The following is a 55,816-nucleotide window of genomic DNA, read 5'->3' as shown; positions in this document are numbered from 1 at the left end:
AAGTGCGGCGAAGGTAAATGTGGCGCAGACAAAAAAGCAGCTAAAGAAGGCAAGTGCGGCGAAGGTAAATGTGGCGCAGACAAAAAGAAAGCTAAAGAAGGTAAGTGTGGTGAAGGTAAATGTGGTTCTAACCACTAAGCGCTCATTTAGCTTTTAAAAGGGCCGTAAAGGCCCTTTTTAGTAGGAGGTAGTATGTTAAAAGAATCAGTAGCTGATTTTGGGCAGGTTGGTTTAGGTTTGCGCCGAGAAATGCTTGATGAAATGCTCATTGATGTTCCAAAACCCATTGAGTTTTTAGAAGTTGCACCAGAAAATTGGCTCAAGCTAGGCGGGCGTTTTGGAAAACAATTTAAACAGCTTACCGAACAACATGCCTTTGTATGCCATGGTTTATCGTTATCGATTGGCTCACCAGCAGCGCTTGATATTGACTTTGTGCAATCGCTAAAAGCTTTTTTTAAAGAGCATAATATTCGTTTATTCAGCGAACACTTAAGCTACTGCTCGGGAGAAGGGCATATGTACGATTTAATGCCTATTCCGTTTACTGAAGATGCAATTAAACATGTGGCCTCTCGTATTAGGCAAGTACAAGATATTCTAGAGCAGCCAATTGCCATCGAAAATGTCTCTTACTATGGCGCGCCTGGCCAGCAAATGACAGAACTTGAATTTACCAATGCTGTTTTAGAAGAAGCGGATTGTAAACTACTGCTCGACGTGAATAACATTTACGTTAATTCGATTAATCATGGTTACGACGCAGAGCAATTCTTAGCGGCGTTACCAACAAAGCGTATTGCATATGGGCATGTTGCAGGCCACTACACTGAGGCAGAGGATTTACTGGTTGATACCCATGGTGCGCCAGTTATCGATCCTGTTTGGCAATTACTTGAAAAAGCTTATGATGTTCATGGAGTATTTCCCACTTTGTTAGAACGAGATTTTAATATCCCTCCTATGAGTGAGTTATTAGCTGAACTGAAAACCATTGAAGCACTGCAGCAAACAGCCAGCAAACAAAACCAAGCAAGGGTGAAACACAGTGCCTAATCATTTTACCCAAGTGCAGCAAGCGTTTATGGCGCATATCCGTGACCCTCAGCAACATGCTAAGCCTAGCGATGTTGAAGAGCGCCGGATGGCGATTTACCGAGACTTATTTTTTAATAATGTGGATGGCTTTGTTAGCTCTGCGTATCCAGTACTAAAAAGTTTATATTCAGAGCAAGCTTGGCATGGCCTCGTTAGGCAGTTTTTTAGCCTGCATGATTGTAAATCTCCTTATTTTTTAGATATTGCAGGGGAGTTTTTGGCCTTCCTTGCTAATGACTATGAAATGCAAAGTGATGATCCCGCGTTTATGTTAGAGCTAGCGCACTATGAATGGGTTGAGCTTGATGTATCGGTTGCTCAAGAGGTGCCAGAAGAAGTCAGTTTATCGGCTCATCAAGTGACAAGCTCTGCATTATTCTTTAGTTCACTTGCGCGTAACTTGAGTTACAGTTTTCCTGTGCATACCATCAGTGCAGATAATCAACCAAGTGAACCGGCAGCACAACCAAGTTACTTTGTGGTTTATCGTGATAGCGATGACGAAGTACAATTTTTATCGACAAATGCGATGACCGCATTACTTCTTAATATCATAGAATCTCAGCCGGGTGCAGATTTAAATGATGTATGCCAAGCAGTTGCAGAGCATGCGCCTCAATTTAGCCAAGAGCAGCTGTATCAGGGAGCGCTCAATACCTTAAGTGCCATGGCAGAGCGCGGCATTGTGGTGACTAATACATTGGTTTAAAAATCGGCTAAAGCTCTTTATTGATGAGGGCAGTTCGACTATTATGTGCGCCTTATTTTGTCGTGCTTAAATAAAGGTAGTAACTATGTCGAATGATAAAGACTTTAAAGATCCGTTCAATGCAACTTATTTCATTGCGTTTTTAGCTGTATTCGGTGGCATTGGCTGTCTAAACGCTATTCTTGGTTGGATCACTTCTTTATCTTAATCTGCGCAAGCAAATTTAAGACAATAGGCTGCATAATGCAGCCTTTTTTATAGTTGATATTTCTTGTTAAGTGATTAATTTCGAAACTTGCTACCGACTTTCCCCTAAGGTGATGTTATACTCTCGAGCTTTGTTAGATAAACTTTTTGAGCAGTATAATTATGACTCAAGCAACTTCAACGCTCATCAAACAGAGCATTGCAACGATCGCTGATTACCCAAAGCCGGGCATTATGTTCCGCGACGTAACAACTTTAATGGCTAATGCTGACGCATTTAAAGCAACTATCGACAGCTTTATCGCAGCATATAAAGACCAAGGTTTTACAAAAATCATCGGTACTGAATCTCGTGGCTTTATCTTTGGTGCACCACTTTCTTATGCACTAGGTATTCCATTCATTCCAGTTCGTAAACCAGGCAAACTTCCTCGCGAAGTGATTTCACAAAGCTACCAATTAGAGTATGGTGAAGATATTCTTGAGCTTCATACAGACGCAATTGTCCCTGGCGATAAAGTGTTACTGGTAGATGACTTACTAGCGACAGGTGGCACAATCGAAGCAACTGCAAAATTAGTTGCTAAACTAGGCGGTAACGCAACTGATGCAGCATTTGTTGTTTCTTTACCTGAGCTGGGTGGTGAGCAACGAGTTGCTGATATGGGCATCAAAATCTTAAAGTTGGTTGAATTCGAAGGCGAATAATTAATGAGTTATCAGGTTCTAGCAAGGAAATGGCGACCACAAACCTTTCACGAGTTAGTGGGGCAGTCTCATGTTAAACAGGCATTAGTCAATGCATTAACACAAAATAGACTCCATCATGCTTATCTCTTTACTGGAACCCGTGGGGTGGGTAAAACAACCATCGCACGTATATTCGCAAAAAGCCTCAACTGCGATAAGGGTATCTCTGCTGAGCCATGCGGCCAATGTTCAAGTTGTACTGACATTGAAGCAGGCCGTTATATCGATTTGTTAGAGATCGATGCGGCATCACGTACCAAAGTAGAAGATACCCGCGAAATCCTTGATAACGTTCAATACGCACCAACACGTGGTCGTTACAAGGTATACCTAATCGATGAAGTTCACATGCTGTCAAAGCACAGTTTCAATGCATTACTTAAAACATTGGAAGAGCCGCCAGAGCATGTGAAGTTTTTATTAGCGACAACCGATCCGCAAAAACTGCCAGTGACGATTTTATCGCGTTGCTTACAGTTTAATTTAAATGCTTTGTCGCAATCAGAAATTCATGATCAGCTTGCCCATGTTCTTAATCAAGAACAGCTAAGTTTTGATGATAAATCATTGTCTATTTTAGCTAAGGCAGCCGATGGTAGTATGCGTGATGCATTGAGTCTTACAGACCAAGCAATTGCGCAAACCAATGGCAATATTAATCATCAGGCTGTGCAAACCATGCTTGGCTTGATGGATACTCAATATAGCCAAACCATGTTAGCAGCGTTATTGTGCCAAGATGGCGATGCGTTACTTCAAGAAGTAAAAGCGGTCGTTAGCCGAAACCCTAACTTTGTAGCTTTGCTCGACGATTTAATTGCCCTGACGCATCTCATTCAGCTTGTGCAACTTGTGCCTAATGCAGCGGCCCTTGATGATACTAACCGAGATTTTATTGAGCAGGTGGCACAAACCACTGATGCACAGCAGATGCAGGTTTACTATCAATTGCTACTCAATGGTAAAAAAGATTTGCAATGGGCACCCGATGCTAAACTTGGTTTTGAAATGATCATGTTGCGATTGCTTGCATTCCAACCTACGCAATTTGCACAAAGCCAAACACCAACGAATACCCAGCAACAGGTTAAGCCAAGTGGTGCCGGTGCACTGCGTGATATTTTGAAAAAATCAACGGCGCAACGTGAGCAAGCAGCTTCAGAGCAAGCACCAGTTGCACATAGCTCTCAGGCAACTGCTGTTCCTTCAGAGCCTCAGCCAACACAAGCTGAGCCTATTCAAGCAGAACCGAATCAAGCTGCCAAGGCAGAAACGGCGCATAGTCATCAACCTGCCCAGCAAGTTGAAGCAACAGCAGAAGAGCAGCCTGATGCTGGTCAACAGCCTCAGCAATCTGTTGAAACTGCAATGGTCGCTGAAGTTCAACCAGCGCCACAACAGCAAGAGCAAAGCCACTCAGAGCAAGTGCCAGCAGCTGAATACTCATCACCAGAGTATTCTTCGCAAGATTATATGGACGATCATGATGCGCAAATGGATCCATCACTTGCTGCGCAATACGATGATGTGATGAATAGCGCCTATGATCAGGGCTTTACTGCCAATGAAGCATCTGCGCCTCAGCAACAGCAAACTGCACCTGCACAATTACAACAGCAGCAAAGTCAGGCGCAGTCGGCCATTGCTCGAATTTTACAAGACCGCAATATTTCAGGTGCCGGGCGTTTAAGTGGTGCAGCAACGCAAACTAATGCTAAAGCAGAACCACAGCCTGATGCTAAGCCCAAAGCAGAGCCGCCAGCGCAACAAAGCACAGCCACGACCAATATTCAGTCTCAGCAGCAAGCAATGGCTGCTGAAGTAAAAAAGCCCATCCCCCAGCAAACGGGGGAGAGCAGTAGTAAAGTAAAAAAAGTCGACTTTAGAGAAAAGCATCAAACAATCACCGAAAACTTAGCGCCAGAGTTACTTGAGCAGATCAATCCACAAAAAGCGCCAGAGCCAGTAGTTGAAGAAGCCAGTATTCCGATACCTGATGATTTTGAAAGCCCGATCAGCAGTATTAAATTTGCACACGAACAAGACGAATGGGCGTATTTAATTAAACGTATGGGGCTTGGTGGTCGCATGCGCCAATTTGCGCTGCATTCAATCTTTACTAAGCAGAATAATCAGCTGCACATTGAAGTTGATTCATCACAGCGCCATTTAGATAGCGCAGTGCTTAGACAAAAGCTCAATGCTGCATTAAGTGAAATTTACGGCCATAATGTAGAGCTTAGTATCGAGTTTGCTGATGGCGTAATTGATTCACCATATTTGATTCAACAAAAAATTGATGCGGGACGTCATCAACAAGCGATTGATGTAATAAATAGCGATGAAAATATAGTGCAATTTCAGCAGTTATTTAGCGCTATAATCGATGAAAACAGTATTCAGGCATTGTAATTAGTTACAATAGCCCTTATCTTCATGCCAATTAAAGTAGTTTAGAAAGAGAGACAGTTATGTTTAAAGGTGGAATGGGTAACATGATGAAGCAAGCGCAGCAAATGCAAGAGCGCATGCAAAAAGCCCAAGAAGAAATCGCAAACCTTGAAGTTGTAGGTGAAGCAGGTGCAGGCCTAGTTAAAGTAACTATGCTTGGTAACCACAATGTTCGTCGTGTTGAATTAGATGAAAGCCTAATGGAAGACGACAAAGACATGATCGAAGATTTATTAGCGGCAGCGTGTAACGATGCTGTACGTCGTGTTGCTGAAGAAACACAAGAGCGCATGAGCAAAGTAACTGGCGGTATGCAATTACCACCAGGTATGAAAATGCCATTCTAAGTGATTTTGTATGCAACTATCTCCTAGTTTAACACAGCTAATTGAAGCGCTACGATGCCAGCCGGGCATAGGTCCTAAGTCGGCGCAGCGCATTGCTTTTCATTTGCTTGAGCGTGACCGTCAGGGTGGTAAACAGCTTGGCCATGCATTAACCAAGGCAATGGATGAAGTAGGGCATTGTCAATCTTGTCGTACTTTTACAGAGCAAGCTGTATGCGATATTTGTTCAAGTGTTAAACGCCAAGATAGTGGTTTATTGTGTGTGGTCGAATCACCAACCGATGTACTCGCTATTGAGCAAACTGGTCAATACCAAGGTCTTTACTTTGTTTTAATGGGTCACTTGTCGCCAATTGATGGCATAGGACCAAAAGAAATTGGCCTTGATATTCTTGAAAGCAAGTTGCAACAAGGTGGCATTAATGAGGTGATCCTCGCAACCAATCCAAGTGTTGAAGGTGAAACCACAGCCCACTACATTGCTGAGCTTTGTCATAAGTATCAGGTAGGTGCATCTCGAATTGCTCACGGTGTCCCTGTTGGTGGTGAGCTCGATTTACTCGATGGTATGACATTGATGCATGCATTTAGCGGACGACGCGCCGTAAACCAAAACTAATACCGATAATGGTATCAAAAGCCTGCTTTAAGCAGGCTTTTTTGTATATGGCCCCCCAATTTAGCCGTAAATTTAATTTTTTGCCTTGAAGTTCAAAAAGCCTGCCCCATATAAAGAGTCATAGTGCAGATTAGACACTTTGTTAATTGGAGATTTACACAATGACTGCAGCACAAAAAGAAACATTAGGCTTTCAAACAGAAGTCAAACAACTATTAAACCTGATGATTCACTCTCTTTACTCTAATAAAGAGATTTTCCTACGTGAGCTTGTATCAAACGCGTCAGATGCGGCAGATAAATTACGTTTCCTTGCGCTTTCTAATGGCGATTTATACGAAAACGATGCGGAACTAAAAGTACGTATCAGTGCTGATAAAGAGGCAAACACGGTCACCATTACTGATAACGGTATTGGTATGAGCCGTGAAGATGTGATCAATTCACTAGGTACAATTGCAAAATCAGGCACCGCAGAATTTTTCCAAAACCTAACAGGTGACCAAAGCAAAGATTCACAATTGATTGGTCAATTTGGTGTTGGTTTTTACTCAGCGTTTATCGTTGCTGACAAAGTAACAGTGCGTACTCGTAAAGCAGGTGAAAGCCAAGGGATTGAATGGCAATCTGCAGGTGAAGGTGAGTACACATTACAAGAGATTGATAAACCATCACGTGGTACTGAAATCATTCTTCACCTTCGTGAAGACGAAACAGAGTTTGCTGATGAGTTCCGTTTACGTAGCATCGTAACTAAATATTCAGACCATATTTCTATTCCAGTTGAGATGTATAAAGCAGAAGTACCTGAGTCTGAAGGTCCTGACGGCGAGAAAATTCCAGCACAGCCAGGCGAGTGGGAAGGTATTAACCGCGCAACAGCACTATGGACTCGCGATAAGTCAGAAGTAACAGACGAAGAGTACAAAGAGTTTTATAAGCACATCGGTCATGATTGGGAAGAGCCACTAAGCTGGGCACATAACAAGGTTGAAGGTAAAACAGAATACACTAGCTTGTTATACATCCCGAAAAAAGCACCTTTCGATTTATGGAACCGTGAACGTCAATCAGGTTTAAAACTGTATGTGCAACGCGTTTTCATTATGGATGACGCTGAGCAGTTCATGCCAAGCTATTTACGTTTTGTGAAAGGTTTACTTGATTCAAACGACTTACCACTTAACGTGTCGCGTGAAATTTTACAAGACAACAAAGTAACGCAAGCAATCCGTAAAGGTTGTACATCGCGCGTACTTAAAATGCTTGAGCGTATGGCGAAAAACCGCGAAGAAGATTACCAATCTTTCTGGAATGAGTTTGGTCAGGTGTTAAAAGAAGGCCCAGCTGAAGATGCGGCTAACAAAGAAGCCATTGCTAAGCTATTGCGTTTCTCTTCTACACATACAGATGAAAGCACACAAAATGTATCGCTTGAGCAATACATTGAGCGTATGAAGCCAGAGCAAGACAAAATCTACTATGTAGTTGCTGATTCATTCGCTGCAGCGAAGAACTCACCACATTTAGAGATCTTCCGTAAGAAGGGCATCGAAGTATTGCTTCTAAGCGACCGTGTTGATGAGTGGATGATGAGCTACTTGACAGAGTTCAACGAAAAATCATTCCAGTCAATTACCCGTGGTGACTTAGATTTAGGCAACATGGATGACGAAGAAACGAAAAAAGCGCAAGAAGAGTCAGAAAAAGAAGTTGCTGGCCTAGTCGAGCGTATTAAAACAGCACTAGGTGATAACGTTAAAGACGTACGCTTTACGCACCGTTTAACTGACTCTCCTGCATGTGTTGTTGCAGATGAGCACGATATGAGCTCGCAAATGCAAAAGTTAATGGAATCAGTTGGTCAAACAGTGCCTGAGCAAAAGCCAATTTTTGAGCTTAACCCAGAGCATCAGCTTGTTAAACACTTAAATGTTGAACAAGATGAAGACAAGTTTGCCCAGTGGTCAGAAGTACTTCTAGATCAAGCATTACTGGCTGAGCGCGGTACTTTAAAAGACCCTGCAGGCTTTGTAACTCGTTTGAACAAACTTATGCTAGATTTAAGCAAATAAGCGTTTTAGCTGAATGAGTTGGAAAAGGGAGCAAGGCTCCCTTTTTTATTGCCGCTAATATAGGCAATTGGTATAAGTTACTTGAGGTATAGCCTTAGTTGTGGAAGAATTCAGGCTCTAAAAACAAAACTCCACTGATCGACCATTTTTAAGATTAGTATCACACAGAGGACAATGATATGCGCATTATTCTTTTGGGCGCGCCGGGTGCAGGTAAAGGTACTCAAGCTCAGTTTTTGATGGACAAATACGGTATTCCACAAATTTCTACGGGCGATATGCTGCGTGCAGCAATCAAAGAAGGTACACCACTTGGTCTTGAAGCTAAAAAAGTAATGGATGCAGGTCAATTAGTATCTGACGAAATTATTATCGGTCTAGTTAAAGAGCGCATTGCTAAGCCAGATTGCGAAAAAGGTTTCTTACTAGACGGTTTCCCTCGTACTATTCCTCAAGCAGATGCAATGAAAGAGAATGGCGTGGTAGTTGATCACGTTATCGAATTTGACGTTGCTGACGAAATCATCGTTGAGCGTATGGGCGGCCGTCGCGTACACCCTGGCTCTGGTCGTGTTTATCACGTTGTTTATAACCCACCTAAAGTTGATGGCAAAGATGACATCACAGGTGAAGACCTAATCATTCGTGATGACGACACTGAAGAAACAGTACGTAAGCGTTTAGGTATTTACCACGACCAAACTAAACCATTAGTTGATTACTACCAAGCTGAAGCAAAAGCAGGCAACACTCAGTACCACAAATTAGACGGTACACAAGCTGTTGAAACTGTTAGCCAACAACTTGGTGAGCTTTTAGGTTAATAGCCTTATTGTTGACATAAAAAAACCGCCGTTGGGCGGTTTTTTTGTCTGTATCACTGCAAGTAAAAATTGCGCTTTACAGTTTCTTTAATGCCGCAATAGCGCCGTCGTAATCAGGCTCTTTTGAAAGGTTATCGACAAGCTGCTTGTAAACGATGTTATGTTCTTTATCGAGCACAAATACGGCGCGGGTTAACAAGCCCATATCTTTGATAATCAAACCGTAGTTCTTACCAAAGTCACGCCATACTGAGTCAGATAAAGTCACTACTTTGTCTATATTCTCCGCTTTACAAAAACGCTTCTGTGCGAACGGTAAGTCTGCGCTTAAGGTTAGCATCGCCACACTTGGGTATTCTGAAGCTACTTTTTCATTAAAGTGTTTGGTTTGAATACTACATACACCGGTGTCTAAACTTGGCACAACGCTTAAAAGCACGGCTTGGCCTTGATAGTTGTCTAGTGTGACTGGCGTAAAGCTGCCATCTACTACTTTAAAATTAGGCGCTTTTTGACCAACTTCAACACCTTGTCCTAGTAAAGTGACTGGCTTAGATTGGGCAGAAACCTTACCAGCATCTAAACTATTTTCTGATAAATCACCTGCATAACTAAACGTGCACACAGCACTTAATGCAAATATAAGTGGACGTAACATAATAAGATTCCTTCAAATTAACGCATTTAACATCAGTGTATTATACTCATGAGGTGGCTCCAAGGATTAGTACAATTTAAAATTGTAAATAACCAGTAGTTTGATTAACATGTGTTCGTGACCCTATTTTTTATATATAAAAATAAGAATAAAGTTGCTAGGCTAATTATTGTCTAGTTAAAAAGTACGGATTTAGAGAGAGAGTATGTCAACATCGGTATTAGTTTGTGATGATTCAAAGTTAGCTCGTCGACAATTAGCACGCTCTTTACCCGATGATTGGGATATTAAAGTTGAGTTTGCTGAAGACGGTGTTCACTGTATTGAGCAAATCAAAAAAATTCAGCCTGAAATACTGTTTCTCGATTTAAACATGCCTGAAATGGATGGCTACGAAGTACTTCAAGCCATTCAAGAACAAGACCTTCATGTTCTCACCGTAGTTGTGTCTGGCGATATTCAGCCTAACGCTCACCAACGTGTGCTTGAGTTAGGCGCTATCGACTTTATTCAAAAACCTTGCTCTGCAGAAAAGCTTGCTAATATCATCGAGCACCATGGTATTAAAGATAAAGCCATGCGTGAACGCCTTGCTAATAAGCTAGGTGAGCAAGTTGACCCTGATGTACGTGACATCTATCAAGAGCTCACAAACGTGGCTATGGGGCAAGCAGGGGACTTATTAGCGCGTCTTCTTAATGTATTCGTAAAGCTTCCTATTCCTAATGTAAATGTATTAGAGGTAAATGAGCTCGATATGGCTTTACGCTCTATTGATGCGAATGCCACTACATCCGGTGTGTGCCAAGGTTTTATCGGTGGTGGTGTATCTGGTGAAGCCTTATTGCTATTAAATGATTCAAGTTTTAAAGAAATTGCGTCACTTATGAATTACGAAGGCGAGCTTAACGATAAAGTTGAGCTTGAGCTGCTGATGGATGTCAGCAACATTCTAATTGGCGCGATTTTATCAGGGCTTTCTAAACAGCTCGATATGCGTTTTAGCCAAGGTCACCCTGTGGTGCTAGGACAGCATTGTGATGTTACCGATTTAGTAAAAGCCAATAAATCTCGCTGGCAACGAACGCTGGCGATTGAGATCAGCTATGGCATCGAAAATCATAATATTAACTGTGATTTGATGTTGCTGTTCACCGAGGACTCATTAAAAACCCTTAAGTACAAAGTAGCTTATTTATTAGAAGACTAAACTATGCCTGCAGCCGATTTTAATATGAATGAACTCCATTGGTTAATGGATATGTTTAATACCGTTGATGTAGGCCTAGTGGTGCTCGATAGAGACTACAAAGTATGCATCTGGAATGGGTTTATGGAAAACCATTCCGGCTTATTACCAAGCGCGGTGAAAGATAAAGACCTGTTTGACTTATTTCCATCAATCGATGAAAAATGGTTTCGCAGCAAATCTGAGTCTGTATTCATTTTAAATAATCGCTCGTTTACTATTTGGGAGCAGCAGCCATATATTTTCCGTTTCAAAAATTACCGCCCAATTACCGGTAAAGCGGATCATATGTATCAAAATGCCACCTTTATTCCGCTGACGACGACCACAGGTGAAGTATCGCATATCTGTATCATTATCTATGATGTAACCGATGAAGCGGTGAATAAAAAAGAGCTAGAAGAAGCTAATAGCAAGCTTGAACAAATGAGCCGTACCGATGCGCTTACTAAGCTTACTAACCGTGGTTATTGGGAAGAAAAGCTACGCAAAGAATATATGCGAATTGTGCGCAGTGGCGGATGTAGCAGCTTGTTGATGTTTGATATTGACCACTTTAAAAAGGTCAACGATGAGCATGGCCATCGTGGCGGTGATGAGGCGCTGCGTCATATTGCAGACTTACTGCGTAAAACTCTGCGTGAAACAGACTTAGCAGGTCGCTATGGTGGTGAAGAGTTTGCGGTAACCTTGCTTGATACTGATCATGAAGGTGCGCATATCTTTGCTGAGCGATTAAGAACACTGATTGAGAACTCATCAATTTACTTTGATGGCAAACAAATTCAACTGACGGTCAGTATTGGTTTTGCGTGCTTCGACGAGAAGTTTGATCGCTACGAAAAGTGGGTTGAAGCAGCCGATAAAGCCTTATACCACTCAAAAGAAAACGGCCGTAACAAGGTCACAGCTTATACAGATTTATAAATAAAGAAGGGGCAAATAAGCCCCTTTTTTATAACAATCCGATTAAGTTTGCGGGTTAACCCCAAGTGGTGGTAGAACAAGAATATCTGTTTTAAGTAGCTTCATGACTTTTTCGGCAGTATTACCAATTAAATGGCCTTTAATACCTGTATTACCCACCGAACCCATAATCACTAAGTCTGCATTTAATTTAGCTGCAACACTTGGGATCACTTGCTCAACCACACCGGCTTTGATTTTAAGCTTGTCTTTTAAGTCGTGGGCTTCGATTAAAGTACGCTGTGCTACGGGTAGCTTTTCAAAGGCGTTAATCACTTGCTCATCTGAAAATACAATCCCTAAATCACGTAAAAACGGCGATACATGTACGGTATAACAGGCATAAAACTCGCTGTCGTAGTCTTTAGCATAGGCTAAGCCTGCTTTGATAATTGCTTCGTTTAAACAGTATTTAGTCGCCTTCTCGCTGCCTAAATCAAGGGCTGCCAGTACATTGGTATTGTTACGCCACTTGTTATCGGCGGCCAAATAAAGCGGCAGTGGACTAAAGCGAATAAGCTGCCAGTCTAGCTCTGTAAATTGCGTTTCTTTGTCGATGTGGCGAGTTTTAATCACCATTTCATAGTCTGACGTATCAAGCTCATTGGCTAGCCACTGTACTGGGCTTTCATGCCACATGGCTTGCAAAGTATAGCTACCATCATCTAAATGCTCACTGATAAGTGGACCAAGTGCTGCACGGACTTTAGCGAGCTCTTTGTCTTGAATAGCGAGCGCTTCATCAGGTGGAATAGAGAATAAAATGTTATTGGTGTCTTCGTAGCTAAAAGCAACAATATCAATATGCTTCACGCCTTTGGCTTTTTGCTTTGCATGCAATATAGACGTTTTAGCATCGGCTGTAGAGTCGATGATCACCAGTATTTTTTTATTCATTTTTGGCTACTCTGTTGTGTGTCGGGTATCACTGCTTGGGCATTCACCCAATAATGAAACTTCACCTGTTGCGGCTTCTTGTTCCAGTTTTACCTTAAAGCCCCATAGCCTGTAAAGATGTTTTAACACTTCATCTTTGGATTTAGCTAACGGAATATTGTTATGCGGTACATAACGCAGAGTAAGTGAACGATCTCCTCTAATATCAACATTATAGACTTGAATATTTGGTTCGTGATTACTTAGATTGTATTGTGCCGACAGTGTTTCACGAACCTGATGATAGCCCATTTCATCATGGATGGCACCGACATTGAGGGTCGGCTCTTTTTCATGATCAATAATAGTAAACAACTTAAAATCACGAATAATTTTTGGCGACAAAAACTGGCTAATAAAGCTCTCATCTTTAAAGTTTTGCATTGCAAAGTGCAGGGTTTCTAACCAATCACTGCCGGCATACTCCGGAAACCATTTCTTGTCTTCTTCTGTTGGATTTTCGCAAATACGGCGAATATCAACCATCATGTTAAAGCCAAGAGCATAGGGGTTGATCCCTGAATAATAATTACTGTTGTAGGGCGGTTGATACACCACATTGGTGTGACTTTGTAAAAACTCGAGCATAAAGGCATCGGTGAGCTTACCTTCATCGTACAGGTGGTTCAAAATGGTGTAATGCCAAAACGTAGCCCAGCCCTCATTCATCACTTGAGTTTGTTTTTGTGGGTAAAAATATTGCGAAATTTTACGCACAATTCGAATTATTTCTCGTTGCCATGACTCTAGCAGTGGCGCATTTTTTTCGATGAAGTACAAAATGTTTTCTTGTGGCTCCTCTGGAAAACGGCGCTCACGCTTTTTCGACTCTTGCTGCGAAGTAGGGATTGTGCGCCACAACTCGTTGACTTGTGATTGTAAGTAGTCTTCACGTTCTTGTTGGCGTTTTTGTTCTTCAAAAAGTGAAATACGTTGCGGGCGTTTGTAGCGGTCTACACCATAATTCATTAACGCATGGCATGAATCAATCAGGTTTTCGACCTCGGTAATACCGTATTTCTCTTCGCACTTGGCAATGTAATTTTTGGCAAATAATAAGTAATCGATAATTGAGCTGGCATCGGTCCAGGTTTTAAATAAGTAATTGCCTTTAAAAAATGAGTTGTGACCATAGCAAGCGTGGGCCATTACCAAGGCTTGCATTGGCAGGGTGTTTTCTTCCATTAAATAGGCAATGCAAGGATCTGAATTAATAACAATTTCATAAGCAAGGCCCATTTGCCCACGCTTATAATTTTGCTCTGTTTGAATGAATTTTTTACCATACGACCAGTGGCTATAGCCAATCGGCATTCCCACACTCGAATAGGCATCCATCATTTGTTCAGCAGTGATCACCTCAATCTGATTCGGGTAGGTATCGAGCTTATAAATTTTCGCTACCCGTTCAATCTCAGTTTGATACTCTGTTAGTAGATCAAATGTCCAATCAGGACCGTCGCTAATACGTTTATCGGCCATACTTTACCTCACTGGCAAGGCTATGCGGCGCCTTGCTGCTGACGATTCTTTTTAAATAATTCACGGAAAATAGGGTAAATGTCCTCAACGCCACGAATGTGTTGCATGGCAAAATTGTCGTGGGTTTGCACTATTGATTGATACTCTCGCCATAAACTTTGATGAGCACGGGCAGTAATTTCGATATAGGCGTAATAACGCACCGCCTTTAGCAGTTTATTTCGTAAAATTTCACCACAGTTTGGCGAGTCATCAGCCCAGTTATCGCCATCAGAGGCTTGCGCTGCGTAAATGTTCCACTCTTCAGGGTTATAACGTTCAGCGATGATTTCGTTCATCAGTTTTAATGCACTTGATACTATGGTGCCACCCGTTTCTTGAGAATAGAAAAACTCTTGCTCATCGACTTCTTTCGCTTGGGTATGATGACGAATATAGACAACCTCTATATTTTTGTAGCTACGAGTTAAAAATTGATAAAGCAGAATATAAAAGCGTTTTGCCATGTCTTTCGTTGCTTGATCCATCGAGCCAGACACATCCATTAAACAAAACATGACTGCTTTGCTTGTTGGGTGTGGTTGCTTTTCATAATTACGAAAACGTAAGTCGTAATTATCAATAAAAGGCACTGCTTTAATGCGGTTTTGCAGCTCCTCAATTTGTCGTTCAAGTAAAGCAATTGCCGCCTTGTCTGGCTGCTGCTCAGCTTGTAGCAGAGCAAGCTGACCCTCAAGCTCAGCAAGGTGACGTTTTTTGCCTGCAGTCATTGCCACTCTGCGAGCAAGCGAGCCTTGTAGTGAGCGAACAATATCAATATTGCTTGGCATGCCGTCGTTACAAAAACCAGCGCGATGGGTTTTCATTTGCACCAGTTTATCGAGCTGGTTTTGTTGCAGGTTGGGCAGTTCAAGATCTTCGAACAGTAAATCTAAGTATTCATCTTTTGAAATAGAAAATACAAAGTCGTCTTGCCCTTCACCAGAGTCACTGGCTTCACCTTCGCCACTACCACCACCTTGACCGCCTCCTTGCGGGCGCTTGATTTTGTCGCCCGTAGAGAATTGGTCATTGCCTGGGTGGATCTGTTCACGGTCGCCACCACGTCCTTGATGAAAAATAGGCTCACTGATATCACGTTGCGGAATAGAGATACTCTCGCCGCTAGTGGTATCGGTTACGCTGCGCTTATTAATGGCATCAGATACCGCTTCTTTAATCTGTTTTTTATAACGCCTGATGAACCGTTGACGATTCAAGGTACTTTTGTTTTTTCCATTCAGGCGTCGGTCAATAAAATGCGCCATAACAACCCCCTTAAAACAAACGTTTTTTACTGCGATTTTCTAACGCGTAAATACCATTCAGAAAGTAAACGTACTTGTTTTTGGGTATAGCCTTTCTCAACCATACGATTGACAAAGTCTTCGTGTTTTTTCTGATCTTCTGCAGAGGTTTTCGCATTGAAGGAAATAACCGGCAGCAGATCTTCGGTATTTGAGAACATTTTCTTCTCAATAACTGTGCGAAGTTTTTCGTAGCTGGTCCAAAGCGGATTCTTGCCTTGGTTGTGGGCACGCGCCCGCAGTACGAAATTAACTATCTCATTACGGAAATCTTTAGGGTTTGAAATACCCGCAGGTTTTTCAATCTTCTCAAGCTCTGCGTTAAGAGCAGCACGGTCAAATAACTGGCCGGTATCTGGGTCACGGTATTCTTGATCTTGAATCCAGAAATCTGCATAAGTGACGTAGCGGTCAAAGATGTTTTGCCCATATTCTGAGTAAGACTCTAAATAGGCTGTTTGTAACTCTTTACCAATAAACTCTACATACTGAGGAATGAGGTATCCTTTTAAGTGGCTTAAGTAACGTTCTTCAACATCGGCGGTAAACTGCTCTCGCTCAATTTGCTGTTCAAGAACATAGAATAAGTGCACTGGGTTGGCAGCCACTTCAGTGGTATCGAAGTTAAATACCCGCGATAGAATCTTAAACGCAAAGCGGGTAGAAAGCCCGGTCATGCCCTCATCAACACCCGCGTAATCACGGTATTCTTGATACGACTTCGCTTTCGGATCAGTGTCTTTTAAGCTTTCGCCGTCATAGACCCGCATTTTTGAATAAATACTTGAGTTTTCTGGCTCTTTAATACGCGAAAGGGTGGTAAATTGAGCCAGTGTTTTTAATGTGCCCGGTGCGCAAGGCGCATCATGTAATTCACTGTTTTCGAGTAGTTTATTGTAAATTTTAACTTCTTCAGATACACGTAAACAATAAGGCACTTTGACGATGTAAACACGGTCTAAAAATGCTTCATTGTTTTTGTTGTTCTTAAATGTTTGCCACTCAGATTCATTTGAGTGAGCTAAAATCATACCATTAAACGGCAGGGCACTGATGCCTTCTGTGCCGTTGTAATTGCCTTCTTGCGTTGCTGTAAGCAGTGGGTGTAGCACCTTAATTGGCGCTTTAAACATTTCCACAAACTCCATTAGGCCTTGGTTTGCTAAACAAAGTGCACCTGAGTAGGCATACGCATCAGGGTCGTTCTGTGCAAAGTGCTCAAGCTGGCGAATATCGACTTTACCCACTAACGCTGAAATGTCTTGATTGTTTTCATCGCCGGGCTCAGTTTTCGCAATCGCGACTTGATTTAAAATAGATGGGAAGCGCTTAACCACTCTAAATTGGCTAATATCACCATTAAATTCACTTAAACGTTTTGCGGCCCACGGTGACATCACGGTTTTTAAATAACGCGGTTTAATGCCATATTCTTTTTCTAAAAGTTCAGCGTCTTCATTTGGGTCAAATAACGCTAAAGGGTGGTCGTTAACTGGCGAGCCTTTGATTGAGTAAATAGGCACTTGCTGCATTAAGTATTTTAGCTTTTCTGCAATGGATGATTTACCGCCACCTACTGGGCCAAGTAAATACAGTACTTGCTTACATTCTTCTAAGCCTTGCGCAGCATGTTTTAAATAAGAGACGATTTGCTCAATGGCATCTTCCATACCATAAAAATCGTGAAATGCAGGGTAGCGTGCGACTACGCGATTAGAAAACAACCTGCTTAAGCGCGCATCGGTTGATGTGTCGATAATCTCCGGCTCACCGATGGCCATCAATAGCCGCTCAGGTGCACTGGCATAAGCTGATTTATCCTTCTTACAGATCTCGAGAAATTCCTCAATACTGTATTCTTCTTCTTGCGCTGCTTCGTATCGTGATTGGTAATGCTCAAAAATACTCATAGAGACCTCCGAAAACCCGCTAAAATGACGTGTAATTAGATTAAGAGAAAAGCAAAGGCTAATTAAAGCTTAGTCACGATTTTGAATTTTTGCGCAAGAAAATTAAGAATTTAATTGAAAAAAGCTCATCTTGATTACGCTTTTTGGCTGAGGACTTGGCTGCGACTTAGAAGGGGCGTGCACTGGCAATAAAAAAGACGCCGAAGCGTCTTTTTTGATTACTGTATGTAACAGAAGATTAAGCGAAGTTAGCGTTCGCGAAGTCCCAGTTAACTAATGCCCAGAAACCTTTTAGGTAATCTGGACGAACGTTACGGTAATCGATGTAGTAAGCGTGTTCCCAAAGATCCACAGTTAGGATAGGAGTAACACCTTCATCAGTTAAAGGAGTTGCAGCATTTGATGTGTTAACGATATCAAGTGTGCCGTCAGCTAGTTTAACTAACCAAGTCCAGCTTGAACCGAAGTTGTTTACTGCTTTGTCGTTTAACGCTTCTTTGAATGCGTCGAAAGAACCCCATTTAGCGTTGATCGCTTCAGCGATTGCGCCTGTAGGCTCGCCACCGCCGTTTGGAGATAGGCTGTTCCAGTAGAACGTGTGGTTCCAGATTTGTGCAGCATTGTTAAATACGCCACCTTCTGAAGAACATACGATTTCTTCTAGAGATTTGTTTTCGAATTCTGTGCCTGGGATCAGACCGTTTAATTTCACAACGTAAGTGTTGTGGTGTTTACCGTGGTGAAACTCTAGAGTCTCTTTTGAAATATGTGGCTCTAATGCATCGATTGCGTATGGTAGTGACGGTAGTTCAAATGCCATTTTTTATCTCCATCTTCTTGGTTGATAGTCCACTCAGTTATAGGTAATAGCAAGGTAAACAGCGTACTTCCCTATACCAAGTGGTATTATAGTGTTACTATAATTGTTGAGTATTTTACTCAAGTTTTAGCAAACAGCAATGCTATTGCTAAAGACTATTTAAAATTGTGGCTACGAATGCCGATTTTAAGTTATATATCTGAGGCCACAGTGAAACTTTTTCAAGGCCAATGTAGTAAGCCAATGTCTTTTTTGAGGTTGTAAATGGAAACCATCGATAAAATTAAACAGCAAATTTCTGAAAATCCTATCCTTCTTTACATGAAAGGATCACCAAAGTTACCTAACTGTGGTTTTTCTTCACAAGCATCACAAGCACTTATGGCGTGTGGTGAGCAGTTTGCTTACGTTGACATTCTACTTAACCCAGATATCCGTGCAGAGTTACCTGCATACGCAAACTGGCCAACATTCCCACAGTTATGGGTAGAAGGCGAGCTTATCGGTGGTTGTGACATTATCATCGAAATGTTTCAACGTGGTGAATTACAGCCACTAATCACTGAAACAGCTGCAAAGTACAAAGAAAAAGACGCTGAATAATTATATTTAGTGTAGAAAGAAGCCGCTAAATGCGGCTTTTTTTATATCAAATTTATCAAGCTGGCAGCAAAACATGGACGCTTAATCCACCTTGCTCGCGGTTATGCAAGCTAATTTGCCCGTGGTGCGCTTCAACTATTTCCCTGCAAAGTGCTAACCCTAAGCCGCTGCCTGTTGCTTTGGTTGAGTAAAAGGGGATTAGCGCGTTAGCCATTACAGCTTCACTCATGCCTTTACCTTTATCACTCACTGTGATGTGTGTGCCACTTGCTTCTTGTTGCACAGTTAAGCTGACATCTTCGGGGTTTGAACCCGATTCATAGGCATTTTTTAATAAGTTTATAAGTAATTGTTCGAGCTGAGTGTGATCAGCGTCAGTTGTCACTCGCTCATCAAGTGATACTTCAACCTGCCACTGACTTTTTAATTGCTCAATGAGCGTAGGCCAGTTAATCGTTGATAGTTGTGGGGTGGGTAACTTGGCAAATTTACCATAGCCTTGTACAAACTCATTAAGGTGTTTTATGCGCTCTTCAATGGTGGTAAATACACGTTTTAAGCGTGGTTCATCGACTTCTTTCGTTAATAGTTGCGCGCTATGAAGCATAGACGACATAGGCCCTAGGGAGTTGTTAAGCTCATGGCTAATGATACGAATAACTTTTTTCCATACCTCTACTTCTTGGCGGCTTAGCTCGCGAGTCAGCTGTTTAAAAACATACAGTTGATGAAACTGATTATTAAGTAATAATCGGCCTGTTGCCATATGCCAAGTTTGTGATTCTTGATCTGCTTTGTCGAGGGTAAATAAACCATCAACGCCTTTGTGAATCGCACGCGTTAATTGCTCACAGCTTGAATCTAATAAGTTTTCAAGCTTGGCGCCTTCAAGGGCTGATTTAGCATCAAGTAAGCTGCGGGCACTGTGGTTGCTATAAACAATAAAGCCTTGGTCGTTAGTCAAAAGCACAGCTTGTGGAGAGCTTTGCAGTACTTTGTCGAGCATCAACTCACGCTGATAAATCCACTGTTTTTCTTGGCGAAGCTGTTTTGCGGTTTGGTTATAAAGCCGGCATAAATCACCTAGCTCATCACTGCCATCATAGGCTAATAATGTAGCTAGCTCACCATCTTTAAAATTAAGCAAGCCGGTTTCGAGTGAGTTCATGCCATTAATAAGCGGGGTTGATAATTGCGCGGCAAAAAGTCCGCTGATCAAGGCGCAAGCGAGCAGGGCTAATAAGCTGTAAAACAAGCTTATGCCCGTAAAGTAACAGACCAACACAAGCGGCAATGCAGACGCTGCGATACACAAAGTTATGATTTTATATCGAAACGAAAAACGCATTAGTATTCAATCTTAAATTTATCAAGCCTGCGATAAAGCGCTTGGCGGCTTAAGCCAAAATGGCGAGCCACTTTAGCAATCACACCTTTGTACTCGCGCATGGCAAGTTCAATCTCTTGTTTGTTAGGCTCTGATCTTGTTTGTGTTGGGCTGTTTGTTTCAACTTGTAAGCCAAAATCAGCAAGCTCAATCACCCCTGTGGGATTTAAAACTGCAGCGCGCTTACAGGCATTTTCAAGCTCACGAACATTACCCGGCCAGCTATGGGCGAGCAGTGCTTTTTCTGTACTAAGCGACAGTGCGCGCTCAGGTAAAAAGTGCGCGACCAAAGCTAAAATATCATCTGGGCGATGGGCAAGGCTTGGTAGATTTAATTCGATTACATTTAAGCGGTAGTAAAGGTCTTCACGAAATTGACCTGCTTTAATTGCATGGCTTAAGTCTTCATTGGTAGCTGAAATCACCCGCACATTCACTTTACGTGTTTGTGTTGAACCTAAACGTTCAAATTCACCAGTTTGTAAAATGCGTAATAATTTCATTTGCCCAGAAAGTGGCAAGTTACCAATTTCGTCTAAAAATAGGGTGCCACCATCGGCCGCTTCAAAACGACCAATACGCTGTTTCGTAATACCTGTATAGGCGCCCGCTTCTGCACCAAATAACTCAGCCTCAATAAGCTCGCTTGGTAAAGCGCCAGCATTAACAGTGATAAAGGGTTTATCTGCTAATAATGAATTGGCCTGTATTATTTGCGCAATGCGCTCTTTACCACTGCCGTTAGGGCCTGTGATCAACACTGAAATATCTGATTTAGCAACTTGAATCGCAAGATTAACAATGTGCTCCATAGCGGTACTTTTATAAACCAAGCCCACCAAATTTGCTTGTTGTACAGATGCGTCACGTTCTTGCTGGTGGCGGGTAAAGGTTTCGTTTTGCTGTTTTGCTTTACCCAGCTCGATTAGGTTATTTACACAAGTAAGTAGCTTGGCATCGTCCCATGGTTTTGGTAAGTAATCAGCAGCCCCTGCTTTGACAAGTTCAACGGCAGTAGAAAGCTCTGTCCATGCGGTGATCAAAATAATCGGTAGGTGAGGATTAATGTCTCGTAAGGCATAAAAAAGTTCTTTGCCTTCTTCGCCTGAAGTGGTGTCGGCGGTAAAGTTCATGTCTTGAATAACAAGCGCAATACGTTGGTATTGTACGGCCTGAATTGCCTCAAACGGGTTACTTGCTGTAACAACATCAAAACCGTGAATTTCGAGTAATAACGACAAAGCATCCAAAATGGCTGGGTTATCGTCGACGATAAGTATTTTTTCCATATTATTGTTTTAGTTATTTTCCTAATAAGGGTGCAAGATGAATGCTACACTGTAAATCCAGTGTAGCATAGGTTGGGAGAACTAAATTGTTCGAGTTGCAATGCTCGGTGAGATATTCGCAGCCCGTTTTGCAGGGGCAAGTACCGCTAATAAACTCATAACGAACACTGCTAGCGCAGTTGCAAGCACGTAGCTAATATTAAGCTGAGCAATTGAAAAGTGCTGCATCAGTAATTGTCCTAAGTACACCGCAGCAATCACACCAATCACTAAACCAACTATACATATCATGGCGTTTTCAACTAAGAAGTAGCTAATGATGGCCGATTTTCTGGCACCTAAAGCGCGGCGGGTACCAATTTGTTTAGTACGTTTACTAATATTGAACAGTGTTAAGCCGAAAATCCCCAGGGCCGTCACCAACACTAAAATAGTAATAAGTACAATCAGCATGCGCATCATTAATGTATCTTCAGCCATGTATGACTCTTTATCGTCATCTAAGCCACGAATGCGAGAAATAACACGTTTGTTGTAGTTTTTCAGCATGGCTTCTTCAACACGGTTCATGACTGATTGACGTTGACCAGGCTCTGTTCTAACCACAAAGCGTGCATTTGTACCAGGCTTAATAAAAGGCAGCAGTGCTACGTTATCTGGGCGGCTGTCTTTAAGCCATGGGCCCTTCATAAGATCAATTACACCAATTATTTTCATTGGAATGTCACCAAAGTAGACTGTTTGCCCTAAACCATTGCCGTCAGGGAATAGCTCATCGAGTAGAGTTTTAGTGACAACAGTTACTTTTGAAAGCTCATCATAGTTATCGGTGACAATCACTTCGCCTTCGGTATAGTTACGCCCAGCAATGAGTTTTACACCATAGGTATTGATACCATGTTCATCGATAAACATGTAAGAAGTACGGGCTGATTTACTCTCTTCGGGTGCTGGTTTTAAACTAAAATCTGACGAAGAACCACTGCCCGAAAGCGGTGTGTTACTCGAATAAGCAGCATCGACTACCCCAGGTATTTGACGAAGCATGGCTTCATCAAGTTCATATTGCTGAGACGGTGACACATCTTTGCCAAACATCATGACATTAAAAACGAAAATATCTTGTTCAGGGTAGCCTGTCTCTTGGCTTAAATAGCTAATTCTGTCTTGAATAATAAACGCCGCATTACTAACAATCGCAGTGGTGATGGCAATTTGGATAAGTAATAATATAGCGCCAACTTTTGAGCGGCATAAGGCGTGAAAGATAGGTTTAATTTCTAACATGGGTGTCTTCCTTATTGGCTCTTAAGATAAATAGCAGGGTTGGTTTTACATACCAGCCAAGCAGGGTATAGACCCGCTATCACACAGGTGCTAATTGCAATCACCGGTGCGCTAAGTAGCATGGTTAAGTCCATAGTGGCTAAGCTTTGGTAGTAGCTATAGCTTTGACGTACGCCTAACAAACCTACTTGCGCCAAAATAATACCCAAGATGCCACCTAAGAAACCTAACATGGCAACCTCAACAATATGTTGAAAGAATATTTGGCGTTTACTGGCACCTAATGCACGGCGAACACCAACCTCAGGAGCGCGGCGTAAGAACTTCGCTAGTAATAAACCTAAAATGTTGGCAAGGCATACCGCTAAAAACATAAAGCTAAGGCCAACCAGAATTTCATTATCTTCGCTGACGACATTGTTGTACTGCATCCACTCATTTACATCGCGTAAGGTAGCGGTTAATTTTTCGCGGTTAAAACGACCTAGCTTTTGTTGCTCTTGCATATAGGCCATTAAAAAGTCTTGGTAAGCTTGCTTTTCTGCAGGGGTTTTTAGTTCAACCCAAAATTGTAACCACACCATTTCAGAATTGAGCTTGTCGTTAAAGGTATTGGTTTTTTCGTGCTTCCAACCATTGGTATTACCCCAGTTTTCAAGCTCTCGTGCTTTCATTAGGCTAAATGGTAAAAATAGTTGCTCGGTCTTATTAAATGCACCGTTGTTCAGATCATAGTATTTGGTGGTGATATCCCAATCATCAATCACGCCAATAACTTCGTAGCTGGCATCATCGAGGTACACCATTTTGCCGACAGGGTTTTCACCTGCGAATAGTTTGTCGTTTAATTCTTTATTGATCACCACAACAGGGGCTGCATCGGCTTCTTGTTGCGCGCTCCAAACACCACCGTAAATAAACGATAGGTTAAACATATCGAAAAAATCAGGCGTGGTTAGGCGTGCTTGACCAATAAATGGTTTAACTTTATCTGAGTCTAAATAAACCGAAAAACCCGTTCTAACCATAGTGACACGTTTACCACCTGCTTTGGCCTGGTTAAGGTTAACGGCATCTTGATAAGTTAATTGCAGTGGCATGTTATCGACTGTCCACCACGTACGGCCTTCATCCATGGTTTGTAACTGTACAGAATAAAGGTCGCTACTTTTTTCAGGAATAGGGTCTGCCGACATCATGTGATACACAGATAAACTTGTCATGGTTACGCCAATACCAATAGCTATGGCCAATACCATTAAAAAGCTTACAAGTGGCGTGCGCTTAAAGCTGCGCCAGCTTAAATCTAAATAATGAAGGAACATGGTTACACTCCAGCCGCTTTAAGGTTTTGAGTGCCTTGATACAAGGTGAAGTCAGCGAGTTGGCCGTCAACAACTTGGATGTTACGTGGTGCTCTGCGGGCAAGCTCTGGATCATGGGTTACCATGATGATGGTTGCGCCATCACGGTTGATTTGTTCAAGCAGCTCCATCACTTGACGCGCCATTAAACTATCTAAATTACCAGTTGGCTCATCGGCAAGTAAAAAGCGCGGTTCGCCAGCAAGGGCTCTGGCAATAGCCACACGTTGTTGTTGACCACCAGAAAGTTGTTGCGGTAAATGTTTAGCGCGTGAAGCTAAACCAACTTGCTCTAGGCATTGCTCAATTCGGCGCTTACGCTCGCCGGCTTTAATACCACGATAACGCAGTGGTACTTCAATATTTTCATAGAGGTTCAAATCTGGAATTAGGTTGAATCCTTGGAAAATAAAACCAATTTTTTGATTGCGAAGATCTGCACGCTGGTTGTCGTTGAGCTTACCCACATCAATACCGTCTAACATGTATTGGCCTTCGCTAAATGGTTCTAACATACCGGCGATGTTTAAAAATGTGGTTTTACCTGAGCCACTTGGGCCCGTTACGGCGATAAACTCACCTTCTTCAACTTGTAGATTAAAGTCGCGAAGGGCATGCGTTTGTACCATATCTGTTTGATACACTTTGCTGATGTTGTTCATTGTAAGCATGTTGATTTTTCCTTTTATTTGTTAGCGTAAAACCAGTGTGGGTGCTTTTTTAAAGCGATCGTAGTTTGAGATAATTAACTTATCGCCAGGCTCTACACCTTCAATTATCTCCACAGCATTGATACTGCTTGCACCGGTTTTTATATCAATTAAATAAGCCATGTCACCATCAACTTTATAAGCATGGGTGCCACCTTGTTGTAAGAATGCGCCGCGTTTCACTTGCAATACATCGTCGCGATTCTCTAGTAAAATACGTGCGGTTAAGCGTTGGTTTTGGCGAATGCCCGAAATCTCATTGTCAAAGCGTACGCGGGTTGTGACCTCGCGGTTATTCACTTCAGGTGAAATAGCCGATAGGGTGCCTGTGACATGACGAGCACCCAAGGTAAGCTCAACTTGCATACCAAGACCCAGCTCATTGGCGTAGCTTTCTGGTACTTGCAGTTCTGCTTCAAAGTTACTTAAATCGACCAATGTCATTAATGGTTGGCTTTGTGTGACCGCTTCTTTTTGTTGCACTAATAAGTTACCCACAATGCCGCTTACACTAGCAGTAATAGTGAGTTCATTTACTTGTCTTAGTAAGTCATCAACAATCAGTTGCTGACGTGCCAGATCACGCTCTGCTGCTTTTAGCTCAAATGCGAGGGTATCTTTAGCTAAGCTGACTTCTTGCTCGGCGTGCTTATATGAAAGCTTGGCACGGGCTAAGTCATCAACGGCTTTTTCTAAATCTATTTGGCTAATTAAATGTTTTTCGATTGAGATTTTCGCTCGGCGGTTTTCTCTATCTGCGGCATTGAGTTCAACTTGCGCTAAATCTAGTGCTTTAGTCAGGCTCAGTTTTTGTCTGCGCGCTTCAAGTTGTTTTCGTTGTAACTCGCCTTCTAATCGCGCTAATACTGATTGCTGCTGCTTTAGCTCGTTGGTTAGCTCAGGGCTGGTTACGGTTGCGATCACTTCATTTACTTCAACGCTGTCACCGGCTTTTACTTTTAAATCGACAAAACCACGTTCTGGGCTATAAACCTTTGGCGCATTAGCTGCAACGATTTTACCGCTTGCTGCCACATCTCTGGTGAGTGTCTTTTGGCTCACTTCACTAATTTGTAGGCTTGCTGCATCAACCGAAATGCTGCCATCGTTACTGGCAAACAATGCTTGAAAGCCGAGCGCACCAACAAGTATTACACCTGCAGCTATTATAAGTGGCTTTTTAGTGGTGTTTTTCTTAGCCACGGTAATATCTTGGGCACTGGTATCCTTAATCATCATAACTCCTTACGATTCTCAAAACACACAATCATGAAGCCAACGGCAAGCATGGTAAGTGGAGAAGCCATAAACAAACTGATAGTGAACATTTTGAAATCCTCAATTTCGCTGATGTCTTATCTATACCAGTAGCGTGCCAGTTTTTAACATGCTGATTTTTAATGATTTTATGTTTGATCAGTGAGTTGATGCCTGTCCGCGGACAGAAAAAGTGTCCGCAGCGGACACTTTTAGATTGCTGATTGTTGACGCAAGGGTAAAGAACTCAGTCATTGCGACTAGGGTAGTCTGCTCAGATGCATAGTTTGTAACTATGCTAAAGCCAAGAGTAAATAATGATGCAGTTAGGCTAGGCGAGACCCCGTAAAAAACTGCATCGATATTCATGATGTGAATAATTATTCAAAATAAGGCGCAGTTTACGTTAACGTAAAGCGGCCGGTTTTTAGATTGTTTTTTTACAAGTTGTTAAATTTGACACCAGTGTCATAAAAAAATAACGGGTAAAATACGACTAAATGTAAAAAAATAGCATAGAATTTAAAAAGTGCCTTAAGTGAGAAATATTCATGAATATGAATATGTATTCAAAACTCTATTGACTCACGAGGTATTTGGCGATAGTTTTGTTCGTCTGCTAGCACTGTCACAAAAGACTGAACCGCTAGTCGTTGTAGCAAGGGGAGGGGTCTATGTTATACGACTCAAAATTAGAAAAAGATAATTGTGGCTTTGGCTTAATAGCCCAGGTCAATGGTCAGGCGAGTCACCGCTTGATTCGAACAGCAATCACTGGCTTAGATCGCATGGAACACCGTGGTGGTATTTCTGCTGATGGTAAAACAGGTGATGGCTGCGGTTTATTAATGCAAAAACCTGATAGTTTCTTTCGTGCTATTGCCAGCGAACACAATTGGCATTTAGGAAAGAATTACGCCGTTGGCATGGTATTTTTAAATGCTGATCCTGTACTTGCGCAAACAGCTAAAGATGTGTTGAGTGAAGAACTCGAAAAAGAAACCTTGAGCATTCAAGGCTGGCGTGTAGTACCGACTGATGCGTCATGTTTAGGGCCAATTGCAAAAAAACAATTACCAGGCTTTGAGCAAATTTTTGTTAGCGCACCAGAAGGCTGGCGTCCAAAAGATTTAGAACGTCGCTTGTATGTAGCGCGTCGTCGTGCTGAAAAGCGCCTCGAAAACGATGAACATTTTTATATTGCTAGCTTATCTGGTTTAGTTACTGTCTATAAAGGCTTAATGATGCCTGTAGACTTACCTAACTTTTATTTAGACCTAGCTGATATTCGCATGACTAGTGCGATTTGTGTATTCCACCAACGCTTCTCTACTAATACACAACCTCGTTGGCCGCTCGCGCAACCATTCCGCTATTTAGCGCATAATGGTGAAATTAATACAATTCAAGGTAACCGCCAATGGGCTCGTGCCCGTGCGTATAAGTTTGCCTCACCACTTATTCCAGATTTGCAATCAGCAGCACCATTCGTTAATGAAAGCGGCTCAGACTCTTCTAGCTTAGATAATATGCTTGAGTTGTTCTTAGCGGGTGGCATGGATTTATTCCGTGCAATGCGTATGCTTGTGCCGCCAGCATGGCAAAAAAACCGGGCTATGGATGATGACCTACGTGCATTCTACGACTTTAACTCAATGCATATGGAACCATGGGATGGCCCAGCTGGTATTGTAATGTCTGACGGTCGTTTTGCCGCTTGTAATCTTGACCGTAACGGTTTAAGACCAGCACGTTATGTGATTACGCAAGATGGGTTTATTACTCTTGCATCAGAAGTAGGTATTTGGGACTACGCGCCAGACGAAGTGGTTGAGAAAGGCCGTGTTGGTCCTGGTGAGTTATTAGTTATTGATACCCATCAAGGCAAAATTTGGCATTCAGATGAGATTGACCAAGATCTTAAGTCACGCCATCCATATAAAGCATGGCTTGAAGCAAACGTTAAGCGTTTAACGCCATTTGAAAAGTTATCTGAAAAAGATGCGGGTAACCGTTCTTTTGATGACGAAACACTACTTAAGTATCAAAAAATGTTTGGCTACACCAACGAAGAGCTTGATAGCGTGATTCGTGTAATGGGTGAAAATGGTCAAGAAGCAACAGGTTCAATGGGTGATGACACGCCATTTGCGGTACTGTCAGAGGGTCATCGTTCACTGTTCGATTACTTTAGACAAAAATTTGCGCAAGTAACCAATCCACCAATTGACCCACTCCGTGAAAATCACGTGATGTCACTGGCAACCTGTATTGGTAGTGAGCAAAACGTATTTAACGAAACAACCGGCCACGCTAAGCGTTTACAGTTTGATACGCCGATTTTGATGTACGCTGATATGCAGCAGCTGATCAATGCTGACGATGAGCATTACAGCTACTGTAAAATTGATATCACTTACACATTAGAAGAAGGCTTAGAAAACGCAATCACACGTATTTGTGATGAAGCACAAGAAAAAGCAGCGTCAGGCTGTGTCATGCTTATTTTAAGTGATCGTAACTTTAGCGAAACGCATTTACCGATCCCGGCTGCGATGGCGGTTGGTTCAATTCAAAAGCGTTTAGTCGATAATAACTTACGTTGTGAATCTAATATCATCATCGAATCAGGTAGTGTCCGTGATGCGCATCAATTTGCGGTATTACTTGGTTTTGGTGCAACGGCAATTTATCCGTACCTTGCTTATGAATCATTAGTTGCAATGAGCGACAAAAAGACCCTGAACAAGAGCTATTGCGAAGTAACGCTTGCTTATCGTAATGCAATTAATAAGGGTCTGTATAAAATCATGTCGAAAATGGGTATCAGTACTGTCGCTTCGTACCGCTGCTCAATGTTATTTGAGGCAGTTGGATTATCAGATGCGGTTGTAGAAACTTGTTTTAACGGTGTAGCTAGTCGTATTAAAGGGGCGTGTTTCACTGATTTTGATGATGATCAACGTAAACTTCATAAGCTGGCATTTAGTAAACGTAAGTTATTAAGTCATGGTGGCTTATTAAAATATGTTCACGGTGGTGAGTACCATGCTTATAACCCAGATGTTATTCAAACACTGCAAAAGGCAGTGCGCTCTGGGGATTATAAAGACTACTTGGCATATGCTGATTTAGTAAATAACCGCCCGATCACCAATTTACGTGACATGCTGGCGGTTAAAATTCCTGATACGGGTGTGAGTGTTGATGACGTAGAGCCAGCAACTGAGCTGTACAAACGTTTTGACTCAGCAGCAATGAGTATTGGTGCATTATCACCAGAAGCACATGAAGCACTCGCGATTGCAATGAACCGCTTAGGTGGTTGTTCAAACTCAGGTGAAGGTGGTGAAGACAAACTTCGCTACGGTACAGAGAAAAACTCACGTATTAAGCAAGTTGCTTCTGGCCGTTTTGGTGTAACACCACATTACTTACGTAGTGCTGATGTCATTCAGATTAAAGTGGCGCAAGGTGCAAAACCAGGTGAGGGTGGTCAATTACCGGGTGAAAAAGTAACGCCGTATATTGCAAAATTACGTTACTCAGTGCCAGGTGTGACCTTGATTTCGCCTCCGCCGCATCACGATATTTACTCGATTGAAGATTTAGCCCAGCTTATTTTCGATTTAAAACAAGTAAACCCAGATGCACTGATCTCGGTGAAACTCGTTTCTGAGCCGGGTGTAGGTACTATCGCAACAGGCGTAGCTAAAGCCTACGCAGATTTAATTACTATTGCTGGTTATGACGGTGGCACAGGTGCAAGCCCGCTTACTTCTGTTAAGTATGCAGGTAGCCCTTGGGAGCTTGGTCTTGCTGAGACCCAACAAGCGCTAGTAGAAAATGGTTTACGTCACCGTATTCGCCTGCAAACAGATGGTGGTCTGAAAACGGGTCTAGATATCATTAAGGCGGCTATTTTAGGAGCTGAAAGCTTTGGCTTTGGTACAGGCCCTATGGTGGCACTTGGTTGTAAATACCTACGTATTTGTCACTTAAACAACTGCGCGACCGGTGTTGCAACGCAAGACGATACGCTGCGCCAAAAGCATTATCATGGTCTGCCAGAAATGGCGATGAACTATTTTAAGTTTATTGCCGAAGAAGCACGCCAAATTATGGCAAGCTTAGGTGTTACTCGTTTAACAGACTTAATTGGTCGTTTGGACTTACTTGAAGCAATTGAAGGCAACACAGAGAAACAAAAGAAAGTCGATCTGTCGTCTGTTATTGCTGTACCAAACAATCCAACGGGTGAAACCTTGTATTGTAGTGTGCCTAACAGCTCGCACTACTTAGGTCAGCTAAATGAAACCTTGCTTGAAAAAGCAAAGCAAGCAATCGATGAAAAATCAGGTATTTCGCTGGTTAACCGTATTTGCAATACTGACCGCTCAGTGGGCGCTATGTTATCGGGCTATATCGCTTCTAAACATGGTAACCAAGGTATGGCTGCTGATCCTGTCTCTATTGAGCTTCATGGTACAGCGGGTCAATCATTCGGTGTGTGGAATGCTGGTGGCCTTGAAATGACACTCGTTGGTGATGCCAATGACTATGTTGGTAAAGGCATGGCTGGCGGTAAATTAGTAATTCGCCCGCCGCTGGGTTCATCTTTTGAAAGTCACAAAGCAACCATTGCCGGTAATACCTGCTTATATGGTGCAACGGGCGGTAAATTATTTGCTGCAGGCTGCGCTGGTGAGCGTTTTGCAGTGCGTAACTCAGGCGTGCAAGCGGTTGTAGAAGGTGTTGGTGACAACGGCTGTGAATACATGACAGGTGGTGTGGTTTGCGTACTTGGCAAAGTGGGTATCAACTTTGGTGCAGGTATGACAGGGGGTTTTGCTTATATTCTTGATGAGGGCAACGACTTTGAAAAACGCATTAACCCTGAGCTTGTTGAAATTGTCACGCTTGAAGGGTTGGCATCACACCAAGAACATTTACGTGGACTCATTGCTGAGCATTTAGAGCTTACAGGCTCAAACCGCGCTGAGCAGATTTTAGCTAACTTCGATTTATACATGCCTATGTTTAAATTAGTTAAGCCAAAATCTAGTGATGTAAAAAGTTTACTCGGACACCGAGCGCGCAGCAGCGCAGAGCTTCGTGTTCAGGCTCAGTAAGGGGGTAGTATGAGCGAAAATGTATACCAGTTTATCGATGTACAACGTGTTGATCCGCGTAAAAAGCCAATTTCAGCACGTAAACAATCTTTCGTAGAAATCTACGAGCCGTTTTCTGAGACACAAGTTAACTCACAGGCGGATCGCTGTTTAGATTGTGGTAACCCGTACTGTGAATGGAAATGCCCAGTACATAACTATATTCCACAATGGTTAAAGCTCATTCGTACTGGCCGTATTTTAGAAGCGGCAGAGCTGTCTCACCGTACAAATAGCTTACCAGAGGTGTGTGGACGAGTTTGTCCACAAGATCGCTTGTGTGAAGGCTCTTGCACACTTGAAGAAGAGTTTGGTGCTGTCACTATCGGCAATATCGAAAAGTACATCACTGATACGGCATTTAAGATGGGCTGGAAACCAGATATGTCGTATGTGGTATGGTCTGACAAAAAAGTGGCTATCATTGGTGCAGGTCCAGCTGGTTTAGGTTGTGCGGATATTTTAGTACGTAACGGTGTTAAGCCTGTTGTGTTTGACCGTCACCCAGAAATCGGTGGTCTTCTTACGTTTGGTATTCCTTCATTCAAACTTGAAAAAGAAGTAATGCAAAAGCGTCGTGAAATTTTTACTGAAATGGGTGTCGAATTTCAGCTAAACACTGAAGTTGGTGTTGATATTACTCTTGATGAAATATTGGCTGAATATGATGCCGTATTCTTAGGTGTTGGTACCTATCAAAGTATGCGTGCAGGCCTTGAAAACGAAGATGCTGATGGTGTGTTTGATGCACTGCCGTTCTTAATTGGTAACACAAATCGAGTTATGGGCTATGCAGAAGATAAGCAAGCTTATATCGATATGGCGAACGAAAAAGTCGTCGTGTTAGGCGGTGGTGATACAGCAATGGACTGTGTGAGAACCTCTATTCGACAAGGTGCTGCAAAAGTAACCTGTGCTTATCGTCGTGACGAAGAAAACATGCCAGGCTCAAAACGTGAAGTTAAAAATGCCCGTGAAGAGGGCGTAGAATTTACCTTTAACGTTCAACCTAAAGGTATTGTGGTTGACGAGCAAGGGAAAGTTGCTGGCGTTAAGATGGTGAAAACGCAACTTGGTGAGCCGGACGAAAATGGTCGTCGTCGTGCTGAAGAAGTCGCAGGTTCCGAGCACGTTATTGAAGCAACCAAAGTGCTCATGGCGTTTGGTTTTAAACCTCATAAAATGGATTGGTTAGAACCGTACGGTGTTGAAATCAATCATTGGGGTGGCATCAATGCACCAGAAAAAGGTGAATTTACTCACCAAACAACTAACCCGAAAATCTTTGCTGGTGGCGATATTGTCCGCGGCTCAGATTTAGTGGTAACGGCTATTTTCGAAGGCCGAAATGCCGCTGAAGGGATTATGGATTACTTAGACGTTTAACTCTAAAGCGCCATTCAACATTTTTAAAAGCAAGCTACCGAGCTTGCTTTTTTATTGCCTATTTTTTAACTGTTTTGAGAATCAAATCAAGATTCAGAAAAATAATGAAAAAATAACGCTTATTACCTACAATCTACGAATGAATTTTACAGTTAAACAGAAAAAATTCATTATTTCGTACTAACTCCATATTTGCTCCATATTGTTGCGTTTTAATGTTTATCAGAGGCAGAAGCCCATCTGAGTATTTGATGCTAACAACATGGATAAAAAGAAAATGTTTTGCGAACACACAAATAACGAGCAGTTAAGCTTTTTTCAGCCAAGTTCAAAATCTGAAAATGATTTACTCAATGAGGTCATGAATAGTGAAGACCTGCACGATATTCTGACTATGGTTTTACTAGATGAAACCTTATCAGACGCCCTTAAAGCGATGGTGAAGCAACAACTAAAAACAATAAAAAAAATATAAAACGGAAATAAAAATGCCGCAGATATTAGTCGTTGAAGACGACTTAGATATTGCAGAACAAGTGCTGTTGTTCTTCAATGCATCTGGCTTTACTACTCACCACATCACTGATGGCAGTGCTGTGGTGTCGTGGGTTAAAGAAAATAGTCCAGATGCAATAATTCTAGATGTAATGTTACCCAATTTAGATGGCGTGGAATGCATGAAGCAGATCCGCGCTTTTTCTATGGTGCCTATTATTATGGTAACCGCTAAAGTCGAAGAGGCTGATAGGTTGAAAGGGCTAGAACATGGCGCTGATGACTATGTCTGTAAACCTTTTAGTGGCGCAGAGCTGGTGATGCGTGTTAAAGCTATTTTAAGGCGCTGCGCGCCTGTATCTAGTGGCAATGAAACTGTTGAAACGCCTGTTACTATTTGCTTAAACGAAGATGCGCTTGAAGTTGAGATTAAAGGCGTGTCTTTGGGTTTAACTAAAGTGGAATTTGACGTATTTAAGCTTTTGTACAAAGCCCCTAAGCGCGTTTTTTCAAGACAGCAGATACTTGATCATATCCAACCCAATAACTTTGATATTACCGACCGCGTAATCGACAGTCATATCAAAAATATTCGCAAAAAAATAAAGAATTTACAGTTCTCTCCTAAGATAGTCGCTTCCGTTTACGGTGCAGGCTATCGCTATGATGAACGTCAAATCGATTGATTTGGCGTTCATCGCTTTCATATCAGTTACACAAAGTACGTTCACCTTTTCGAATAGAATGGCTGAACACATACACTGATAATTCTCTTGCTTGAATATCTTGCCAAATGCGTTTGCTAGGACTAGGGCACAACGCATAATGTAAATATTGGCTTAACGCCTCACCTTCAAGGGCTATCGCAGTAGGCGTTTGTACATAGACCTGAATCGCATTAGTTGAGTACTTTATTTGATTTAAGCGCCACTGGCCCATTAAGAACTGCTTTGCAAAGAACTGAGAAATACGTTGTTTAGCAGCTTCAGATAGTGGTGGGTACTCTATTGGCTTTTCGTAGCTTGCATAATAGAGTCCTGCACTTAACAGTATGCTGGCAAGGGCCGCGTAAATTGGCAGTGGCGACTTTTTGGTTTTTTTAACTTTGCTTTGGCGGTGTTTACGCTCAACAGATTTTGCCCATTGAGCGTGTTTTAATGACTCTGACATGGTTCCATTCCACAGTAGTTTATAGTGCTATTTAAGCAATAAAATGTGGTGGAAAAATGGAGAGGCTTATTTATTACCTAAAGGCAGTAAAATTCTGATACATAAGCCACCTGACTTACCTGGTAATGCGTTAATAGTACCTGACATCAATTCGACAAAACTCTGACAAATCGATAACCCTAAACCCGAGCCTCCTGATGCGCGGCTACGAGACTCTTCAACACGATATAAACGGTCAAAAAGTTTGCCTATATGAGCTTTACCGACACCCGGAGAAGTATCATCGACTTGAATAAACAGCTCTTGCTTGCTGGCCCGAACTTTAAGGCGGACATGGCCTGGGGTGTCTGTGTATAGACACGCATTAGTAAAAATATTGTTGAGGATTTGGTCGAGCTTTTGTTTATCTACCGTGATCTCAACATCATTAGCAATAACAATGTCAGCAAAAAATGTGAGCTGATGACTGCAAACATAACGGCGCATGTCTTGCTCATATTCAGCAAAAATTTGCGCGGCATTATATTGTTGAAGGTTCAATGTCAGGGTTTTGTTTTCAGCTTGAGATAACTGGTACACATCTGAAATTAAGTTATTAAGTTGCGCTATCTTGCCATTAATTTTGCTGTAGGCGAGATCGCGGTTTTCCTGAATATCGAGCTCAAGCGCTTCTATATGCAGTTTCAATACACTCAGTGGAGTGCGTAATTCATGAGAGATATCAGCAAGCATTTTGTCTTTTTCAATTAAGTTATATTGATAAAGCTTGGCTTTAAATAACGCTTTTCGATGCTTGAAGTAATAGAGTACTAATGCAAGGGTACTAAACAACAAAACAATACCAGCAGATAACAACCAAATCTGTTTTTCTAGTCGCTGGTTATTCATTTGTGCAGTTGCGAGTTTGTTTTTTTGTATTTCATCATCAATACGTTGCTGTTGCTCGATTGCTGTTAATTGCTTTTTATTCTTTTCGACGGCTTTATTTAAATGCTCTTCAAATAAAGACTCGGCCAGTTTATTTTCAAGCTTTAGCTGCTCAGCTGCAAGCTTGTAATCACCGATAAGTTCAGCATAAATTGCGGTATAGCCGTGCTGTTTTTGATTCAATAAGCGGTTATCAATATCAGTTAACAACTCTTTTGTTCGACTTAAATAAAGACCAATTAGCTCAGGGTTTTTAAGTGCTAAATGTAATTCAATTAAGTTAAAGTAAGAGTAAATTTTACTTAAAGCCGAGCCAGATTTAAGCGCTGCGTTGAGCCCAGACTCTGCACTACTGAGCGCCATATGCTGGTTGCCTATTTTCAAATACAGTTGCATCAACGTATGCTTCGCCGTCGCCATATTCTCATAGGCATTGATATCGGCTAAACGGGTATAGGCGTTATTTAATAAGGGAAGAGCCTGCTCTAAATCGCCTCGTTTATACACCAGCTTAGCCAGCTGTAAGCTGGTATCTGCAATATTCATTTGGTTGTTGGTTTTAATATCAAACTCGAGTGCTTTTTTATAAAAGTACTCAGATTGGGAGAGGTCATCAAGTCTGTGAGCAAGGTTTGCTAAGTTATAAAAATTAGTGGCAACTAGTTCATAATTATCGCTGTTCTCTAATAACGCTTGTGCTTTTACTTGATGATGCATTGATTGTTCAAGATCATTCAGCGTGTCGTATAGTGAACCTAAATTGCTATGGCTTTGTGCTTGTAGGTTTTTGTCTTCAAGCTCGTTTGCAAGCGCTAGGGCTGCCATGTAGTGATTTTTTGCTTCAATAGTTTTTACTTGGCGACGGTAGTTGATCCCCAACTCTTTTTGAATGTGGTATTGGTCTTTTTTACTTAAACTAGCAAGCTCCTGTAAAGGCGATAACAGTTCAATCGCTTTTTTGTAATGACCTTGTTTACGTAAAAGAGGCGCTTGTGCCATAGCAATTTCGGGGCTCGATGTAGCGCTATTATTATCTTTGTATTGTTCAAGAATAGTGAGTGCTTCACTGAGCTTGCCTTGGTTCTCAAGGTCAGTGACTTGATTTAATAGAGAGCTGGGCAGTGAGGTTGCTACACACGAAAAAGACAGTAAACATGTAGCGATAAGTAAAGAGTATTTCATTTGCAGTTTGAATAAGCTTAATGTGTGTTAATACTAACCAGCAAATGTGTGCAAATTATGGAGCTAGTAGCTAACAAAATATACTGACAAAATCTTATCTAGTTATATAGTGCTGCAATAAATTCAGTAAAACCTGAGTTGTTATTATTTTTCACCTTTTTGTACCATTATCAAAAATTTCTGATTGTATTCAATAGACTGAAGCCTAGAATTAGCTTGAACATAATTTATACACAATTAGGTTAGTGATAAATAATTTATTTATCATTTTTACTAATAATAAAGTTTTGGTTAATTCTTCAGGTGAAAATACAATGAAAAAATCTATCTTATCTGTATTGATGGTTTGCGGAGCCGTTGCTACAGATGCTTCGGCAAATAGCTGTACAGGCGAGCTTTATGGTATTAACTCTGGTCGAGGTCATTTAGGCGTTGTTTTTTCGCTTGATGAACAAGCCCAAACAGCAGCAATTCATTCAAAAGCGAAGTTTTCTTCAGCGGCAATGGCGTTCGATAGTACTCGTAATCGTTTGTATTATGTATCAGCTCCCCGTGCTTTAACTTATAAGCTAGATCCGAGCTCTTTGAACTTATCAGATGATGAATTAAAAGACTTACCAATTAAAGGCGAAAAGTATAAATATACTAAATTAGCTTATGTTGACATGGAAACAGGCGAGCATGCAGAAGTGGCTCGTTCAAAGCCAATGACTCGATTAGCATATGACCCAAATCGTGATGTTATTTACGGCTCTAAAGGCAGTAAGTTATATGTTATTTATCCAGATTCTGGTGAAACCCAGTTTGTAGGCAATATGACTGGTTACGGAAGTAGCTTAGATATTTTCCGTGGCGATATGGTTGTTAAAAATGGTGAAGTCTATTTAGTGTCTGCAACCAGCGTTTTCTCTTTAGACCTTTCTACACTTGAGTTATCGAAAAAGTCTGAGCATGGTTTAACGACAGTGACAGATGCAGCACTTGACCAAAATGGTGAGCTGCTTATTTCACGCGAAGTAATAAACGATCAAGGTAATTACAACGTAACTAAACTTTATAAAACGTCGATTGAAACGGGTAAAACCTGTGCAATGGGGACTTACCCGGTGCGTATAAATGATTTAGCGGTAAACACATTAAAACCGGTTGCGTGTTACGCCCAGCCAACCTGTAGTACAGGAGCTGAGTCGTTTGTTATCACGAGTATCGATAAAGAGCGGAAAGCGACATGGCAAAATTATACAATGAATGCTTATTTATTCGATAAACCTGTTGCAAAACTAATGAGCTCTGCAAATTTTGGCGAAGGTGGAATTGTAAATAAAACACTGTCGATTAATCATGACTTTGCTGCTGCAAATTCTATTACTGAAGCAGCTATCGACTCTTACGACACAGATATCTTTTTCATGGGAAGTTTCTATAATACAGACTTCACAGGTACAGAAATTCAAGAGCTTTATAATTGGTCAAAAAGATCAGGAAATGTAACCATCATTGCAGCTGATTCTGATATGCCGAATGAAAAAGTGTATGCAAAGTGGGGTTATACGGTTACTCGTGATGGCTATGTCGATGGTCCAAATACACAAAATCCTGATGGTGTAAGTACTCAAGCTCAGCAAGCTATTTTTGCAGGGCCATTTGGCGGTGTAACGAGTTTCAATCAAGCAGGTGGTGCGAAGGGATATTTCTCTGTTATGCCGGCAGGTACACAAGTATTAGCAGTCAATCAAGATGGCTTGCCTACGATTGTGTTGGACTCTGAAACTGGCGACATTCTATTATCTGATAACGGTATAGTTAACTCGCAGAATAAAGAGGGTAATTATACTGATGGAACAGGTGTTTCAAGCATGACTGAGCGTTTATTTATGAACTTAATTAATTTCGCCAGCGAAATTGAGTAAGTTTAATATATAAATGACTCTAAAAAATCGCGAAGTATTTTTGCTTCGCGATTCTTATATTTAACTATGATTTTTTACCAACAGCCTGTGAGGGTGCTTTTCACTCTATTAGTGTGCTGCTTAACAAGTAAATAATTAACACCAACAAGCAATGTATGGCTGACAGCTAAAACAATCAACAAAGACGATATGCTTTGTGTTAATTGATTAACTGCTAGCATGCTAATTAGCATTAATACCAAAGATGAATTTAACACAGTTTGTAGCAACTGCTTAAAACGTAAATGCTTCCAGCGACTCCAAACAACCAAAAATAACCCGGCAGTTGGGAGGGTAATTAAAATACATTCAAATATAGTAACGATTAATTGCGCACCTTGATAAGCTGAATCAGCTGTTGAACCCTGTGAATGGCTTGAACTCAGTGCAATTAAGCCAAGCACTAAAGCGGTACCCATATTTTTAATATTCATTTATAAACTCTAACCAACTTAAACTCTCAACAGTATTAACTTATGCATGTGCGCTAATAAGCTCTTTGGCATTTGCTCTTGCCATTTTACTGATGTTGTCGCCAGCAAGTAGTCGGGCAATTTCATCGATACGGCCATCTTTTGAAAGTTTATTCATTTGTGTAAAGGTTTCGCCGTTTGCAATTTCTTTGGCTACAAAAAATTGCTGATGTCCAGAGCTTGCAACTTGTGGCAAGTGAGTCACACAAATAACTTGGGTTGATTTACCTAATTGGCGCAAAAGCTTGCCGACTGCAGAAGCAGTAGGGCCAGAAATACCTACATCAACTTCATCGAAAATGAGGGTCGGCGTTGTAACACGCTGAGCAATAATTACCTGAATAGCTAGACTAATGCGCGATAACTCACCACCAGAGGCCACTTTAGACAGTGCTTGTAGCGGTTGACCCGGGTTGGTCGATACTAAAAACGACACAGTATCAAAACCCATTGCACTTGGTGCTTTATCGCTAGCTTGTTGAATATCAATAGCAAACTTGCCGTTTTCCATCGATAAATTCGCCATGCTATCACTAATTAACTGATTAAGCGTATCTGCATAACTATGGCGGCTTTCACTTAATAGTTGAGCTGCTTGTTTGTATTGCTCAAGGGCATCGCTAATTTCGCTTTCAAGTGCAACAAGGCGGTCACTGTTATAACTAATTGATGCTAATTCTTCAGAGATTGACTGGTGAAACTCAACAAGTTCTTCTGGCTTTATGTGATGTTTACGGGCAAGATCCATAGCACCTGTTAAACGAGTTTCAACTTCGTCTAAGCGTGCTGGGTCTAAGTCGGTAACATCAACATAGCTGCGTATCTCGCGGCTTGCTTCTTCAACTTGAACAGCAGCTTCACTCAGTAGTGATGCTATGCTAGATAAGCTCTCATCGTAGCTTGCTAGTTCTGCAAATTGTTGAGCACTATGTTGCAATAATGAACACGCACTTTGCTCATCACTTTCGTATAAGTGTTGTAGCTCACGTTGGCATGACTCTAAAATAGTCTGGCTATGGCTTAGTTTATGATGCTCAGCTTCAATCTCTTCAAATTCACCCGGTTGCAGAGCAAATTCATCTAGTTCGGCTACTTGATACTCAAGTAATTGCTTTTGAGCTGCCTGTTGCTGCTGTTGTTGTTCAAGCTGGTTGAATTCTTTGAGTAAGGCTTGGTAGGTTTTAAAGCGCTCTTTAACATCAGCTAATAACTGATTGTGGCCGGCATAGGCATCAAGCAGATGTAGCTGGTGTTCAGCTTTTAATAAATGTTGATGGGCATGTTGCCCGTGAATCGAAATTAAATACTGACCTAACTCTTTTAACTGTGCAGCGGTAACTGAGCTGCCATTAATATAGCTTTTGCTTCGGCCATTTTTGCAAATAACACGGCGTAGTAAACATTCGCCTTCGTTGTTTGAGAGTAAATGTTGCTCTAAAAAGTGTTGGGCAAGAGGGAGTTGGCTAATATCAAATTGTGCGCATATTTCTGCACGATCAGTACCAGGGCGAACGGCACCAGCATCAGCGCGTTCACCTAAACATAAAGAGAGGGCATCAATTGCAATTGATTTACCCGCACCTGTTTCACCTGTAATGGCTGTCATACCATTGTGCCACTCAGTACTTAAATTACTTACAATGGCAAAGTTTTTAATTTCTAACCCGATTAACATACTGTTTATCCATCCAGCTAATTAACTGTTAATTTATACAGTGTTTCCGGGTTTTGCAAATTAAATTTTTAAGCTTTGCTTAATTCTGACAATTGATTTTCTGGTGTGGAATCATCTGACACTTGTGTGCTCTGGGCTGGCAGCTGATCGTCTTGTAAATCGGCGGGGGGCTGGTATTTAATTACTTCAATCAGTGATGGTAGGGACTCTTGGTAAAACGCTTTGTTATATTCAATGCCATTGTAAGGTAATTCAGCCATGAAATACTGTAACCTGTCTGCAAGCTGATCAATCTGTTCTGGGCTTTGTGCTTTACTGGCTTCCATAATGATTGTGTTAAGCAGTAAATCACTAATGTATTCAAGATATGTGAGGTTTTCTTCGTTATGGGCTTGCACAACAAAGTAATTGCTAGTGATCATGCTCAAACGCGAGATGTTCTTCGGACGAATGAATTTACTCTCGCTGAAATCAATTAACTTATCTTTAAAATCATTATTGATTTCTTTTACTCGTTGATTAAAACGTTTTTTTTCAGCTTCAATAGCCTTACGACGGTTGCTCTCAACCATCCAGTAACAACCTAGCAAGGTGATCAGTAATAACAGAGCAAGAAAAACGATATAGCTCATTTCGCCTTAGAATCCTTAAAATAATACAGCATTAAGTTTGATTATTTTGCGCTATTCAATGTGCCTTGGCAATCAATTGAGATAAAAAAGCCGCTTAAAATAAGCGGCTTCCCCAGTTTAATTTTTTTCTTAATACATTGTAGTAAGAGTATTCTTTAGGGTGGATCAAGCGCAGACGCTTATCTGCTTTTTTAATCACCACTTCATCGCCAGGTAATACTGCTAAAACCACATGACTGTCACAACTAACTTGTAGGCTGTCGGTATTTTCAAGACTGAGCTTTAAACGCACTTCGTTATCAGCATCAACCACAAGAGGGCGGCTTGATAACGTGTGCGGGAACATAGGTACAAGTGAAATCGCATTGAGCTCAGGGGTCAAAATAGGCCCGCCGCCTGATAATGAGTAAGCAGTTGAGCCTGTAGGGGTTGAAACAATTAAACCGTCTGAGCGTTGCGAGAATACAAAATCGTTGTTAATAAAGGCCTCAAACTCAATCATGTGGGCAACTTTATCAGCATGAAGTACTGCTTCATTCACTGCCAAGTTTGCACTTTTGAGTTCGGCATGGCGATATACTTCAACTTCAAGTAAGAAGCGTTTTTCTTCGAGGAACTGGCCACTTAATACTTGTTCAAGGCTGGCTTCGAAACCTTCTGGGTTTAAATCAGTTAAAAAGCCTAAATTACCACGGTTTACACCAATTACGGCAACATCAAAGCGCGCTAAAACTCGAGCTGCGCCAAGCATATTGCCATCACCGCCGACGACTATGGCTAAGTCTGCACGTTCACCTAAATCTACCAATTTAACAAGGTTTTCTCGGGGAAGGTCTTCAAGTTGGCGGCCGGTGCGCTGTTCTACTAGCACTTCAAAACCCAAGGCTCGCAAAAATGTGTGCAGGCGAGCAAGTGTGGCAGCTGCCCCGCTGTGATTAGGTTTGCCAATTAAACCTATGGTTTTAAACGGTGAATCCATGTTATTTGCACTTAAACTTTCATATCGCTAGATTACATTAAAAATTAATGCTTTGAAAATAACTTGAAATAAACTTGCGGCGCCCAAATATCCACTGGCAAGTACCAAGATGTATAAATTATGAAATTAAATCCGCGTGACCAACAAATTTTTTCAGCTGTAATGAGCCTTTACTGTAACGGTGAAGGTCAGCCTGTTGCCTCTACCCGTATTGCCAAGCAAAAAGGTATGGCGGTATGCTCAGCTACTGTGCGCAATGCAATGGCTCGGCTAGAAAAAGTGGGCTTACTCTATTCGCCACATACTTCTGCTGGCCGCGTACCTACCAATGCTGGGTTTGATTATTGGCTTACTGAGTTCTTTGCTCTGCCTGAAATTGCAACATATTGGCAGCCCGAGCAAGCACAATTAGTTGAGCTCGCACATGGTTTGAGTCAGCGTTATAAGGTGTGTTGTTGTGTGGGCTTACCTCAAGTCAGCTCACAGCTGGTCTTTCGAGTAGAGGTGCTTGATTTTGATGGTAGTAATTGGCTTATTCTACTCATCGATAGAGCAGGGCAAAGCCATAACATTTGCATTACCAAACCTGAAGACTCATCTGATGCCGTTCGTTACCAGTTTGCTACTTGGCTTAATACCGTGTTTAGCCAGCAAACCTTAATGGAAGGCTTATATCGTATGCAGGCAATGGCAGCGACTGCACCACATAATTGCCATGACTCTTTAACACAATGGACTCGGCAATTAAGTCAAAAACTCGGTTCAGACAACAGCATTGTGGTAGGTGAAAACTACCTTTACCGCCAAGTTGATTGCCAAACCAGTTTAAACATTGGTGTATCGTTTTTAAATTTTGTTGAAGATAAACTCGCATTTAAAAATGGGTTATCGGTGTTAAACACAGAACAATTGCCATTTACAGACTGTAATGAGTTGATGGTGATCAGCGTTCCTTATTTTAATAACCATGAATACCAGAGCCGATTTTGCGTAATTTGTCCAAAATCAGCGCAAATAGAAGCAATCATCCAAGAATTTAAGTTAATCGGCTCATCAGCCTCTTGAATCTTTTAATTCAATCCCCATAATTACCGCAGTTGTAAAGAATTGGAGCATGTAAGCTATGTCTGAGCAGACAAAATCACCTGAGCAAGAAGTTGAACTAAACGAAGAATTTGAACAAATGCAAGCTGAAGTAGAAGCTGCAGAAAAAGCGGCTGAACAAGTTGACGGCGAAGAAATGAGCCCTGAAGCTGAAATTGCACTACTACACAGCGAATTAGAAGCGGCTAAACAAACGATCAACGATCAAAAAGACAGTGTTGTTCGTGCTGCTGCAGATGTTGAGAACATGCGTCGTCGTGCCGCTCAAGATGTAGAAAAAGCGCATAAATTTGCACTTGAAAAGTTTGCTAACGAATTACTACCTGTTATCGATAACCTAGAGCGTGCGATTGAGTTTTCTGATAAAGAAAATGAGCAGCTTAAGCCTGTGCTTGAAGGTATCGAAATGACTGTTAAGAGCTTTAATGATGCGGTATCAAAATTCGGTGTTGAAATTGTTAACCCACAGGGTGAACAATTTAACCCTGAATTCCATCAAGCAATGTCAATTCAGCCAAGCAATGATGTAGCGCCAAATACTGTTCTTGCAGTAATGCAAAAAGGTTATACATTAAATGGCCGTTTATTACGCCCTGCAATGGTTATGGTATCGAAAGAAGCTGAATAAGCTTTAAAGAGATATAAAAAATGCCTGTTAATTACAGGCATTTTTTTATTACAATTGTGTTCAATATTTAAGTCGATTGGTATCGTTTTCGATGCCAAAGCTGTACAAGTAAGATCAGTATCAGTGCGCTGAACATCATAGCAGAAAATGGAATCGCACTTTGTGGGTGAACAAAAGCAAGGATAGGCCCAACTAAAGCGCCACTGCCGAATCTCAGGGTACCAATAACAGCTGTTGCAGTGCCTGACTTTTCCTCAAATTGCATCAGTATTAATGAGTCTGCATTACTCGCGACAATACCCAAGCTCATCATCAGTGGTGCGATGGTAGCAACGATAAAATACAGCGATAAATGCATCACACTGAATAACAACAATGCCCCGCCAGACACAAAGCCAATACCTAGCCCAACAAATAACAGTTTACGAGAACCTAAGCGCGGCACTAAACGTGTATTCATAAAGTTACCGAACATTAAAGCCAGCACGTTAAAGGCGAATAACACACCGAACAATTGCTCATCTACTTTGAAGAAATCGAGATATACATAAGGTACCGATGTTAAAAAGCAAAAGAATGCAAATGAGGCAAACATTGAGCTGGCAATATCGGCAAGGGCACTACGACGAGAAAATACCGTTTTATAACTATTAAAGAACAGTGCCAAACCACGTTGCTGACTCTTAAAGATTGGAATATCGATTAAATGAATTTGCACCAAAGCTAAAATGGCAAAACTATAAGCAGCTAATGCGATGAAAATGACCTGCCATGTCGAAATTCCCATGATTAATGAGCCTAGAGTAGGGGCAATTAACGGGGCAACCATCATAATCATCGAGACATAAGACATGCCCTTGGCGGTGTTTTCTCGGTAAATGTGGCGAATAATACCCGGCACTACGACTGTCGCAGCGGCACCAGTGAATGCTTGCACGGCTCTTAAAGACCAAAATAATTCGATGTTAGTACAAAATGCCAGTGCTAATGAGCTGATGCCAAATAGCGCTAAACCCACCTTAGCGAGTAATCGTCTACCAAGCTCATCGGCTATCGGGCCAAAAAACAACATACCCAGGGCATAACCCGCCAAATAAATACTGAGCGAGATTTGCACATTTGGCATGGTAGTTTGTAAGTCGTTGGCAATCACCAACATCGCCGGTAAATATAAATCAATTGCTAAAGGCGTAATTGCGACAATACTTGCCAGTAAAGGTAATAAAATGCGTTTATTTAAGGTCTCAGGGGAAGGCATTGTTTACTCATTCATCAAACATTAGGTCACTATTGTAGCAGTGTGAGTCACTGTGGTGAACTTAGTTTGCCTGCTAAGTAAAAGAATTAACCAAATGATAACAAGTGAGAAGGTGATTGTTCATTTTCATATAAAATTAAGCAATGCTTTGCTATATTAGCCACAATTACACTAAGTATTTGAAGGACTAGTATGAAAAAGTTAATCATGGCAGTGTTAGCCACCGCTGTTTTAGCTGGCTGTAAAACCTCTCCAACAGGGCGTACACAAATCGCGCTTTATTCAGACCAACAAATGAGCCAAATGGGTCAAGCAAGCTTTGCTGAAATGAAGAAAACACAGCCTGTTAATACCGATCCTGGCGTCAATGCTTATGTGAAATGTATTGCCGATGATGTTATTGCCGTTTTACCAAACGAGTATGCAAAGCAGTCTTGGGAAGTTGTTGTGTTTGAAGAAGATTCAGCAAATGCATTTGCATTACCAGGTGGCTATATTGGCGTACATTCAGGTTTATTAAAAGTTGCTGTAAATCAAGATCAATTGGCAACAGTACTAGGTCATGAAGTAGCACACGTTATTGCAGAGCATTCTAATGAACGTGTATCACAAAATGCATTGTTACAAACAGGCCTGCAAGTTGGTGGTGCAGCACTTGATATGGGTAATGTGCAATATCGCGGCGAAATTATGCAAGCCTTAGGCTTAGGCGCACAGTATGGTGTAGTTTTACCATTTAGCCGCTCACATGAATCAGAAGCAGATATTGTTGGCTTAGATTTAATGGCAAAAGCAGGGTTTAACCCAGAGCAATCAGTGTCGCTTTGGCAAAATATGAGTGCAGCAGGTAGTAGCGGTACACCTGAGTTCATGTCGACTCACCCTGCACCAGGTAACCGTATTAAAGAGCTACAAAAGCATATGTCGGATGCATTAAAAGCCCAACAAGCTGCTAAAGCAAAAGGCAAAACCCCACAGTGTAAACTGTAAAGAGTATCTATAGAAATTAAAAAAGCCTGTACTCAGTGATGACTACAGGCTTTAATTTTTTCAGCTTATTAGAACGTCCACTCAACGTGAAGTTGAGGTACTGATTCAGTTGTGTCTGTACCTAGCTTGTTGTGCCAATATTGCCACTCAAGGCCTAGTAGTAACGTATTTTCTTTCATGCTCATTGCGTGACCTAAATCCCACGTAATGATTGGCTGCGCTAAAATCCACGCTTTAACATCTTCGCCAAATTCATTTTCACGCTCTGCAATGTATTCTACATGGCCCGTTACGTTGAACTTTTGTGAGCCAATAGTAAATGGGTAGCCCCAAGCAACATCAATCATCCAGCTGTTTGTTTCAGTTGGTGCACCACCGCGTGCTACGCCTTCACTGTCATCGATGTAAGCGGTAAATAAAGTAGATAAAAAGCTAAAGCCCGGTGCTTGCCAGCTAAGCTTTACACCAGGTAAATACTTAAGAACTTTCGAGTCACCTGCGGCATTAAAACCTGCCGTTAAACCCACATCAGCAATTGCGCCGTATGAAAAATCACTGCCAGAGATTTTTGATAAGCTAAATGTTGAATACCACTCACCGTAAAAGTCTTTATCTTGATAGCCATCTTGACGGTCGTCGTCGCTGTAATCAATAAAAAAGAAGTTGTCGCCATAGTCATAACCAGACGCATGCTGTAGTGATACAACCGTGGTATTTGACTTAGTTAATGAAAACGGGTTTTTGTGTTCACCGTTATTAACGTGTAATTGCGTAGAGCTCCAATTAGCGGCATAGCTCGAAGTACTTACTGCACAAAGGGCAGCAACAGAAAGGATCTTTTTCAAGTTCATATCTCAATATTGATGGTGTAAAGGGGGATATAAAGTGAGGATTATAGCAGATACGCCCATATTTGGGCGTATCTTGAGAAAAATTATTTAACTTATGCTTTATTTCGGCGTAAGCAAATTACTGCAACCGCAGTAAAGGCAAGAATAAAGCAGTAGTAAGAAGAGGTAGAGACTTCCCACGGGCTAATTTTGAAGGTTGCGCCGAGTAGAAGTGCTTGTGCGCCATACGGCAATGAGCCTTGGGTAACGCAAGCAAAAATATCAAGTAAGCTTGATGAACGCTTGCCTGTAATTTCGCCATCATCTGCTAATTTTTTAGCAATTGGGCCTGCAACAATAATAGATACGGTATTATTGGCAATACATAAGTTACTAGTCATAACCAGTGCAGCAATACCTAATTGATCTGCTACTTTACGGTGCCATTTTGCAATGATTTTTGTAATTGCCTGAATTTTGTTAGCAATATAATCAAGACCACCATTAATACGGATAAACTCTGAAAGACCACCAATAAACATCGATAGCAAGAAAATTTCCTGCATGTCAGTAAAGCCTTTATAAACATCTTTTACAAAGCTTGCACCTTCATAGCTGCCAGTAAAGCCCATAAGTGCAGCAAAGATTATACCGCTAAACAGCACCACGAATACGTTAAAGCCCATTACCGCGAGCACTAAGATAAAGGCATAAGGTAATACTAGTAAGATATCGAAGTCTTGTGTTTCTACAGCTTCTGCAGCAGGCGTTAAGAAGAATAATAAGCCGATAGTTAATGCCGCAGCAGGTAAGGCGATTTTTAAGTTCTCACGAAATTTATCTTTCATTTCACAGCCTTGAGTGCGGGTTGCAGCAATAGTTGTGTCAGAGATGATTGATAAGTTATCACCAAACATGGCACCTGATACAATCGTGCCTGCCATCAGAGATGGATCAATACCTGTTTTTTGGGCGACGGCATAAGCAATCGGGCCAATCGCACCGATAGTACCCATTGAAGTACCCATCGCAGTCGACACTATTGCAGCAATTAAAAATAACCCTGGTAGTAACAGAGCAGGTGGAATAAGTGATAAACCGGCATTAACTACGGCATCAACACCACCGGTTGCACCAGCAACCGCAGAAAACGCACCGGCCAGCAGATAAATCAAACACATAGTGATGATGTTGCTATGGCCAGCACCTTTAATAAAGGTTTCAACACTGTGGTTGATGGTATTTTTATTTAAGATAAACGCCAGCATGATGGCAGGTAAAATTGCCACAGGAGCAGGTAATTGATAGAAGGCGTAATCGACACCTTGGGACTGTAAGTATAAGCCAGCGCCTAAAAATAAGCCGACAAACACCAAAAGCGGCAGCAAAGAAAGTTTTGCTTTTGTTTTATTAAATGATGGCTGCATCATATTCCTCATTAGATAACCAATAACACAGCCAAACACTTCTTTTAGCTGTATTTAGTTGTGTCTAAAAGACAACAACAGCGCCCGCAAGCCAAAGACCAAATCGGCGCAAAGGAAGAAGTTTAAATGTATAGATGGCTAAATGCAAAGACTATCTGTTATTATTGTTGTTCTATTAATAAATCTAAAATTAGCTCTGTATTTTTTATAAGCTAACCTGACTATTACATGAGTTTTCGATAAAATCCAGCCAGCTAAGAAGAATAGATAAGGTAACTATATGAACCGCATAGGTGTATTTGGCGCAAACGGCCGCATGGGACTTGCACTTTTAGAAGCTGTCTCAAAAAAAGATGACGCAACATTAACGGGCGCGTACGTGCGTGATAACTCGCCACTTTTAGATATTGCGGTTAATCAATTAAACAGCGCTGCATCAGCAGATCTATCATTTAGTAAAGAAACAGACGTAAAAGATGCAGATGTATTGATTGATTTCACTTTACCGGCAGGAATGCGCAACCATTTAAAAACAGCGGTCGAAAAAAATATCGCCATGGTAATTGGTACTACGGGCCTTAACCAAGATGATCTTGATGCGCTTAATGATGCCGCGAAACACATTCCGATTGTTTTTGCCCGCAACTATAGCGTAGGTGTGAATTTACTGCTTAACTTAGTGCAGACTGCGGCTGTGAAGTTTGGCGATGATATGGATATCGAAATATTTGAGGCCCACCATCGTCACAAAATTGATGCGCCATCAGGAACTGCATTGGCAATTGGTGAAGCTATTGCCGAGGCAAAAGGTTGGCAGCATGATGAAGTCGCGCGTTTTGATAGAAGCAATGACGAACACGCAAAATCGCAAAATGAAATCGGTTATTCAGTCATGAGAGGCGGAGATATAGTAGGTGAACACACCGCATATTTCGCAACTTCTGGCGAAAGGCTAGAATTAACTCATAAAGCAAGTTCAAGAATGACCTTCGCATTAGGTGCTGTAAGAGCTGCGGGCTGGTTGAAAAATAAACCAGCTGGACTTTATGACATGCAAGATGTGCTTGACTTGAAGTAGTTTAGTTTCTTTTTTGGCAGTTTCAGTGAGTTTTTAGTTAATAACGCTTATTTTTACTATTTTATTAATTAAGATTAGATCTGAATGCTAATTTACTGTAGAATAGCGCCAATTTGCCAAAAATTCATAAATGCGTGTTTCCAATCGCTATAAACGGGCAGTAGAGCAAATGACTTTACTCCCGTTTTTTACTGTTAGGAGGTTAACTTGACTAAATCCGCTCTGTTAGTCCTAGAAGACGGCACAGTGTTTCGCGGTACTGCAATCGGCGCTGACGGCATGTCAGTCGGTGAAGTAGTATTCAATACGTCTATGACTGGTTATCAAGAAATTTTGACTGACCCTTCGTACGCGGAACAAATCGTAACTTTGACGTACCCACATATCGGTAATACGGGTACTAACAGCGAAGACGAAGAAGCGGGTCAAATCTGGGCTAAAGGCCTAGTGATCCGTGATTTGCCACTGCTAGCAAGTAATTTCCGTAACGAGCAATCGTTAAGTGATTACTTAAAAGAACGCAATATCTTAGGTATTGCTGACATCGACACTCGTAAATTAACACGTATCCTACGTGATAAAGGCGCTCAAAATGGTTGTATCATTGCAGGCGACGAGTTAGATGAGAATAAAGCGCTTGAAGCTGCGCAAGCCTTCCCAGGCTTAAAAGGCATGGATTTAGCAAAAGTTGTCTCAACCAAGGAAAATTTTGAGTGGCGCGAATCAAGCTGGACGTTAGGTTCAGGCTTTAAAACGCTAGAAGCAGCAGACGAGAAGTTCCACGTTGTTGCTTATGACTTCGGTGTTAAACGTAATATCTTACGTATGTTAGTTGACCGCGGTTGTAAATTAACCGTTGTTCCTGCACAAACATCTGCAGAAGACGTACTAGCATTAAACCCAGACGGTATCTTCTTATCAAATGGCCCAGGCGACCCTGAGCCGTGTACTTACGCGATTGAAGCAATTAAAACTTTCCTAGAAACAGACACGCCAATTTTTGGTATCTGTTTGGGTCACCAATTACTTGCACTTGCTTCAGGTGCACAAACGGTGAAAATGAAGTTTGGTCACCACGGTGGTAACCACCCAGTTAAAGACCTTGACCGCAATGTTGTAATGATCACAGCGCAAAACCACGGTTTCGCAGCTGATGAAGCAACATTACCAACGAATTTACGTGCAACTCACGTATCATTATTCGATGGCACGCTACAAGGTATTCACCGCACAGATAAGCCTGCATTTAGCTTCCAAGGTCACCCTGAGGCAAGCCCAGGTCCACATGATGCGGCGCCATTATTTGATCACTTCATCGACCTGATGCAAGCACGTTCTAACTAATTTAACCGGAGTAACAATGCCAAAACGTACCGACATAAAAAGCATTCTTATCTTAGGCGCAGGCCCGATCGTAATCGGTCAAGCTTGTGAATTTGACTACTCTGGTGCACAAGCGTGTAAAGCACTACGAGAAGAAGGCTTTCGAGTAATTCTTGTAAACTCGAACCCTGCAACTATCATGACTGACCCTGAAATGGCGGATGCGACGTACATCGAGCCAATTCACTGGGAAGTGGTAGAGAAAATCATTGAAAAAGAAAAGCCAGATGCAGTACTGCCTACTATGGGTGGTCAAACAGCATTAAACTGTGCACTTGATTTAGATAAGCACGGCGTACTGGCAAAACACGGTGTTGAGCTAATCGGTGCAACTGCTGATGCAATCGATAAAGCTGAAAACCGTGAGCGTTTTGACGTAGCAATGAAGAACATTGGCCTTGAGTGTCCGCGTGCAGAAATCGCTCACTCAATGGAAGAAGCACACGATGTACTTAGCCGTATCGGTTTCCCATGTATCATTCGTCCATCATTCACTATGGGTGGTACCGGTGGTGGTGTTGCATACAACCAAGAAGAATTTGATGAAATTTGTGAGCGTGGTTTAGATTTATCACCAACAAACGAACTTTTAATCGATGAATCATTAATCGGTTGGAAAGAGTACGAAATGGAAGTTGTTCGTGACAAAAACGACAACTGTATCATCGTATGTTCTATCGAAAACTTTGACCCTATGGGTGTTCACACTGGTGACTCAATCACGGTTGCACCAGCGCAAACACTAACTGATAAAGAATACCAAATCATGCGTAATGCATCGATGGCGGTACTTCGTGAAATCGGTGTTGAAACAGGTGGTTCAAACGTACAGTTTGGTGTGAATCCAGTTGATGGCCGTATGGTTATCATCGAGATGAACCCTCGTGTATCGCGTTCTTCTGCATTAGCATCAAAAGCAACGGGTTTCCCAATTGCGAAAATCGCTGCAAAACTAGCAGTAGGTTACACCCTTGATGAGCTACAAAACGACATCACTGGCGGTAAAACACCAGCGTCTTTCGAGCCGTCAATCGACTACGTTGTTACTAAGATCCCACGTTTTAACTTCGAAAAATTCGCAGGTTCAAACGACCGTCTTACAACACAGATGAAGTCTGTGGGTGAGGTTATGGCGATTGGTCGTAACCAACAAGAGTCTCTGCATAAAGCATTACGTGGTCTTGAAGTAGGCGCAACGGGCTTTAACCCAATTGTTGCCCTTGATGATCCGAAAGCAAAAGAAAAAATCATCCGTGAATTACGTGAGCCAGGTGCTGAGCGTATTTGGTACGTTGCTGATGCAATGCGTCACGGTATGAGCGTAGAAGACGTATTCGAGCTAACTAAGATTGACCTTTGGTACCTTGTACAAATCGAAGACATCTTAAAAGACGAAGCAACAATCAGCGAAGTAGGTATGGCTGGTTTAAATGCTGAGTTTTTACGCAAGCTTAAGCGTAAAGGTTTTGCTGATGCGCGTATCGCTGAAATTGCGGGTGTTTCTGAAGCAGAAATTCGTAAGAAGCGTCACCAGTTAGATATCGTGCCTGTATACAAGCGCGTTGATACCTGTGCTGCAGAGTTCAGCTCAGACACAGCTTACATGTACTCATCTTATGATGAAGAATGTGAAGCGAATCCATCTGACAAAGATAAAATCATGGTAATCGGTGGTGGTCCTAACCGTATCGGTCAAGGTATCGAATTCGATTACTGTTGTGTTCACGCAGCATTAGCTTTACGTGAAGACGGCTATGAAACAATTATAGTTAACTGTAACCCTGAAACTGTTTCAACTGACTACGATACATCTGATCGTTTATTCTTCGAGCCAATCACGCTAGAAGATGTATTAGAAATCGTACGCGTTGAAAAGCCAAAAGGTGTTATCGTTCAGTACGGTGGTCAAACACCACTGAAACTTGCTCGTGAACTTGAAGCGAATGGTGTGCCAGTTATTGGTACTTCACCAGATGCAATCGACCGTGCAGAAGACCGTGAGCGTTTCCAACAGCTTGTTGAGCGTCTAGATCTTCTTCAGCCAGAGAATGCAACGGTTACTTCTTTAGAAGAAGCGATTGTTAAGTCTGCTGAAATCGGCTTCCCACTGGTTGTACGTCCTTCGTACGTACTAGGTGGTCGCGCAATGGAAGTAGTTTATGATGAAGACGATTTACGTCGTTACATGACCGAAGCTGTATCAGCGTCAAATGAAGCGCCAGTACTACTTGACCACTTCTTAGATAACGCAATCGAAGTTGACGTTGACGCTATCTGTGACGGTGAGCAAGTAATCATCGGTGGTATCATGGAGCACATTGAGCAAGCAGGAGTTCACTCAGGTGATTCAGCGTGTTCATTACCAGCTCACTCACTAACTGCTGAAGTACAAGACGTAATGCGTAAGCAAGTGACTGATATGGCACTAGAGCTTGGCGTAGTAGGTCTGATGAATACTCAGTTTGCTGTGAAAGACGGTAAAGTTTACTTAATCGAAGTAAACCCTCGTGCTGCGCGTACAGTACCGTTTGTTTCTAAAGCGACAGGTATTGCACTTGCTAAAGTTGCAGCACGTTGTATGGCGGGTCAGTCGCTAGCAAGCCAAGGTATTACAAAAGAAGTAATCCCTCCTTACTACAGCGTAAAAGAAGTGGTACTGCCATTTGCTAAGTTCCAAGGTGTTGACCCAATCCGTGGCCCAGAAATGCGCTCAACGGGTGAGGTAATGGGTGTTGGTGAAACTTTCGCCGAAGCATTCGCTAAAGCACAATTAGGTGCAAGCAACACTTTACCACGCGGTGGTCGCGCGTTACTATCGGTACGCAACAGTGACAAACCACGTATCGTTGAACTAGCTAAAACCATGACTGAACTTGGTTTCGAGTTAGATGCAACAGGTGGCACTGCAAAAGCACTTGAAGAAGCTGGCATTGCAGTTCGTCGCGTGAACAAAGTATACGAAGGTCGTCCTCATATTCTTGATAGAATTAAAAATGGTGAATACAGCTACATTGTAAACACTACTGAAGGCCGCCAAGCGATTGAAGATTCGAAGGTGTTACGTCGTGGTGCGTTACAGCATAAGACTAACTACACAACGACTCTGAACGCGGCATTTGCTAACTGTACTGCAAACCAAGCAGACGACCGTAGCAAGGTGACGTCAGTTCAGGAACTACATCAGCGAATGAACTAAGGAAATGTGCCAAGGGCGAGGCAATCGCCCTTGGGATTAAGTGAGAATAATATGCAATCAATTCCGATGACAGTTCGTGGTGCAGCATTACTGCGCGAAGAACTTAACGAATTAAAAACAGTTACCCGTCCAAAAATCGTTGCTGATATCGCTGAAGCGCGTGAGCACGGTGATTTGAAAGAAAACGCTGAATACCATGCTGCTCGTGAGCAACAAGGTTTCTGCGAAGGCCGTATTCAAGAAATTGAAGCGAAGCTTTCAAATGTCCAAATCATTGATGTAACTAAAATGCCTAACACAGGTAAAGTTATTTTTGGCACAACGGTTACTATCGTTAATGTTGAAACCGATGCTGAAGTAAAATACCGAATCGTAGGCGATGACGAAGCAGATATCAAAAATAACCTGATTTCTGTTAACTCACCAATCGCGCGTGGTTTAATTGGTAAAGAGGTAGATGATGCCGTTATCATTAAAACGCCAAACGGTGAAGTAGAGTACGAAATCATTGAAGTTGAGTATATTTAGTAGCTTAACCAAGCATTGAGAAAAACCGCAGTTACATACTGCGGTTTTTTTATGCCTGTTTACAGGCGTGGATTTATTCGGTACGTTGGCTACAAGACAGTCGTAATGAAGGAGTAATAATGGCGAAAGTTCAGTATCCTAAACCGCTTGAGCAAGGTGATAAAATAGCCATATGTGCTTTTTCATCTGGTGTTGATAAAGCCTTTCATGAGCGCTTAGACATAGTACTTAATGGCTTAACAGCCAAAGGTTTTACTGTTATTGAAGGTGCCTGCTTACGTCAGTCTCACAATAGTGCAAAGCAACGTGCTGATGAGCTAATGCAGTATTTAACTGATGATTCAATCGCAGCCATGATGCCGCCATGGGGCGGTGATCTTACTATGGAGATTTTACCGCTTCTCGATTTTAATGCGATAAGTAAAGCAAAACCTAAATGGTTGGTTGGCTTTTCAGATATCAGCACGTTTGCATGTGCATTAACCACTCGTTGTGGCTGGGCAACCTTGCACGCTGCGAATTTAATGCAAATTCACCCTGACGATCCCGATGTTTATTTAGCAAATATATTCAGTGCCATGTCACTTGAAGAAAAACAGCAATTGCATCAAGTTGCTTCGCCTTTTTATCAGCAAAAGCCAATTGATTATAAAGCAAAGCCTGATGCTCAATTTGACTATACAGCACCAAGCCAATGGCGCTGTATTAACTATAAAGATAAACGCCAAATTGAAGTGTCTGGGCGCTTAATTGGCGGCTGTTTAGATACGTTAGGTCTGTTGCTACCCTCAAATTACTATGCATTACATGAATTTAAAAAACAGTATGCGCCTGAGGGGTTAATTTTATACCTAGAAAATGCAGAGCTTAGTCCGATGGCTCTTGCACGTTGTCTGTTATCGTTAAAGTTGAATGATGTTTTTACTGATGTAAATGCGGTGGTATTTGGCCGCAGCCCTGCAATTAATAACGACTGCTACTTCGATGAATACCAAGCAATAGAGCTCGCAT

At 41.8% G+C, this 55,816-nt stretch carries 46 protein-coding genes (1 of these 46 running past the window's edge); 25 read left to right on the top strand and 21 right to left on the bottom strand.

Annotation, left to right across the window (positions count from 1 at the left end):
* Window positions 1–192: 192 nt before the first annotated feature.
* The 9 genes from MTF66_RS06960 to adk all read left to right on the top strand — a co-directional run bounded on the left by MTF66_RS06960 (window position 193) and on the right by adk (window position 9,080).
* Window positions 193–1,056, top strand: a complete 864-nt coding sequence (locus MTF66_RS06960; RefSeq protein WP_248526867.1) for a DUF692 domain-containing protein — start codon at window positions 193–195, stop codon at window positions 1,054–1,056.
* On the top strand, window positions 1,049–1,807 hold the full coding sequence (locus MTF66_RS06955; protein WP_308199913.1) for a putative DNA-binding domain-containing protein: 759 nt from the start codon (window positions 1,049–1,051) through the stop codon (window positions 1,805–1,807). The genes MTF66_RS06960 and MTF66_RS06955 overlap by 8 nt, the downstream gene beginning before the upstream one ends.
* A gap of 85 nt (window positions 1,808–1,892) precedes the next feature.
* On the top strand, window positions 1,893–2,015 hold the full coding sequence (locus MTF66_RS38465) for a hypothetical protein (RefSeq protein WP_254907726.1): 123 nt from the start codon (window positions 1,893–1,895) through the stop codon (window positions 2,013–2,015).
* 161 nt (window positions 2,016–2,176) lie between these two features.
* Window positions 2,177–2,722, top strand: coding sequence for an adenine phosphoribosyltransferase (gene apt / locus MTF66_RS06950; protein WP_054551549.1), 546 nt, complete (start codon window positions 2,177–2,179; stop codon window positions 2,720–2,722).
* 3 nt (window positions 2,723–2,725) lie between these two features.
* Window positions 2,726–5,176: a DNA polymerase III subunit gamma/tau gene (gene dnaX / locus MTF66_RS06945; RefSeq protein ID WP_248526866.1), complete on the top strand. Its 2,451-nt coding sequence runs from the start codon at window positions 2,726–2,728 to the stop codon at window positions 5,174–5,176.
* A gap of 59 nt (window positions 5,177–5,235) precedes the next feature.
* Entirely contained in the window at window positions 5,236–5,562 is a 327-nt protein-coding gene (locus tag MTF66_RS06940) for a YbaB/EbfC family nucleoid-associated protein (RefSeq protein ID WP_036967566.1), read from the top strand.
* Window positions 5,563–5,572: 10 nt separating this feature from the next.
* Window positions 5,573–6,181, top strand: coding sequence for a recombination mediator RecR (recR, locus tag MTF66_RS06935; RefSeq protein WP_054551546.1), 609 nt, complete (start codon window positions 5,573–5,575; stop codon window positions 6,179–6,181).
* Between the two features lie 161 nt (window positions 6,182–6,342).
* Entirely contained in the window at window positions 6,343–8,256 is a 1,914-nt protein-coding gene (gene htpG / locus MTF66_RS06930) for a molecular chaperone HtpG (protein WP_248526865.1), read from the top strand.
* 179 nt (window positions 8,257–8,435) lie between these two features.
* Complete coding sequence (gene adk, locus MTF66_RS06925; protein ID WP_058585238.1) at window positions 8,436–9,080, top strand: adenylate kinase; 645 nt, start codon at window positions 8,436–8,438, stop codon at window positions 9,078–9,080.
* Between the two features lie 76 nt (window positions 9,081–9,156).
* On the opposite strand, the gene tpx is transcribed toward adk, so the two are convergent.
* A complete protein-coding gene (gene tpx, locus MTF66_RS06920) occupies window positions 9,157–9,738 on the bottom strand; it encodes a thiol peroxidase (RefSeq protein WP_062564138.1) in 582 nt (193 codons plus the stop codon).
* Window positions 9,739–9,943: 205 nt separating this feature from the next.
* Between tpx and MTF66_RS06915 the strand changes: the two genes are divergently transcribed.
* Both MTF66_RS06915 and MTF66_RS06910 read left to right on the top strand, forming a co-directional pair.
* Window positions 9,944–10,948 (top strand): response regulator, encoded by a 1,005-nt coding sequence (locus MTF66_RS06915; protein ID WP_054561731.1) that lies wholly within the window; start codon window positions 9,944–9,946, stop codon window positions 10,946–10,948.
* A 3-nt stretch (window positions 10,949–10,951) separates the two neighbouring features.
* Window positions 10,952–11,914 (top strand): diguanylate cyclase, encoded by a 963-nt coding sequence (locus MTF66_RS06910; protein WP_054561730.1) that lies wholly within the window; start codon window positions 10,952–10,954, stop codon window positions 11,912–11,914.
* 42 nt (window positions 11,915–11,956) lie between these two features.
* Here MTF66_RS06910 and MTF66_RS06905 read toward each other — a convergent pair whose 3' ends face one another.
* The 5 genes from MTF66_RS06905 to MTF66_RS06885 form a co-directional block, all read right to left on the bottom strand.
* Window positions 11,957–12,850, bottom strand: coding sequence for a universal stress protein (locus tag MTF66_RS06905; RefSeq protein WP_248526864.1), 894 nt, complete (start codon window positions 12,848–12,850; stop codon window positions 11,957–11,959).
* 6 nt (window positions 12,851–12,856) lie between these two features.
* Window positions 12,857–14,371 carry a SpoVR family protein gene (locus MTF66_RS06900; RefSeq protein WP_248526863.1) on the bottom strand — a complete coding sequence of 505 codons (1,515 nt, stop codon included), beginning with the start codon at window positions 14,369–14,371 and terminating at the stop codon, window positions 12,857–12,859.
* A 20-nt stretch (window positions 14,372–14,391) separates the two neighbouring features.
* Window positions 14,392–15,678, bottom strand: coding sequence for a YeaH/YhbH family protein (locus MTF66_RS06895; protein WP_054561727.1), 1,287 nt, complete (start codon window positions 15,676–15,678; stop codon window positions 14,392–14,394).
* A gap of 26 nt (window positions 15,679–15,704) precedes the next feature.
* Complete coding sequence (locus MTF66_RS06890) at window positions 15,705–17,627, bottom strand: PrkA family serine protein kinase (RefSeq protein ID WP_054551538.1); 1,923 nt, start codon at window positions 17,625–17,627, stop codon at window positions 15,705–15,707.
* 238 nt (window positions 17,628–17,865) lie between these two features.
* Window positions 17,866–18,447: a superoxide dismutase gene (locus tag MTF66_RS06885; protein ID WP_248526862.1), complete on the bottom strand. Its 582-nt coding sequence runs from the start codon at window positions 18,445–18,447 to the stop codon at window positions 17,866–17,868.
* A gap of 264 nt (window positions 18,448–18,711) precedes the next feature.
* On the opposite strand from MTF66_RS06885, the gene MTF66_RS06880 reads away from it, so the two are divergent.
* Window positions 18,712–19,050: a Grx4 family monothiol glutaredoxin gene (locus tag MTF66_RS06880; protein ID WP_054551536.1), complete on the top strand. Its 339-nt coding sequence runs from the start codon at window positions 18,712–18,714 to the stop codon at window positions 19,048–19,050.
* Window positions 19,051–19,105: 55 nt separating this feature from the next.
* On the opposite strand, the gene MTF66_RS06875 is transcribed toward MTF66_RS06880, so the two are convergent.
* From MTF66_RS06875 to MTF66_RS06850, 6 genes are all read right to left on the bottom strand, one after another.
* On the bottom strand, window positions 19,106–20,398 hold the full coding sequence (locus tag MTF66_RS06875) for a PAS domain-containing sensor histidine kinase (protein WP_248526861.1): 1,293 nt from the start codon (window positions 20,396–20,398) through the stop codon (window positions 19,106–19,108).
* Window positions 20,398–21,726, bottom strand: coding sequence for a sigma-54 dependent transcriptional regulator (locus MTF66_RS06870; protein WP_248526860.1), 1,329 nt, complete (start codon window positions 21,724–21,726; stop codon window positions 20,398–20,400). The genes MTF66_RS06875 and MTF66_RS06870 overlap by 1 nt, the downstream gene beginning before the upstream one ends.
* Before the next feature lie 81 nt (window positions 21,727–21,807).
* On the bottom strand, window positions 21,808–23,013 hold the full coding sequence (locus MTF66_RS06865; RefSeq protein ID WP_248526859.1) for an ABC transporter permease: 1,206 nt from the start codon (window positions 23,011–23,013) through the stop codon (window positions 21,808–21,810).
* An 11-nt stretch (window positions 23,014–23,024) separates the two neighbouring features.
* Entirely contained in the window at window positions 23,025–24,338 is a 1,314-nt protein-coding gene (locus MTF66_RS06860) for an ABC transporter permease (RefSeq protein ID WP_058585231.1), read from the bottom strand.
* A 2-nt stretch (window positions 24,339–24,340) separates the two neighbouring features.
* The gene (locus tag MTF66_RS06855) at window positions 24,341–25,048 is read right to left on the bottom strand and encodes an ABC transporter ATP-binding protein (protein ID WP_248526858.1); all 708 of its coding nucleotides are present in this window, start codon (window positions 25,046–25,048) and stop codon (window positions 24,341–24,343) included.
* Window positions 25,049–25,069: 21 nt separating this feature from the next.
* Window positions 25,070–26,323 carry an efflux RND transporter periplasmic adaptor subunit gene (locus MTF66_RS06850; RefSeq protein WP_248526857.1) on the bottom strand — a complete coding sequence of 418 codons (1,254 nt, stop codon included), beginning with the start codon at window positions 26,321–26,323 and terminating at the stop codon, window positions 25,070–25,072.
* Between the two features lie 695 nt (window positions 26,324–27,018).
* Here MTF66_RS06850 and gltB point away from each other — a divergent pair.
* From gltB to MTF66_RS06830, 4 genes are all read left to right on the top strand, one after another.
* Window positions 27,019–31,476 (top strand): glutamate synthase large subunit, encoded by a 4,458-nt coding sequence (gene gltB, locus MTF66_RS06845; protein ID WP_248526856.1) that lies wholly within the window; start codon window positions 27,019–27,021, stop codon window positions 31,474–31,476.
* Window positions 31,477–31,485: 9 nt separating this feature from the next.
* On the top strand, window positions 31,486–32,901 hold the full coding sequence (locus tag MTF66_RS06840; protein WP_058585227.1) for an FAD-dependent oxidoreductase: 1,416 nt from the start codon (window positions 31,486–31,488) through the stop codon (window positions 32,899–32,901).
* 262 nt (window positions 32,902–33,163) lie between these two features.
* Complete coding sequence (locus MTF66_RS06835; protein WP_235575464.1) at window positions 33,164–33,376, top strand: hypothetical protein; 213 nt, start codon at window positions 33,164–33,166, stop codon at window positions 33,374–33,376.
* 13 nt (window positions 33,377–33,389) lie between these two features.
* The gene (locus MTF66_RS06830; protein ID WP_248526855.1) at window positions 33,390–34,082 is read left to right on the top strand and encodes a response regulator; all 693 of its coding nucleotides are present in this window, start codon (window positions 33,390–33,392) and stop codon (window positions 34,080–34,082) included.
* A gap of 22 nt (window positions 34,083–34,104) precedes the next feature.
* Here the strand turns inward: MTF66_RS06830 and MTF66_RS06825 are convergent, their stop codons facing one another.
* Both MTF66_RS06825 and MTF66_RS06820 read right to left on the bottom strand, forming a co-directional pair.
* A complete protein-coding gene (locus MTF66_RS06825) occupies window positions 34,105–34,566 on the bottom strand; it encodes a hypothetical protein (protein ID WP_248526854.1) in 462 nt (153 codons plus the stop codon).
* A gap of 66 nt (window positions 34,567–34,632) precedes the next feature.
* Window positions 34,633–36,675 (bottom strand): ATP-binding protein, encoded by a 2,043-nt coding sequence (locus MTF66_RS06820; RefSeq protein WP_248526853.1) that lies wholly within the window; start codon window positions 36,673–36,675, stop codon window positions 34,633–34,635.
* Between the two features lie 314 nt (window positions 36,676–36,989).
* Between MTF66_RS06820 and MTF66_RS06815 the strand changes: the two genes are divergently transcribed.
* The gene (locus MTF66_RS06815) at window positions 36,990–38,585 is read left to right on the top strand and encodes a hemolysin (RefSeq protein ID WP_248526852.1); all 1,596 of its coding nucleotides are present in this window, start codon (window positions 36,990–36,992) and stop codon (window positions 38,583–38,585) included.
* Between the two features lie 74 nt (window positions 38,586–38,659).
* Here the strand turns inward: MTF66_RS06815 and MTF66_RS06810 are convergent, their stop codons facing one another.
* The 4 genes from MTF66_RS06810 to nadK form a co-directional block, all read right to left on the bottom strand.
* Complete coding sequence (locus tag MTF66_RS06810; RefSeq protein ID WP_248526851.1) at window positions 38,660–39,058, bottom strand: hypothetical protein; 399 nt, start codon at window positions 39,056–39,058, stop codon at window positions 38,660–38,662.
* A 40-nt stretch (window positions 39,059–39,098) separates the two neighbouring features.
* Window positions 39,099–40,772: a DNA repair protein RecN gene (gene recN / locus MTF66_RS06805; RefSeq protein ID WP_248526850.1), complete on the bottom strand. Its 1,674-nt coding sequence runs from the start codon at window positions 40,770–40,772 to the stop codon at window positions 39,099–39,101.
* Between the two features lie 68 nt (window positions 40,773–40,840).
* Window positions 40,841–41,404, bottom strand: a complete 564-nt coding sequence (locus MTF66_RS06800) for a hypothetical protein (RefSeq protein WP_248526849.1) — start codon at window positions 41,402–41,404, stop codon at window positions 40,841–40,843.
* 94 nt (window positions 41,405–41,498) lie between these two features.
* A complete protein-coding gene (gene nadK / locus MTF66_RS06795) occupies window positions 41,499–42,383 on the bottom strand; it encodes an NAD(+) kinase (RefSeq protein ID WP_054561709.1) in 885 nt (294 codons plus the stop codon).
* A 120-nt stretch (window positions 42,384–42,503) separates the two neighbouring features.
* On the opposite strand from nadK, the gene MTF66_RS06790 reads away from it, so the two are divergent.
* Both MTF66_RS06790 and grpE read left to right on the top strand, forming a co-directional pair.
* Complete coding sequence (locus tag MTF66_RS06790) at window positions 42,504–43,448, top strand: HrcA family transcriptional regulator (protein WP_055022172.1); 945 nt, start codon at window positions 42,504–42,506, stop codon at window positions 43,446–43,448.
* 58 nt (window positions 43,449–43,506) lie between these two features.
* Complete coding sequence (grpE, locus tag MTF66_RS06785; protein WP_054551515.1) at window positions 43,507–44,115, top strand: nucleotide exchange factor GrpE; 609 nt, start codon at window positions 43,507–43,509, stop codon at window positions 44,113–44,115.
* Between the two features lie 67 nt (window positions 44,116–44,182).
* Here the strand turns inward: grpE and MTF66_RS06780 are convergent, their stop codons facing one another.
* On the bottom strand, window positions 44,183–45,373 hold the full coding sequence (locus tag MTF66_RS06780) for a Bcr/CflA family efflux MFS transporter (RefSeq protein ID WP_248526848.1): 1,191 nt from the start codon (window positions 45,371–45,373) through the stop codon (window positions 44,183–44,185).
* A gap of 192 nt (window positions 45,374–45,565) precedes the next feature.
* On the opposite strand from MTF66_RS06780, the gene MTF66_RS06775 reads away from it, so the two are divergent.
* Window positions 45,566–46,363, top strand: a complete 798-nt coding sequence (locus MTF66_RS06775; RefSeq protein ID WP_248526847.1) for a M48 family metallopeptidase — start codon at window positions 45,566–45,568, stop codon at window positions 46,361–46,363.
* Window positions 46,364–46,431: 68 nt separating this feature from the next.
* Here the strand turns inward: MTF66_RS06775 and MTF66_RS06770 are convergent, their stop codons facing one another.
* Window positions 46,432–47,214 carry a nucleoside-binding protein gene (locus MTF66_RS06770; RefSeq protein WP_058585218.1) on the bottom strand — a complete coding sequence of 261 codons (783 nt, stop codon included), beginning with the start codon at window positions 47,212–47,214 and terminating at the stop codon, window positions 46,432–46,434.
* 92 nt (window positions 47,215–47,306) lie between these two features.
* Window positions 47,307–48,620 (bottom strand): Na+/H+ antiporter NhaC family protein, encoded by a 1,314-nt coding sequence (locus MTF66_RS06765; RefSeq protein ID WP_248526930.1) that lies wholly within the window; start codon window positions 48,618–48,620, stop codon window positions 47,307–47,309.
* A gap of 280 nt (window positions 48,621–48,900) precedes the next feature.
* Here MTF66_RS06765 and dapB point away from each other — a divergent pair, with 280 nt between their 5' ends.
* From dapB to MTF66_RS06740, 5 genes are all read left to right on the top strand, one after another.
* Window positions 48,901–49,698, top strand: a complete 798-nt coding sequence (gene dapB / locus MTF66_RS06760) for a 4-hydroxy-tetrahydrodipicolinate reductase (protein WP_248526846.1) — start codon at window positions 48,901–48,903, stop codon at window positions 49,696–49,698.
* Between the two features lie 207 nt (window positions 49,699–49,905).
* On the top strand, window positions 49,906–51,042 hold the full coding sequence (gene carA, locus MTF66_RS06755) for a glutamine-hydrolyzing carbamoyl-phosphate synthase small subunit (RefSeq protein WP_248526845.1): 1,137 nt from the start codon (window positions 49,906–49,908) through the stop codon (window positions 51,040–51,042).
* Window positions 51,043–51,058: 16 nt separating this feature from the next.
* A complete protein-coding gene (carB, locus tag MTF66_RS06750; RefSeq protein ID WP_248526844.1) occupies window positions 51,059–54,277 on the top strand; it encodes a carbamoyl-phosphate synthase large subunit in 3,219 nt (1,072 codons plus the stop codon).
* A gap of 51 nt (window positions 54,278–54,328) precedes the next feature.
* Entirely contained in the window at window positions 54,329–54,805 is a 477-nt protein-coding gene (greA, locus tag MTF66_RS06745) for a transcription elongation factor GreA (protein ID WP_054561700.1), read from the top strand.
* 119 nt (window positions 54,806–54,924) lie between these two features.
* Window positions 54,925–55,816, top strand: partial view of a S66 peptidase family protein gene (locus tag MTF66_RS06740; protein ID WP_248526843.1) — the 5' portion only. Its footprint extends 152 nt past the window's final position; the window shows 892 of its 1,044 coding nt (coding positions 1–892); it begins with the start codon at window positions 54,925–54,927; its stop codon lies beyond the right edge, outside the window.

It is taken from the genome of Pseudoalteromonas sp. 2CM39R, from assembly GCF_023161845.1.
The sequence above is the reverse complement of the archived record's forward strand: the minus strand, read 5'-3'. Positions and strand labels throughout refer to the sequence as shown.

Excerpts from the sequence above, each read along its gene's own strand:
- carB (WP_248526844.1), top strand. The coding sequence starts at position 51,059 with ATGCCAAAACGTACCGACATAAAAAGCATTCTTATCTTAGGCGCAGGC.
- dnaX (WP_248526866.1), top strand. The coding sequence starts at position 2,726 with ATGAGTTATCAGGTTCTAGCAAGGAAATGGCGACCACAAACCTTTCAC.
- MTF66_RS06865 (WP_248526859.1), bottom strand. The coding sequence starts at position 23,013 with ATGTTAGAAATTAAACCTATCTTTCACGCCTTATGCCGCTCAAAAGTT.
- htpG (WP_248526865.1), top strand. The coding sequence starts at position 6,343 with ATGACTGCAGCACAAAAAGAAACATTAGGCTTTCAAACAGAAGTCAAA.
- grpE (WP_054551515.1), top strand. The coding sequence starts at position 43,507 with ATGTCTGAGCAGACAAAATCACCTGAGCAAGAAGTTGAACTAAACGAA.
- MTF66_RS06765 (WP_248526930.1), bottom strand. The coding sequence starts at position 48,620 with ATGCAGCCATCATTTAATAAAACAAAAGCAAAACTTTCTTTGCTGCCG.
- MTF66_RS06960 (WP_248526867.1), top strand. The coding sequence starts at position 193 with ATGTTAAAAGAATCAGTAGCTGATTTTGGGCAGGTTGGTTTAGGTTTG.
- MTF66_RS06855 (WP_248526858.1), bottom strand. The coding sequence starts at position 25,048 with ATGCTTACAATGAACAACATCAGCAAAGTGTATCAAACAGATATGGTA.
- MTF66_RS06790 (WP_055022172.1), top strand. The coding sequence starts at position 42,504 with ATGAAATTAAATCCGCGTGACCAACAAATTTTTTCAGCTGTAATGAGC.
- MTF66_RS06775 (WP_248526847.1), top strand. The coding sequence starts at position 45,566 with ATGAAAAAGTTAATCATGGCAGTGTTAGCCACCGCTGTTTTAGCTGGC.
- dapB (WP_248526846.1), top strand. The coding sequence starts at position 48,901 with ATGAACCGCATAGGTGTATTTGGCGCAAACGGCCGCATGGGACTTGCA.
- MTF66_RS06815 (WP_248526852.1), top strand. The coding sequence starts at position 36,990 with ATGAAAAAATCTATCTTATCTGTATTGATGGTTTGCGGAGCCGTTGCT.
- MTF66_RS06875 (WP_248526861.1), bottom strand. The coding sequence starts at position 20,398 with ATGCGTTTTTCGTTTCGATATAAAATCATAACTTTGTGTATCGCAGCG.
- adk (WP_058585238.1), top strand. The coding sequence starts at position 8,436 with ATGCGCATTATTCTTTTGGGCGCGCCGGGTGCAGGTAAAGGTACTCAA.
- MTF66_RS06905 (WP_248526864.1), bottom strand. The coding sequence starts at position 12,850 with ATGAATAAAAAAATACTGGTGATCATCGACTCTACAGCCGATGCTAAA.
- MTF66_RS06910 (WP_054561730.1), top strand. The coding sequence starts at position 10,952 with ATGCCTGCAGCCGATTTTAATATGAATGAACTCCATTGGTTAATGGAT.
- gltB (WP_248526856.1), top strand. The coding sequence starts at position 27,019 with ATGTTATACGACTCAAAATTAGAAAAAGATAATTGTGGCTTTGGCTTA.
- MTF66_RS06850 (WP_248526857.1), bottom strand. The coding sequence starts at position 26,323 with ATGATTAAGGATACCAGTGCCCAAGATATTACCGTGGCTAAGAAAAAC.
- MTF66_RS06940 (WP_036967566.1), top strand. The coding sequence starts at position 5,236 with ATGTTTAAAGGTGGAATGGGTAACATGATGAAGCAAGCGCAGCAAATG.
- apt (WP_054551549.1), top strand. The coding sequence starts at position 2,177 with ATGACTCAAGCAACTTCAACGCTCATCAAACAGAGCATTGCAACGATC.
- MTF66_RS06800 (WP_248526849.1), bottom strand. The coding sequence starts at position 41,404 with ATGAGCTATATCGTTTTTCTTGCTCTGTTATTACTGATCACCTTGCTA.
- MTF66_RS06810 (WP_248526851.1), bottom strand. The coding sequence starts at position 39,058 with ATGAATATTAAAAATATGGGTACCGCTTTAGTGCTTGGCTTAATTGCA.
- MTF66_RS06915 (WP_054561731.1), top strand. The coding sequence starts at position 9,944 with ATGTCAACATCGGTATTAGTTTGTGATGATTCAAAGTTAGCTCGTCGA.
- MTF66_RS06840 (WP_058585227.1), top strand. The coding sequence starts at position 31,486 with ATGAGCGAAAATGTATACCAGTTTATCGATGTACAACGTGTTGATCCG.
- greA (WP_054561700.1), top strand. The coding sequence starts at position 54,329 with ATGCAATCAATTCCGATGACAGTTCGTGGTGCAGCATTACTGCGCGAA.
- MTF66_RS06885 (WP_248526862.1), bottom strand. The coding sequence starts at position 18,447 with ATGGCATTTGAACTACCGTCACTACCATACGCAATCGATGCATTAGAG.
- tpx (WP_062564138.1), bottom strand. The coding sequence starts at position 9,738 with ATGTTACGTCCACTTATATTTGCATTAAGTGCTGTGTGCACGTTTAGT.
- nadK (WP_054561709.1), bottom strand. The coding sequence starts at position 42,383 with ATGGATTCACCGTTTAAAACCATAGGTTTAATTGGCAAACCTAATCAC.
- MTF66_RS06830 (WP_248526855.1), top strand. The coding sequence starts at position 33,390 with ATGCCGCAGATATTAGTCGTTGAAGACGACTTAGATATTGCAGAACAA.
- MTF66_RS06870 (WP_248526860.1), bottom strand. The coding sequence starts at position 21,726 with ATGGAAAAAATACTTATCGTCGACGATAACCCAGCCATTTTGGATGCT.
- MTF66_RS06780 (WP_248526848.1), bottom strand. The coding sequence starts at position 45,373 with ATGCCTTCCCCTGAGACCTTAAATAAACGCATTTTATTACCTTTACTG.
- MTF66_RS06820 (WP_248526853.1), bottom strand. The coding sequence starts at position 36,675 with ATGAAATACTCTTTACTTATCGCTACATGTTTACTGTCTTTTTCGTGT.
- recN (WP_248526850.1), bottom strand. The coding sequence starts at position 40,772 with ATGTTAATCGGGTTAGAAATTAAAAACTTTGCCATTGTAAGTAATTTA.
- MTF66_RS06890 (WP_054551538.1), bottom strand. The coding sequence starts at position 17,627 with ATGAGTATTTTTGAGCATTACCAATCACGATACGAAGCAGCGCAAGAA.
- MTF66_RS06895 (WP_054561727.1), bottom strand. The coding sequence starts at position 15,678 with ATGGCGCATTTTATTGACCGACGCCTGAATGGAAAAAACAAAAGTACC.
- MTF66_RS06770 (WP_058585218.1), bottom strand. The coding sequence starts at position 47,214 with ATGAACTTGAAAAAGATCCTTTCTGTTGCTGCCCTTTGTGCAGTAAGT.
- recR (WP_054551546.1), top strand. The coding sequence starts at position 5,573 with ATGCAACTATCTCCTAGTTTAACACAGCTAATTGAAGCGCTACGATGC.
- MTF66_RS06825 (WP_248526854.1), bottom strand. The coding sequence starts at position 34,566 with ATGTCAGAGTCATTAAAACACGCTCAATGGGCAAAATCTGTTGAGCGT.
- MTF66_RS06860 (WP_058585231.1), bottom strand. The coding sequence starts at position 24,338 with ATGTTCCTTCATTATTTAGATTTAAGCTGGCGCAGCTTTAAGCGCACG.
- MTF66_RS06900 (WP_248526863.1), bottom strand. The coding sequence starts at position 14,371 with ATGGCCGATAAACGTATTAGCGACGGTCCTGATTGGACATTTGATCTA.
- MTF66_RS06880 (WP_054551536.1), top strand. The coding sequence starts at position 18,712 with ATGGAAACCATCGATAAAATTAAACAGCAAATTTCTGAAAATCCTATC.
- MTF66_RS38465 (WP_254907726.1), top strand. The coding sequence starts at position 1,893 with ATGTCGAATGATAAAGACTTTAAAGATCCGTTCAATGCAACTTATTTC.
- MTF66_RS06835 (WP_235575464.1), top strand. The coding sequence starts at position 33,164 with ATGGATAAAAAGAAAATGTTTTGCGAACACACAAATAACGAGCAGTTA.